This window comes from Actinomycetes bacterium, from assembly GCA_035506535.1.
GTDB lineage: Bacteria > Actinomycetota > Actinomycetes > DATJPE01 > DATJPE01 > DATJPE01.
Window position 1 is genome coordinate 1 of the sequence record DATJPE010000058.1, and the last position, 43,734, is coordinate 43,734.

The 43,734-nt window shown below is 70.9% G+C and carries 39 protein-coding genes; 20 read left to right on the forward strand and 19 right to left on the reverse strand.

Annotated features, from left to right (window positions below):
* Positions 1-322 (forward strand): type II toxin-antitoxin system RelE/ParE family toxin (locus tag VMI11_08025; GenBank protein ID HTY72356.1); only part of this gene is annotated, 322 nt, incomplete at its 5' end.
* A 63-nt stretch (positions 323-385) separates the two neighbouring features.
* Here the strand turns inward: VMI11_08025 and VMI11_08030 are convergent.
* The gene (locus VMI11_08030; GenBank protein HTY72357.1) at positions 386-1,021 is read right to left on the reverse strand and encodes a TetR/AcrR family transcriptional regulator; all 636 of its coding nucleotides are present in this window, start codon (positions 1,019-1,021) and stop codon (positions 386-388) included.
* 99 nt (positions 1,022-1,120) lie between these two features.
* Here VMI11_08030 and VMI11_08035 point away from each other — a divergent pair, with 99 nt between their 5' ends.
* Positions 1,121-1,678 carry an OsmC family protein gene (locus VMI11_08035; GenBank protein HTY72358.1) on the forward strand — a complete coding sequence of 186 codons (558 nt, stop codon included), beginning with the start codon at positions 1,121-1,123 and terminating at the stop codon, positions 1,676-1,678.
* A 318-nt stretch (positions 1,679-1,996) separates the two neighbouring features.
* Here the strand turns inward: VMI11_08035 and VMI11_08040 are convergent, their stop codons facing one another.
* The 5 genes from VMI11_08040 to VMI11_08060 form a co-directional block, all read right to left on the reverse strand.
* Complete coding sequence (locus tag VMI11_08040) at positions 1,997-2,839, reverse strand: hypothetical protein (GenBank protein ID HTY72359.1); 843 nt, start codon at positions 2,837-2,839, stop codon at positions 1,997-1,999.
* A 321-nt stretch (positions 2,840-3,160) separates the two neighbouring features.
* Positions 3,161-3,931: a 4'-phosphopantetheinyl transferase superfamily protein gene (locus VMI11_08045; protein ID HTY72360.1), complete on the reverse strand. Its 771-nt coding sequence runs from the start codon at positions 3,929-3,931 to the stop codon at positions 3,161-3,163.
* The gene (locus tag VMI11_08050; protein ID HTY72361.1) at positions 3,928-5,118 is read right to left on the reverse strand and encodes an MSMEG_0565 family glycosyltransferase; all 1,191 of its coding nucleotides are present in this window, start codon (positions 5,116-5,118) and stop codon (positions 3,928-3,930) included. Before VMI11_08050 ends, VMI11_08045 begins: the two co-directional genes overlap by 4 nt.
* A gap of 4 nt (positions 5,119-5,122) precedes the next feature.
* Positions 5,123-6,703 (reverse strand): protein FdrA, encoded by a 1,581-nt coding sequence (locus VMI11_08055; protein HTY72362.1) that lies wholly within the window; start codon positions 6,701-6,703, stop codon positions 5,123-5,125.
* Positions 6,700-7,644 (reverse strand): carbamate kinase, encoded by a 945-nt coding sequence (locus VMI11_08060; protein HTY72363.1) that lies wholly within the window; start codon positions 7,642-7,644, stop codon positions 6,700-6,702. The genes VMI11_08055 and VMI11_08060 overlap by 4 nt, the downstream gene beginning before the upstream one ends.
* A gap of 68 nt (positions 7,645-7,712) precedes the next feature.
* Between VMI11_08060 and VMI11_08065 the strand changes: the two genes are divergently transcribed.
* The 3 genes from VMI11_08065 to VMI11_08075 all read left to right on the forward strand — a co-directional run bounded on the left by VMI11_08065 (position 7,713) and on the right by VMI11_08075 (position 10,170).
* Positions 7,713-8,372 carry a hypothetical protein gene (locus tag VMI11_08065; GenBank protein HTY72364.1) on the forward strand — a complete coding sequence of 220 codons (660 nt, stop codon included), beginning with the start codon at positions 7,713-7,715 and terminating at the stop codon, positions 8,370-8,372.
* A gap of 108 nt (positions 8,373-8,480) precedes the next feature.
* Positions 8,481-9,671 carry an MSMEG_0568 family radical SAM protein gene (locus VMI11_08070; GenBank protein ID HTY72365.1) on the forward strand — a complete coding sequence of 397 codons (1,191 nt, stop codon included), beginning with the start codon at positions 8,481-8,483 and terminating at the stop codon, positions 9,669-9,671.
* Positions 9,672-9,735: 64 nt separating this feature from the next.
* Positions 9,736-10,170 carry an MSMEG_0567/Sll0786 family nitrogen starvation N-acetyltransferase gene (locus tag VMI11_08075; GenBank protein ID HTY72366.1) on the forward strand — a complete coding sequence of 145 codons (435 nt, stop codon included), beginning with the start codon at positions 9,736-9,738 and terminating at the stop codon, positions 10,168-10,170.
* A 35-nt stretch (positions 10,171-10,205) separates the two neighbouring features.
* On the opposite strand, the gene VMI11_08080 is transcribed toward VMI11_08075, so the two are convergent.
* A complete protein-coding gene (locus VMI11_08080; protein HTY72367.1) occupies positions 10,206-11,165 on the reverse strand; it encodes an AIR synthase related protein in 960 nt (319 codons plus the stop codon).
* An 86-nt stretch (positions 11,166-11,251) separates the two neighbouring features.
* Here VMI11_08080 and VMI11_08085 point away from each other — a divergent pair, with 86 nt between their 5' ends.
* Genes VMI11_08085 through VMI11_08110 form a run of 6 tightly spaced genes read left to right on the forward strand, consistent with a single transcriptional unit; the run spans position 11,252 to position 18,082 of the window.
* Complete coding sequence (locus tag VMI11_08085) at positions 11,252-12,073, forward strand: phosphosulfolactate synthase (protein HTY72368.1); 822 nt, start codon at positions 11,252-11,254, stop codon at positions 12,071-12,073.
* Entirely contained in the window at positions 12,070-12,981 is a 912-nt protein-coding gene (locus VMI11_08090) for a hypothetical protein (protein HTY72369.1), read from the forward strand. Before VMI11_08085 ends, VMI11_08090 begins: the two co-directional genes overlap by 4 nt.
* Positions 12,978-14,180, forward strand: a complete 1,203-nt coding sequence (locus VMI11_08095; GenBank protein HTY72370.1) for a lyase family protein — start codon at positions 12,978-12,980, stop codon at positions 14,178-14,180. Before VMI11_08090 ends, VMI11_08095 begins: the two co-directional genes overlap by 4 nt.
* Entirely contained in the window at positions 14,171-15,166 is a 996-nt protein-coding gene (locus VMI11_08100) for a pyridoxal-phosphate dependent enzyme (GenBank protein HTY72371.1), read from the forward strand. The genes VMI11_08095 and VMI11_08100 overlap by 10 nt, the downstream gene beginning before the upstream one ends.
* Positions 15,157-16,668, forward strand: coding sequence for a lyase family protein (locus VMI11_08105; GenBank protein HTY72372.1), 1,512 nt, complete (start codon positions 15,157-15,159; stop codon positions 16,666-16,668). Before VMI11_08100 ends, VMI11_08105 begins: the two co-directional genes overlap by 10 nt.
* The gene (locus tag VMI11_08110; GenBank protein HTY72373.1) at positions 16,661-18,082 is read left to right on the forward strand and encodes a DUF1116 domain-containing protein; all 1,422 of its coding nucleotides are present in this window, start codon (positions 16,661-16,663) and stop codon (positions 18,080-18,082) included. The genes VMI11_08105 and VMI11_08110 overlap by 8 nt, the downstream gene beginning before the upstream one ends.
* A 6-nt stretch (positions 18,083-18,088) precedes the next feature.
* Here the strand turns inward: VMI11_08110 and VMI11_08115 are convergent, their stop codons facing one another.
* From VMI11_08115 to VMI11_08135, 5 genes are all read right to left on the reverse strand, one after another.
* Positions 18,089-18,493 (reverse strand): OsmC family protein, encoded by a 405-nt coding sequence (locus VMI11_08115; protein HTY72374.1) that lies wholly within the window; start codon positions 18,491-18,493, stop codon positions 18,089-18,091.
* Between the two features lie 93 nt (positions 18,494-18,586).
* Entirely contained in the window at positions 18,587-19,423 is an 837-nt protein-coding gene (locus tag VMI11_08120; protein HTY72375.1) for an amidohydrolase family protein, read from the reverse strand.
* Entirely contained in the window at positions 19,423-19,914 is a 492-nt protein-coding gene (locus tag VMI11_08125) for an MSMEG_0572/Sll0783 family nitrogen starvation response protein (protein ID HTY72376.1), read from the reverse strand. Before VMI11_08125 ends, VMI11_08120 begins: the two co-directional genes overlap by 1 nt.
* A 74-nt stretch (positions 19,915-19,988) precedes the next feature.
* Positions 19,989-20,243 carry a hypothetical protein gene (locus VMI11_08130; protein HTY72377.1) on the reverse strand — a complete coding sequence of 85 codons (255 nt, stop codon included), beginning with the start codon at positions 20,241-20,243 and terminating at the stop codon, positions 19,989-19,991.
* On the reverse strand, positions 20,240-21,577 hold the full coding sequence (locus VMI11_08135; protein ID HTY72378.1) for an FAD-dependent oxidoreductase: 1,338 nt from the start codon (positions 21,575-21,577) through the stop codon (positions 20,240-20,242). The genes VMI11_08130 and VMI11_08135 overlap by 4 nt, the downstream gene beginning before the upstream one ends.
* A 133-nt stretch (positions 21,578-21,710) precedes the next feature.
* Between VMI11_08135 and VMI11_08140 the strand changes: the two genes are divergently transcribed.
* On the forward strand, positions 21,711-22,286 hold the full coding sequence (locus VMI11_08140; GenBank protein ID HTY72379.1) for a cupin domain-containing protein: 576 nt from the start codon (positions 21,711-21,713) through the stop codon (positions 22,284-22,286).
* Between the two features lie 10 nt (positions 22,287-22,296).
* Here VMI11_08140 and VMI11_08145 read toward each other — a convergent pair whose 3' ends face one another.
* On the reverse strand, positions 22,297-23,811 hold the full coding sequence (locus tag VMI11_08145) for an FAD-dependent oxidoreductase (GenBank protein HTY72380.1): 1,515 nt from the start codon (positions 23,809-23,811) through the stop codon (positions 22,297-22,299).
* 118 nt (positions 23,812-23,929) lie between these two features.
* Here VMI11_08145 and VMI11_08150 point away from each other — a divergent pair, with 118 nt between their 5' ends.
* From VMI11_08150 to VMI11_08160, 3 genes are all read left to right on the forward strand, one after another.
* Positions 23,930-26,380, forward strand: a complete 2,451-nt coding sequence (locus VMI11_08150) for an FAD-dependent oxidoreductase (protein ID HTY72381.1) — start codon at positions 23,930-23,932, stop codon at positions 26,378-26,380.
* Between the two features lie 110 nt (positions 26,381-26,490).
* Positions 26,491-27,696 (forward strand): aminomethyltransferase family protein, encoded by a 1,206-nt coding sequence (locus VMI11_08155; protein ID HTY72382.1) that lies wholly within the window; start codon positions 26,491-26,493, stop codon positions 27,694-27,696.
* Positions 27,693-29,285, forward strand: coding sequence for an NAD(P)/FAD-dependent oxidoreductase (locus VMI11_08160; protein HTY72383.1), 1,593 nt, complete (start codon positions 27,693-27,695; stop codon positions 29,283-29,285). Before VMI11_08155 ends, VMI11_08160 begins: the two co-directional genes overlap by 4 nt.
* Before the next feature lie 17 nt (positions 29,286-29,302).
* Here VMI11_08160 and VMI11_08165 read toward each other — a convergent pair whose 3' ends face one another.
* A complete protein-coding gene (locus VMI11_08165) occupies positions 29,303-32,074 on the reverse strand; it encodes an AAA family ATPase (GenBank protein ID HTY72384.1) in 2,772 nt (923 codons plus the stop codon).
* Between the two features lie 2 nt (positions 32,075-32,076).
* Positions 32,077-34,650, reverse strand: a complete 2,574-nt coding sequence (locus VMI11_08170; protein ID HTY72385.1) for an AAA family ATPase — start codon at positions 34,648-34,650, stop codon at positions 32,077-32,079.
* 185 nt (positions 34,651-34,835) lie between these two features.
* Here VMI11_08170 and VMI11_08175 point away from each other — a divergent pair, with 185 nt between their 5' ends.
* On the forward strand, positions 34,836-36,299 hold the full coding sequence (locus VMI11_08175) for an MFS transporter (protein HTY72386.1): 1,464 nt from the start codon (positions 34,836-34,838) through the stop codon (positions 36,297-36,299).
* Between the two features lie 24 nt (positions 36,300-36,323).
* Here the strand turns inward: VMI11_08175 and VMI11_08180 are convergent, their stop codons facing one another.
* Positions 36,324-37,670, reverse strand: coding sequence for an NAD(P)/FAD-dependent oxidoreductase (locus tag VMI11_08180; GenBank protein HTY72387.1), 1,347 nt, complete (start codon positions 37,668-37,670; stop codon positions 36,324-36,326).
* Between the two features lie 2 nt (positions 37,671-37,672).
* Positions 37,673-38,494, reverse strand: coding sequence for an alpha/beta hydrolase (locus VMI11_08185; GenBank protein ID HTY72388.1), 822 nt, complete (start codon positions 38,492-38,494; stop codon positions 37,673-37,675).
* A 200-nt stretch (positions 38,495-38,694) separates the two neighbouring features.
* On the opposite strand from VMI11_08185, the gene VMI11_08190 reads away from it, so the two are divergent.
* Positions 38,695-39,558 (forward strand): alpha/beta hydrolase, encoded by an 864-nt coding sequence (locus tag VMI11_08190; protein ID HTY72389.1) that lies wholly within the window; start codon positions 38,695-38,697, stop codon positions 39,556-39,558.
* Positions 39,559-39,596: 38 nt separating this feature from the next.
* Complete coding sequence (locus tag VMI11_08195; protein ID HTY72390.1) at positions 39,597-40,379, forward strand: SDR family oxidoreductase; 783 nt, start codon at positions 39,597-39,599, stop codon at positions 40,377-40,379.
* A gap of 62 nt (positions 40,380-40,441) precedes the next feature.
* On the opposite strand, the gene VMI11_08200 is transcribed toward VMI11_08195, so the two are convergent.
* Positions 40,442-40,849, reverse strand: a complete 408-nt coding sequence (locus VMI11_08200; GenBank protein ID HTY72391.1) for a cupin domain-containing protein — start codon at positions 40,847-40,849, stop codon at positions 40,442-40,444.
* Between the two features lie 90 nt (positions 40,850-40,939).
* Complete coding sequence (locus tag VMI11_08205; GenBank protein HTY72392.1) at positions 40,940-42,112, reverse strand: hypothetical protein; 1,173 nt, start codon at positions 42,110-42,112, stop codon at positions 40,940-40,942.
* Between the two features lie 166 nt (positions 42,113-42,278).
* On the opposite strand from VMI11_08205, the gene VMI11_08210 reads away from it, so the two are divergent.
* Entirely contained in the window at positions 42,279-43,466 is a 1,188-nt protein-coding gene (locus tag VMI11_08210; GenBank protein HTY72393.1) for a DUF222 domain-containing protein, read from the forward strand.
* Positions 43,467-43,532: 66 nt separating this feature from the next.
* The coding region (locus VMI11_08215) for a hypothetical protein (GenBank protein HTY72394.1) at positions 43,533-43,734 on the forward strand (202 nt) is incomplete at its 3' end.

Consider the following 43,734-nt stretch of genomic DNA (forward strand, 5'->3'; position numbering starts at 1 on the left):
CTCATGGACGAACGGCGGCTGCGCGAGAACCGTGGCCGCTGAGCCTCCCGACGAACCCCCGTACGCCATCGTGCTCGCGCCGGGGGCGCGCCGAGCGCTCACCGAGACGCTTCTTTCCGCCGCGGCCTTCGCGGCCTCGGAGTTCATCAGCGGACCACTCGCCCAACGACCACGAGCGGTCGGGGTTCCGCTCCGTGCGCCCTTCGAGGGACTGTGGCCCGCGCGACGCGGCGAGTATCGAGTCCGCTACCGCATCGACGACGAGCGCCGCCGGGTCATCGTCCTCGACGTCGACCACCGGCGAGACGTCTACCGGTCCTGAACGCAACACGACGTCGGCGGCTCCCCTGGCGACGATGCCGCACCGCCCCCGGCCGCGCGCCGATCAGTCGCCGTAGCCGAGGCGCTCGCGCACGACCCGCCGCGCGAGGTCGAGAAACGTCGCGTCGTCGTAGAGGACGAACTTGGTGTCGGCCCCCAACAAGATCGCGTGCAGTTCGAAGGCCAGCTGGTCGGGGTCGGTGTCGTCAGGCAGTTCGTGTTGCTCGATCGCGGCGACCGCGAAGGAGCGGAGCAGTCCGGTGAAGTCCGACTGGATGGCGACCAGCCGATCCTTCACCGGCCCGGGACGCGCGCCCATCTCCAGCGACGTTGCGGCGAAGAAGCAGCCGCCGGGAAACACGCGGCGCCCCACGTAGCTGAGGAACGCGTCGCACACGGCGAGCAGCTGTTCACGCCCCCGCGGCGCCGCAAGGGCCGGCTGCACAACCTCCTCGTCGAGGACCCGCTCGGCCTCCTCGACGGTGGCCAGCTGCAGCTCCTGCTTGGACCCGAAGTGCGCATACAGGCCGCTCTTGCTGATCCCGGTGGCCGCGGCGAGGTTCCCGATGGACAGGCCCTCGAGCCCGTCGACGGTGGCCAGCGAGGCAGCCGCGCCAAGGATCGCCTGCCGGGTGCGCTCGCCGTCCGACCGGCGACGGCGCGCCTTGGTAGTCGGCGCTTGAGGGGCGGCGGAACTCACGTTGACAACTTAGCACGATCGTTCGTACTGTCTATTTAGTACGACCGATCGTGCTAACTCACCGGACCGAGATCTGGTCCCCGAGCAAGGAGTTCACCAATGACCACCCGCATCCTCAACGGCGTCGACCTCGAGCGGCTCAGCGGAACCGTCGAAGCCGTCACCGCCGAGCCCAGCCTCGGCCACTTCCAGTTCCGGGCCCGCAACGAGTGGATCGACGGTGGCCACAGCCGCACCACGATCCAGGGGTTCTACGGCGCCGGACAGGAGGACACCAGCCGCGAGCGGCCGTTCGTGCTCGAGAGTGACGAACCACCGGTCCTGCTCGGCCGCAACCAAGCCGCCAACGCCGGCGAGTACGCGTTGCAGGCGCTCGCCGCGTGCCTGACCGGCACGCTCGTCTACCACGCGGCCGCGCGCGGGGTCGAGCTCGACGCGGTCGAGTGCACCGTCCACGGCGACCTCGACGTGCAGGGCTTCCTCGGGTTGAACGGCGAGGTGCGTCCCGGGTACGAGCGCATCCAGGTGACGATCAAGGTCGACGGTGACCTTGACGACGCCCAGCTCGCCGAGGTCGCAAGCCTCGCGCAGTTCTCGCCGGTCCGGGACACAATCGTCAACCCGGTCACCGTCGGAATCGACGTCACGCGCGCCTGATCCTCCTCGGTGCCGCTGGCCTTCGGCTCCTCCCCTTCCTAACTCTGGAACGTTGACTCGAAGGCAGGACGCGGCAGGTCGCGATCTTCTCCGATCGTGCCGACGCGGGTCGTCGCCTCGGGGCCGCGCTGCGACGGGTCACGGGCCCAGACGTCGTGGTGGTGGGGCTGCCTCGAGGCGCCGTCCCAGTGGCGTACGAGGTCGCCGTGGTTCGTGGCTGTCTTCGACGATCCATCTGGGTGGGGTCTGCGGACCCAGGCGGTGTGTCGGATCCACCGCCGACGCTGGTCGCCATCGACAAACGGCACACGGAGCATCTCAGATGTACTCGCCGATGCTCATCGATTTCAGAACTGCGGCACGCTGGGCGCGGTCCCGTGCCGTTGCCTCAGTCGTCGTCTGCTCATCGATCACCAGCAGGACGCCTTTGTCGTCGAGCGCGGTCAAGGTCATGGTGTCGCCAGGCCCGAGCTCGAACTCGTGTCCCAACGGGAGCGCCATGATCAGATCATGGCCGTCCGCGCATCTGCCCCCGTGCAGCGGCGCCCTCAGGGTCAGCTGCTTTCCAGTCAGTCCCCCGACCGTCACGGTCTTCGGTCGGATGACCGTAAGGCCGTGCAGCGCTTCCACCGCCGTCACGAAATTGTCGACCGACCCCACCGGTGGACCGGGGGGCTGGTCCTGACACGGATTTGAGAACACGAACGGCGAGAGCACCAGGTCAAGCACCGCCGGGCCTACGTTGGCGTCACCGTCCGCCGTGCTGAGGAAGACAGCGTACGGGCCGCCCACCTCACTCTTCCAGCCAGCAGGCACGGTGGCGGACACAGGAACTGGGAACGGATCGGAGGTGACGTACCTCCCAGCATCGAGCGTGGCGTGGCTGTCGCTGTCTCCTGGGAACGGGCTCAGGGTCGAGCTCACGCTCACACTCGGACTCACGCTCGCAGGCGAGTCGCTGGCGGCAGCACCCGCCGCAGCGCTGTGCGAGCCGAAATGGATGCCGGCGACCAGCGCGACTGACCCCACCACGACGATGCCAGCGACGATGAGGACTGCGGTCCTCGACGGTCGACCCATGAGCGCTGCCCCGTCCTCTTGGAAGGCTGTGCACTCGGAGAACTCCGGCACTACCGCCGTGCAGGGCCTGGAGGACGTCACCTTGTCAGAGTCGCCATCCCGGACTCGACTACTCGACGCTCCTCGGAGCCGTAACGCGCGAATCTAGTCGCGGCCAATCCTCCCGGTCAATGAGCGCGTCTGCCGTTGGCCAGTCGTTGTCGGCCCCGCTTGAGCGGTCGATCTCCCGGTCGCGATCGAGGCCACCGACGTGCCGTTTTCGTGCTGCCGTTCCCCGGCCGGGAGTGGCCCCGACCGAACTCGCCGGACACGTCGGATCCTCGGTGCGACGGCACAACGTGTCCGGCTGCTCCTCGCGCCTGGATAGATCGAGCACACCAGCGGCCGCTCCGGTCCGGGCGATCATTCAGCGGGGCGTCGGATCCCAGCCGGGGCCGGTCGTGAGCCGGCAGCGGTCGAAGGGGACCAGATCAGGACGACCGACCAGTCGCGGGCGACAACATGGGCTGCACGCATGAGCGGCCTCGACGCAGGGACCAGCGCCTGATCCCTCGACGCCACAACGGGCTGTGTCAGCCGAAGCATCCCGTGGGCGTCGAGGTCCACCTCGATGCCGTGCAGGTCGGGCGGGGCTCCGCCGCTGGAGCAGCGCCACTTGTAGAAGGCCTCCTTCGCACACAGGATCAGCCGGCTGCGCGTCGGGTCGAGCACCCCCCTGGACCCTGCGTGACGCTCGATCTCGCGCTCCGTCAGGACCGCGCGCCAGGCGAGCCGCGGCAGCGGCGCCATCTCCTCCAGGTCGAGCCCTATCCCCGACACTGTCCCGACGTCGGCCACGGCGACCAGGCACAACCGCGGCTTGTGCGTGATGCTGCCCCGGACCCCCTCCGGCCAGCTCGGCGCACCGGAGGCGTCACTCAGCAGCGGGCCGGACGCCGGCGCGCCGAGCCCGGCCAGGCACCGCCGAGCGCCGAGCCGTCCAGCGGCGAACTCGCGTGTCCTGGCCGGATCCCCCGCGGGCAGCAGCGCCCGTTCCTCCGGGAAGAGGTCGCTCGTATCGACCGACCGCGGGTCCACCGCCGCCAGGCGTACCCCCGCCGGAGCCAGCGCCGCCAGTCCGCGCCAGACATCGCCGTCCACCGACACGTCCGTGCGCAGGGACCCGCTCGTCACCGGCCCGCACCGGCCTCGGCGCGCGCCCAGGTGTCGACGTAGAGACCCAGGTGCCGCCGCGCGCTGGCCTCCCAGGTGTACGTCTCCGCCACCCGGCGCCCCGACTCCACGAGAAGGTCACGCAGCGCCTTGTCGTCGAGCACCCGGCTCAGAGCCGCCGCCAGCGCCGCATCGTCGCCCACAGGGACGACGAGCGCGTCGCGGTCCGGCACCAGCCACTCGCGGAAGGCCTCCAGGTCGCTGGCCACCACCGGCAGTCCGGCGCACATCGCCTCGAGCGCGGCCAGCCCGAACCCCTCCTTCTCGGACGGGAAGGCGAGCGCGTCGGCGGCGTGGTACCAGGCAGATATCTCCCCCGCCGGGACCGTCCCGACCTCGACGACGTCGATCCCCAGCTCCAGACCCAACGGGCCGAGGCTGTCGAGGACCCGCTCCCTGTAGGCGCGGTGGTCCTGGAAGGAGTGACCACCCAGCACCGCCAGCACGGGAGCGGGCTCACGGGTGCGGGCCAGCCGAGCGAGCGCGCGGACCAGCGTGTCGCTGCCCTTGCGCGGCTCGATGCCGCCCACCGACAGCAGCAGCGGGCGCGCCGTCGCACCGACACGCGCCCGCAGCTCCCTCACGAGGCCGGCCGGCGCAGGCGCGGCGAAGGAGCCGGCGTCGACGCCGTTGGGAACCACCTCGGCGGCGACCCCGTAGTCCGCCTGCAGGATCCGTTGCCAGGCATGGCTGACCACGAAGACCTGGTCGGGCTCGAGAATCGCCTGTCGCTGACAATCCATCAGCACCTGGCTGCTGAAGTCGTCGACGTGGTGCACGGTGCGAAGCACCAGGCAGGCAGCTCGGCCCGCGTCACGGACCCTGGCTGCGGCCCGGGCGGCGATGCAGTCCTGGGTGTGGAGGAGCGGGTGAGTCGTCGCCACGTCGGTCAGCGCGACTTCCAGGGCATCGATGTTGGCCGCGACCCGCTCCTCCATCCCGCCGTCGACCTCCGGGGCGTCGACGACCATGGTCGGGACGTCGGTGGCCCGGAAGAACCCCTGCGTCGGGTCGCCGAGCCCGACCACCAGCACGTCGGTCCCAAGCCGGTGCAGAGCTTCACCGAGGGCCAGCGTGTGCACGACGCCGCCTCGCGGCTTGGTGCTGTAGGTCACCAGCGATACCGGCGGCAGCCCGGAGCTGCTCACGTCATCACCCGACGAGCTCCGGGCGGCGCAGCGCGATGGCCGCGGCGGCTCGGGCCGCGGAGGCGGCCGTCTCCGGGACCAGGCAACCGACGGCCTCGAGGCGGGCACGCTGCTCGGAGTAGTGCTGGGGGTCCTCGTCGGTGCCCAGCACGTACGCGACGACCACGGGTCCATCCTCGGCCATCACCTCGGCGCAGGCGTCGGCGAGCTCGCCGGCCGGGTCGGGGTGGGCGCCGTAGCCCAGGACCACGTCGAGCAGCACGACCGCGACTTCCGGGTCCCGAGCCTGTGACTGGATCAGGTCGACCCGCGCGCGCGGGCCGATCATCGGGTGCGGCCGGCCCTGGGTGTACTCCTCGGCCCCGAGGTCCAGCAGGACGTGCGAGCGCGGCGGTGCGGGGAGGCCGCGGTCGTGGTGCAGCGGCTCGTTGGAGTACACCGCGCCGGCGGCCTCGGCCAGGATCAGCTGCGCCTCGTAGCACAGGGTCCCGCCGGAGAAGTACCCGCGGACGGTCTCGCGGCTCGCCGGCAGTGACCGACCGGCGCGACGGACCCGTTCCCGCAGTTCGTCCGTCACCGACGTGCGCACGGCGGTCCCGGGGTCGGACCCGACGAGCGCGGCCGCCTTGGCCGCCCCCTCCTCGAGAGTCCGAGCCACCTGCGTCCGCCCGGCGCCGGTGTGCTGGTCCAGGCCGAGCAGCGCCGCCTCGTCGAGCCCGAGGAAGGTGGCCACGACCGGCATCTCGCCGCAGGATGCCAGCACCTGCCGCGCGACCTGGAGGTCCGGTGGCTTGGAGACCAGCAGCACCGCACGCGTCTCCGGGTCGGCCGCGAGGGCCCGGACCGCGGACGTCGCCATGACACCGCCCACCGCTGCTGACAGGTCACGGCCACCGACACCGATGACCTGCGAGACGCCGACGCCCCATCGCGACAGCAGGGCGGACACCTCCTGGGCCCCGGTGCCGGCTGCCGCAACGACACCGACCGGCCCACGGCGCACCGCGTTGGCGAAACCCAGTCCCAGACCACCGACCACCGCAGTGCCAGCACCGGGGCCCATGACCAGCAGCCCGAGATCGCCGGCGCGCTCCTTGAGCTCGCGCTCCTCCTCGACCGGCACGTTGTCGCTGAACAGGAGCACGTGCAGCCCGCGGGTCAGGGCGTGGTGTGCCTCGAGAGCCGCGTACGGCCCCGGGACCGAGACCACCGCGACCTCGGCCCCGCCCAGCCGGTCGGCCGCAGCGGCCGTCGTCCGCGGCGCAACCGCGGCACCACCGCCGTCGGCGGCAGCCGCCTCCCGGCCCTCGAACGCCGCTCGGGCGCCGGCTTCGATCGCGGCCGTGGCCCTGTCGGGGTCGTCCGCGACGACGGCCAGGACCAGGTCGTTGGCTCGTACGTCGACGTCGAGCGTGACGCCTGCCTGGGCGAGCTGCTCCTGCCCGGCCGCCGTCCCCATGACCGCGCCGGCCCACGAGATCCCTGCGGTCTGCGACATCGCACCAGTGGCGACCAGCAGGCGCAGCGAGTCGCAGTAGGTGTCGGGGACGACCCGGGTCTGGATGGTCGCCGTGGCAGAGGTCATGCCAGCGCCCGCTCGCGTGCCGCGACGACGCGGGTGCCCACCTGGGCGTCCGGCTGCAGCGCTTCGACGAGGTGGTCGGCCGAGGTGATCACTGCCCGGTCCCCACCGGCGCGCACGAACGCCAGTGCCGCCTCGACCTTCGGGCCCATGCTGCCCGGCGGGAACTGGCCCCTCGCGTGGTGCCGGGCCATGGCGTCCACGCTCACCTCGCCGAGCGCCCGGGCCCGCGGGGTGCCGAAGTCCACCATCACCGCGTCGACACCGGTGACAAGGACCAGTGCGGTGGCGTCGAGCTCCACCGCGATCGCGGCCGCCGCCCGGTCCTTGTCGATGACCGCGTCGACCGCTGCGAGCGACGGGGCGACCGCGACACCGCCGCCACCGGCGGCGAGCACGATCTTGCCGGCGCGCAGCAGCGCCTTGACCGAGGAGACCTCGAGCAGGCCGAGCGGGCGCGGTGACGCGACCACGCGGCGGTAGCCGCGGCCCGCGTCCTCGACCAGCACCCAGCCACGCTCGCGGGCCAGCCAGGCGGCGTTCTTCTCGTCGAAGAACGGACCGATGGGCTTGGTCGGCGCGCCGAACGCGGGATCGTCGGGGTCGACCAGGACGTGGGAGACCAGCGCGACCGCCGCACCCGCGCCGCGACGCGCGTCGACGGCCCGGACCAGGGCGGAGCCGAGCTGCCCCTGCGTCATGGCGCCGAGGGTGTACAGCGGCTGGGCCGGGACCAGCTCGGCGCCGCCCTCCTGCTGGATGGACAGGTTCCCGACCTGCGGCCCGTTGCCGTGGACCACCACCACCCGCCAGCCGGCAGCGGCCGCGGCACAGATCCCCTCGGCCATCGCGGCGGCGTTCGCCTCGATGTCCGGGGCGGCGCCGAGCTGGCCGGGAAGGGTCAGGGCGTTCCCTCCGACCGCGACGACCATAACCTTGCTCACGACAGGCCCGGCTCCGCTCTCTTCGATCAACGCGTTCACGATAGTGATTCAACTGGACAGGAAAATCAATGACTGGGGACCCGGATCTGCAATATCCGACATGGTCCGACGAGGACGCCAGCCGCGCGCGCCAGCTGGCCGTCATCTGGCGCGCAGCTGCGGAACGCCTCTTCGCGACGGCTGCCGGCGAGCCCGAGCTCTACCGACGCACCGTCCTGCTGGTCAGCGCACTGGTCGACCGACTGCGCGGCGAGCCCCCGGCACTCGCCTCGCTGCTGACCGCTTGGACCGAGCGTGACCGGGTGCTGTCCGAGGTGGCGGAAGGTCAGCCCGACCTGGCCGCTCCCGCGGACCCCGAGGCGACCCTCGCCGCGGCCTTCGCCCTGCGCTACAACGAGGTCGTGATGGAGGTTGCCGCGACCAGGAGACTGCGACTGCTGTCAACGTATGACGAACCGGGAACCTGGGTGGTGCTCGAGGAGCAGGGCCTGTCGTCAGGGGACCCCTTCCACGCCTACCGGCGGGTGGAGGCCCACGTCGGGACGGGGCGGGCCCTGTTGGTGACCACCGTGCCGGCCGAGGACCTGGCGGCCTGCACCCACGAGGTCACCCGGGGGCGCGTGGACCTCTCGACCGGCGGGCTCCACTGGGACGAGGTCTCGACCCGATACGACGACGAGGCGGCACGGGAGAGCGCGGTCGCCGCCGCGAAGGTGGCCGACCCGTGAGCCGCGGACCCGGCCGGGGCGTGTCGGCGAACCCTGGTGCCGGCCATCGGCGTTTCCTATAGTGGACGCGCAGGCAGTACCCGGCCGTGTCACGCCCAAGGAGCCGTCATGTCCGACACGTTAGACCGGCCAACAGATCTCGACCCCGCCATCGACCCCACCGAGCTCGCCTCGCTGCTCGCCCAGCTGCAGAGCGCCGGCCTGCGGGTGGTCGGCGACATCGGCGCTCGGACCGGCGGTGCCGGGCCCGCCGACGCGGGCATGCTGTGGATCGAGGGGGCGCCGGTCACCGTCCCGACCGCAGCCGACTACGTCGCCGACTCGCCGTACTCCCTGCGACCGGAGGACGAGGGCTTCGGCGTCTACCACGGGCACACCAGGGTGGCCGGTGCCGAGCTGGCGCCGCGCCCGCGCTACTACGACCTGGAGACCGCGGACGGCATCCCGTACTGGAAGATCGCGCTGATGCACCTGGACTCCATGGCCAGCACGGTCCTGCAGACCTGCGCCTACTGGGGGACCTCGGACCAGTGCACCTTCTGCGGCATCGGCCTCTCGCTCGCCGGCGGCCGGACCATCGCCAAGAAGACCCCGGCGATGCTGGCCGAGGTCTCAGTCGCCGCCCGCGACCTGGACGGCGCGGTCGACGTGACCCTGACCACCGGCAGCACGGCGACGCCCGACCGTGGCGCCCTCTACGTCGGCAGATGCGCGGGCGCGGTCAAGGAGGCCTCCGGGCTGCCGGTGCAGGTCCAGTTCGAGCCGCCGTCGGACCTGTCGGTGATCGACGCCGTCCACGACCTCGGCGTCGACTCAGTGGGGATCCACGTCGAGTCCTTCGACCCGCAGGTGCTGGCCCGGGTGGCACCCGGCAAGGCCCGCTGGGGGCTCGAGGCCTACTTCGCGGCCTGGGAGCACGCGGTTGGGGTGTTCGGCGAGGGCCAGGTGTCGACCTACGTGATCCTCGGGATGGGCGAAGACCCCGAGGTGACCGTGGCGGGCTGTCGCCGAGCCGTCGACCTCGGCGTCTACCCCTTCATCGTCCCGCTGCGACCGGTGCCCGGCAGCCTGATGGCCGATGCCCACCCGCCGACCCCGGACTACGTGGAGAGCATCTACCGACAGGTCGTCCCCGCCATGACGGCGCGCGGCCTGTCCGCCGCCAAGGTGCGCGCCGGCTGCGCCCGGTGCCAGGCCTGCTCGGGCATGGCCGCGGTCGAGCGCGCCCACGGCGGCTTCGCGGGGCACACGGAAGGAGGCATCGCCGATGGCCGTCGCAGCCTCCCGCTCGCGTACTGAGCCCCACGCACGGTCGGGCGGGGATGCTCCGGCCTCGTCCGCCCACGACCTGACCTGCCGCCTCGTGGGCGGCCCGAGCGAGCTCGCCACCCACCACCAGATCCGGGAAGCCGTGTTCGTCACCGAACAGGCACTGTTCAGCAGCACCGACCGGGACCTCGTCGACGACCGGGCCGAGACCCTCCACGTGCTGGGCTACGTCGACGGCGCACCGGTCGGCACCGTCCGGCTCTACCCGATCGCGCCGGAGCTGCCGGGCGAGGTGTTGTGGAAGGGTGACCGGCTCGCGGTGCTCGCGGCGTACCGGCAGGCCGGGCTCGGCGCACCCCTGGTCCGCTTCGCCGTGGCCGGCGCGACCCGGCTCGGCGGTGACCGGATGGTCGCCCACGTGCAGCTCGAGAACGTCGTATTCTTCCGCCGGCTGGGCTGGGACCCGGTCGGTGACCCGGCGCCCTACGTCGGCGTCGAGCACCAGAAGATGAGCATCGGACTCCGGTGACCGGCACCGGCGCGCCATCCGCGTCAGCCGACCCGTCACGGGCGGAGCCGGGTGACCGCCTCCCGGGCGAGGTCGAAGACCGTGACGACCTCCTCGTCCCGGCGCAACCGCACCAAGCCGGTGGTGTCCAGCGTCCCCACCTGGGCCGCGGCCAGGTCCCGGTCATGGAACGCGGAGCAGCACTCCGCGACCCGCTCGGGCGCTGCCAGCACAAGGAACACGAGGCATGGGAAGCACCCCAGCCAGTCGGGCAGCGCGACGTCCACCGGCACTGGCAGCAGCGACAGGTCCACCTCGACGCCGAGTCTGGTGGGCTCGAGCAGCATCGCAAGGCTGCCCACCAGCCCCGCCATGCTGACGTCCTTCGCCGCCTGGGCCGCCCCGGAACGAGCCAGCGCCGGCAGGAGCCGGACGTCCCCGGCGAGGCGACCCGCGCGCTCCTCGAAGGACGGGAAGAACGGGAAGTCGGAACGCAGCCGACCCCGCACACAGCCAGCAACCAGCAACGCCTGGCCCGGCGCCGCGCGGTTAGCCGAGAGGACGGCGTCCGCGCGGCCCAGCCCGAACGCCGCGAGGCTCGGCGGGCCGTCGCTCTCGGTCAGGTGCCCACCGACGATCGGCACGTCGTAGGCCTCCCCCGCCCACTTCAGCCCCTCGAGCGCCCGCCGAGTCACCTCTCGGGTGCCGACGAGGGTGTCGACGATGGCCAGCGGTCGCGCGCCCATCGCCGCCAGGTCGTTGACGTTGGCGAGCACGGCACCGATCCCCGCGCCGTAGGGGTCGGCAGCCACGAAGCCGGGCAACATCGCCTCACCCCCGACGACGAGGTTGCGTCCCTCGTCCTCGACGACCGCGCCGTCGTCACCAGGACCGCCCCACCAGTCGCCCGGGCCGAACACGTCGGCCACGACTCCGATGACCCGCTTTGCCTGCACTCCCGGCAGCTCACGCAGGTGGCGCGCCAGCCCGGCGAGATCGACGTCGTGCACGGTCACTGGTCGCTCGTTTCGCGCAGGTCGTGGACGGTGGCAGGCTCGGGCGCACGCGCGGTCACCCTAACGAAGGAGCTGCAGCTGTGACCATGCAGCCCTCGGGCGCGACCGTCGGGGACACCACGCAGCCGGTACGCCCTGACCGGCCGTCCCTCCCCGGCTTCCTGGACCTGCCGGAGCGCACCGAGAAGCCGCGCGACCACGGGGTCTGCCACGTGCTCGACGGCGGGCTGTCCGTGGCCGAGGTCGAGCAACGGCTCGCGGCGGCGGGGCCGTACGTCGACATCTGGAAGTTCGGGTGGGGCACCGCGTACGTCGACCCGGCGGTCGTCGACAAGGTGGAGCTGCTGCGCGAGCACGGTGTCAAGGCCTGCACCGGCGGCACATTGCTGGAGATCGCCTGGCGCAAGGGCGCCGCCCACCGGCTCATGGAGTGGGCGGACGAGGTGGGGTTCGAATGCATGGAGGTGTCGTGCGGCTCGGTCCCGATCTCCCGTGACGTGAAGAGCCTGATGATCCAGACCGTCGCCAAGACGTTCACCGTGCTCGCCGAGGTGGGCAGCAAGGATGCCTCGGCCGAGGTCGATCCCAAGCAATGGGCGGCCGACGCCGCGGCCGACCGGGACGCCGGCGCCCACTGGGTCGTGACCGAGGGACGCCAGAGCGGCACCGTCGGTCTGTTCAACGCCGACGGATCGGTCCGGTCATGGGTGGCCGACGCGGTCGTGGCCGCCGTGGGAGTGGAGACGGTGCTCTTCGAGGCGCCGCAGCGCGCCCAGCAAGCGTGGCTGATCAACCACTTCGGTGCCAACGTGAACCTCGGCAACATCGACCCCGCGGAGGTGCTCGGGGTGGAGTGCCTGCGACTTGGCCTCCGCTCCGACACGATCCGACCCGACGCCGGGCCATGATCCCCACCCAGTACCGCACCGTCGCGTTCACCGACGTCCCCGTGCCGCTCGACGAGGAGTCCCTGCGCGCCCACCTGCTGCTGCGGGCCGCCTACCGACGGACCCGGTACGTCGTCGCCCGCAACGGTTCCGAGGTCGCCGTCGTGGAGCTGGTCAAGGCTGCCGAGGAGGAGCTGTTCGAGCCGATCGTCGAGGTGCGGCTGCTCGCGGGACCCCGCGAGACGGTCCTGCTGGACCGCCCGGACGTCGACACCGCCGTTCCGAGCCAGCTCGCCCGGGTCGCCGAGGAGGTGCCGAACGCACGGTGCGTCGTGGTGCACGGGCGGTACCAGCACGTCAACTTCGTGCTGGACCTCCACCCGAGGCGGGTGCACGTGCTCGACGTGGCTCCGCCGTGGCCGGCGAAGCTCGTCGACCAGGTGCACCGCGTGGCGGACACGGCCGAGGACCTGCCGGCGACCCTGGTCGTACCCGAGGTGATCGACCTGCAGGACCTGGTGTCGGCGGCGCCGCCGGCCGGCCACTACCTGATGCCGTGCCGCGGCGGTGGGGTCGAGGTGCCCGGAGCGACGATCTCGTACCTCGACCAGGTGCCAACGGCGGTGCCCGGGTGGACCCTGGTCGGCTGCACGCGGTCCAGGCAGATCCACGATCACTTCTACCCGGAGCTCGCTGCCGGCCTCGACCAGATCGACATCTGCCCGCTCGAGCGCGCCCGGCTCACCGCGCAGCCCGGCGACGCCGTACGCCTCACGAAGTGCTGCCAGCTCGAGGACCACATCGAGACCCAGGACGACATCGTGGTGGTTCCGTGGGGATCCAGCTTCGAGCTGGTGCGCGAGGGGCTGTACGCGGCCTCCGACCTCGCCGCCGACCGCGACCGTGCCACCCGATCGGCGACGCCGTGAGCGCCCGGATCACCGACTCGCTCTCCTACGCCCACCTCTGGGGGACCGAGGAGGTCCGCGGTCTGCTCGAGGAGAGGGCCCGGCTGCAGGGTTGGCTCGACGTGCTGGCCGCGCTGGCGCGGGCCCAGGCGGCCGAGGGGCTGGTGACCGAGCGCGCCGCGGACCTGATCGCCACGCATGCCAGGGTCGAGCGGCTGGACCTCGAGCGCATCGCCGAGGGGACCCGGGCCACCGGGCATTCCACGCTCGGGCTGATCCAGGAGCTGCGCCGGGTGCTGCCGCTGGAGGCAGCCGAGGTGGTCTACCTCGGCGCCACGGTCCAGGACGTCACCGACACCTGGACCTCGTTGCTGATGCGCTCGGTCGGCGGGATCGTGTGGCGCGACCTGCGGGTCTTCGAGGCCGCGCTGCTGGCGCTGGCCGAGGCGCAGCGGGAGACCTTGATCGCCGGACGCACCCACGGACAACCCGGCGCGGCCGCCACCTTCGGGTGGAAGGTCGCGAGCTGGGCCGACGAGGTCCACCGCCACCTGGAACGGCTGCGCGAGGGGGCCCCGCGATGGCTGGTGGTCCAGCTCGGCGGCGGGATCGGCACCCTGGTCGCCTACGGCGAGCGTGGGCTCGGCGTGCGGCGCCGATTCGCCGAGCTGCTCGACCTGGGCGACCCCGGGATCTCCTGGCTCTCCGCCCGTGACCGCGGAGCGGAGTTCACGGGGGTGCTGACGCTGGTCGCCGGCACGCTGGCCCGGGTCGGCAACGAGGTCTACGAGCTGCAGCGTCCCGAGATCGGTGAACTGGCCGAGCCGCTCGCGGAGGCGACCGTCGGCAGCATCACGATGCACCACAAGCGCAACCCCGAGATCAGCGAGCACCTGGACACCCTGGCCCGGCTGACCCGGGCCAACGCCGCAGTCATGTGGGAGTCGATGGTCGCCTCGCACGAGCGCGACGGCAGGGCCTGGAAGGCCGAATGGGTCGCGCTGCCGGAAGTTTGCCTGCTGACCACGACCGCGCTGAGCTTGGCGGTGCGGCTCGTCGAAGGGCTGGTCGTGGACCCCGACCGGATGCGGCAGAACCTCAGTGCTCACCTGTCCGGGACGCAGTACCCCGACGACCCCGGATCGGCAGTGCAGATGACCGACTTCGTGCTGGCCCGGGCCCGGGCCCGCCGCGCCCAGGAGCTGCCGACGTGGCAGTGACTGGACCACGGACCCTGGCCCGCGTCGAGCTGGCGCGACTGCCGACGCCCCTCCAGGAGGCGCCGCGGCTGGCCGCTGCGCTCGGTGTCGCCGGCCGGCTGCTCGTCAAGCGCGACGACCTGACCGGATTCGCGTTCGCCGGCAACAAGGCGCGGCCGCTGGAGATGATCCTCGCCGACGCGCGCCTGCACGACGCCGACGTGCTGGTCACCGGCGGTGCGCCGTCGTCGAACTTCTGCGCCGCCGCCGCAGCCGCGGCGCGCTGGGCGGGGATGCTCTGCGTGCTGGTCTACGCGGGCACCGCAGAGCCCGCCGGACCGGTGCACCCGAACCTGGCGGCGGCGCGGCACTGGGGAGCAGCCGTGCGGTGGAGCGGCAGCAGCGAGCGCGACTCCGTCGACGGCCGCCTCGATGTCGTCGCCGCCGAGCTCACCGGCACCGGGCGCACGCCGTACGTCGTGCCGCGCGGCGCTGCGAGCCCGCTCGGGGCCGTCGGGTTCCTGGCTGCCGCTCATGAGCTCGTCGACCAGCTCGAGGCGACCGGCCCGGATGTCCGTGGGAACGTCGCCGCGGTGATCGCTACCGGCTCCGGGGGGAGCACCGCCGGCCTCCTGGCCGCCACCGGCGCGCAGCCACGGCTGCGCGTCCTGGGCGCCGCGGTGAGCCGCCCCCCCGACGAGACCACGCCACGGATCCGGTCCCTCGCCGAGGCCGCTGCCGGACTGGCCGGGGCACCGGCTCCGGACCACTCGCGCCTGCAGCTGATCGACGCCCGTGGACCCGGGCACGGCCTGCCGTCCGCCGAGGGCAGCGCCGCAGCCGATCTCGCGCTGCAGACCGAAGGGCTGGTCCTCGACCCCGCCTACACCGCCAAGGCGCTGGCCGCCCTGCCGGAGCTGCTCGGTGAGCGTCGCCGGGACCCCGGTGCCTGCACGGTGTTCTGGCACACCGGTGGGCTTCTCGACAGCGTTGCGGAGTGGCTGTGACCGACGAGACCTACACCGACCGGCACGGCCCTCCTGTCGAGGGGCCGGCCCAGGAGCTGATCGACAGCGGGTTCGCGCTGGAGAACGCCGACGCGCCGCTGCTGCACCGCGGCCTCAACCTCGCCGACCTGGCACACGTCCTCGACCTCCACGAACGCGGTGTCGTCGCGCGGGGGCCCGCGCAGCGGCTGCTCCGTGAGGTCCTCGAGGCCTGTCGGACGCCGGCCGCGGAGTTCCCGTACGACCCGGCCTACGGGGAGCCGTACAACTCCCGCGAACGCCACTTCGCCGCCCGCATCGGCAACGACGCCGGCTGGCTGCACGCCGGGCGGCCGCGTCGCGAGGCCGTCCGGATCGCGTTGCGGCTCAACGTCCGCAGCGTGCTGGCGGACCTCGTCGCGGCTGCTGGTGATCTGGCCACGTCGCTGGCGACGGTTGCTGGAGCCCACAGCCGCACCTGGCTGCCGGACCAGACCTACCTGCAGCACGCGCAGCCCTCGACGTTCGGGCACTACCTGGCCAGCTTCAGCTTCCCGGTGCTGCGCGACGGGGAGCGGCTGCTGGACGACCTGAGCTGGGTCAACACCAGCCCCGGCGGCGCCGGCTGCGTCAACGGCAGCCGGCTGCTGGACGACCGCACCCGGGTCGCCTCGCTGCTCGGATTCGACGGCTACATCGAGCACACCCGCGACGCGATGTGGCAGATCGACGGACTGATCAGCGCTCTCGCCGCCTCGGCGAGCCTGCTCACCACCCAGAGCAAGCTGGCCGAGGACCTCGAGATCTGGGCGAGCAGCGAGTTCGACTACGTCACAGTCGCCGACGGGTACAGCCGGTCCAGCGTGTTGATGCCCCAGAAGCGCAACCCCTACGCGCTGTCGATCATCCGCGGCGCCGCCGGCACCCTCATCGGGCGGCTGACCGGGTTCCTGTCGGTGAGCAAGAGCCCGTCGGCGCGAAGCGACAACCTCATCTACGCCTACGGCGAGGTGCCCCGAGCCCTCGAGCTCGCGCTGCGCACGACCCGGCTCAGCAACGGGGTCATCACCACCCTCACGATCAACGCAGAGAGGATGTGGGCCTCCTTGGAGTCCAGCTTCTGCCAGGCCACCGACCTCGCCGAGTACGTCATGCAGACGTGCGCGGTCGACTACCGCACGGCGTACCGGGTCGTCGGCATCGCCGTCAGACGGGCCAGCCGTGAGGGACTTCGCGGCATCGACCTCGACGGGAACCGCCTGGATGCCGCGGCGGTGGAGTACTTCGGCCGGCCACTCGGCCTGACGGGGCGGGACCTGTCCGAGGTCCTGGACCCGCGGTGCATCGTCGAGAGCCGGGTGCTCCCGGGTGGCGCGGCGCCGCCTGTGGTGGAGGCGATGACGCAGCGGTGCGCCGCCGCGGCCTCGACGTTGGCCGAGCGGGCCCGCACGGCACGCGCGGGCTTCCAGACCGCCGAGGACGAGCTGGTGGCCCTGGCCGAGGAGTTCGTCGGCCATGGCTGAGCGACCGGTGCCCGCGCTCCCGGACCACCCGCGGGTGGTCAATGTCGGCCTGCCGCTGTTCGCCGAGGCGGTGCGCAGCCAGGGGGCCGACGTGGCGTCGGTGGACTGGCGGATCCCCGCCGACGGGGACCCGGCCGTGGTCGCGGCCCTGCGCCGGCTGTCCGGCCCACGCGCCGGTGTCGTCGACACCGCCAACACCGAGGTGCTCCGGCGGCTGGACCGTGGGGCGCCCGAGCTGGTCGACGTCGTGCCCGCCGGCTCGGTGATCCCGGTCCTCGCGGACGGCCGGGTGCTGCTGCACTGCGGCCCGCCGATCGAGGTCGACCGACTGGTCGATCCGTTGCGGCGCTCCCTCGCCGCAGCCGCCTGCGCCGAAGGGTGGGCCGACTCGCCGGACCGGGCCAAGGCGATGCTTGACGCGGGCGAGCTGCAGTTGGAGTCGGCGAACGATCACGGGGTCGTGGTGCCGATGGCGACCGCGATGGGACCGCGCACCCCCGTGTGGGTGGTGACCCTCGCAGACGCCGACGTCACGACGTTCGCGCCGGTCGGCCAGGGCTCGGGCGACGTCGCCTGGTTCGGGAGGGACACCCCGGGGGCGGTGGACCGGCTGGTGCTGCTGCGGGACGCGGTCGGGCCGGTGCTGGGCCAGGCGGTGCGCACGTACGGACCGATCGATGTGATGGCACTGGCCGCGCAGGCGGTCGCGATGGGTGACGACGTGCACGTACGCACCCAGGCGGCCACCAACCTGCTGCTGCGCAACCTGCTGCCCGCGCTCGTCGGTGGCGACCATCCGCGGCGCGTCGAGGTGGCCTCCTTCCTGTCGGCGAACCACCTGCTCTTCCTGAGCCTGGCGATGGCCGCCGCCCGCGCCCTGACGACCTGGGCCGGGCAGGTCGAGCACACCTCGGTCGTCCTCGGGATGACCCGCAATGGGACCGACTTCGCCGCGCGCCTGGGGCGAGGATCCTCCTGGCACCGGACGGCTGCGCCCCCGGTCGGGGCGGCGCTGTACCAGCCCGGCCACGGAGCGGAGGACGCCGCGCCGGACATCGGCGACAGCGCCGTGCTCGAGCTGGTGGGGCTGGGGGGAGCGGCCGCCGCCGGCTCCCCCGCGGTCGCTCAGCTGGTCGGCGGCACCATGGCCGATGCCGCCCGGCTGACCGAGGACCTGGCCATGGTGTGCGTGGGTCGGTCCACCCGGTTCACGATCCCGTTCTGGGGGATGCGCGGCTCCCCGCTCGCCGTCGATGCCCGGGCCGTCGTCGAGCTCGGCATCACCCCGCAGATCACGACCGGCATCCTGCACAGCTCCGACGGCTCCGGCCAGATCGGCGCCGGCGTGGCCTCAGCACCCCTGGACGTGTTCACCAGCGCGTTGCTGGAGCTCGACGAGTCGCTGCGACCGTGACCGGCGTTACCCGCGCTGGACGTCGAGGGTCGGGGTCGTCGTCAGGGTGCGGGAGACGTAACACACCCGGTTCGCCGACTCCATCAACAGTGCGAGCTGTTCGTCGTCCAGGCTGCTCCGCACCCGCATGGTCAACGACGCGAAGCTCGGCCCGTCGTACTCCCCCTGGGCGGTGACCTCGAGGTCGGCTGGGAGCTCGATGCCGCGCTTACGGGCCGACCAGGCCAGAGCCAGGACGTAGCAGGAGGCGAGCGAGCCCAGCAGGTACTCCGTCGGCATCGGCCCAGCGGAGGTGCCGCCGGACGTCTCCGGCTCGTCCACGACGAACTGGAACAGCCCCACGGTGACGGTGGCCTTCAGGCCGCCCTCCCAGCGGGCGACCACCTCTTTGGACGCTCCACCTCGTGCCATCGACTCCTCCTGTCGCCGCCCGCCTGGGCGCAAGCCACAGGCACGGACCTCGCGGTCGAGGCGGGGTCCGTGCCTGAGTGGCCGTCTGGTGCGTCAGCCGTACACGCGGTCGTAGTTCTCGGAGAACACCATCCGGCCCAGCTCGGTGTCCCCTCCGGTGGCCTCGACCATGCGGTAGAACTCCCCCGCGTAGTCGCTCCACGGCTGGTCGGTGGCGAACAGGACCCGGTCGCCACCGATCCCGCGCTTGTCGATCTCGCGGGCCAGCCACAACGGCGCGAAGCCCACCGACCAGGTCATGTCGGTGTAGACCTTCTTGCCTGCGTCGATCCAGTCGAAGAACCGGCTGCCGGCCAGCTTGATGTGGCCGCTCACGCCGCCACCGAAGTGGACGATGTGCAGCGGCGTCCGGTCGGCATACCGATCCACCAGGACACCGATCTTGTCGATGTCCGACTGCGCTCCCGGCGAGGAGTGGACATGGACGACCAAGCCGTGGTCGTTGGCTGCGGCGAAGATCTTGTCGAGCTGGGTCAGGCACTGCTCGTCGTCGACCGAGCCGCCGAGCAGAAAACTGATCTTGAGGGCCTTGACAGGTTCCTCGCCCGCCAGTCTCAGTGCCGCGTCTGTCATCTCGGCGTCCTGGGGCCGGGGCGAGCACCACAGGGCGCAGACGAGCCGGTCGCTGCTCCCGGCCGCCTCCAGCGTCGGCTCGTTGAGCGCGAAGGAGGCACCGGCATCAGGAACGCCGTAGTTGGGGATGAGCAGCGCGCGCTCGGTCCCCTCCGCGTCCATGTCGGCGAGCACCTCGGCGACCGTGCTCCGGGCGTTGACGTCGGGGTTGACCGGCGGCCCCCCGTAGAAGGGGAACGCTGGGAGCACCCCGAAGTGCCGGTGAGCGTCGATGTGACGAGTCGGGGCCTTCGGCATCACACAGTCCAGGTGTTGAGCTGGAAGTGGCCTTCCTTCCACGCGGTGAGCGCTGCGTCGAGCACGTCGAGGGGGTTGAACGCCTGGATCCCGGGGATCAGGTCGTCCTCGCGCATCCCGTAGAGGGCGCCCATCGCGAACCGGCAGGCGTGGATCGTGGCGCCTTCGTCCATCAGGGTCTTGAGCTGGCGGTTGACCGCGAGGTTGCCCGGGAAGCCCTCGGTTCCGACCTTCGGGTAGCCGCGGCCGGCGGCGCCGAGCAGGACACCGGGGCCGTACAGGACGATGGTGACCTTGAACCCCTTACGTACCAGGCGGGTCGCGGTCAACAGGTTGACCAGGGCCACGGACCCCTCGAACGGCACCGTGTGGATGAAGACGGTCGCCTTCTGACCTTCCTCGGCCTGGATGTCGGGGAACACCTTCTCGCTGGTGTCCCAGTTGACATCGCCTTCTTGCGGAGTTGCGACAGAAACGGTCTGGCTGGACATGCGACTCCTTCTTCGGTTGTGGTGGGGGTGGCTCTCATCGGCCGTGGGGCCGGTGGGGTCGCGGGTGGCGGAGGTCAGAAGACCGGCCCCTTGGGCCGAGGGGGCGGCGGCCAGGACTTGCGGTGGCTCCCGGGCATCCGGGCGATCATCGCCGCGCGCAGCTTCACCGGCAGCCGGTGAAAGACCGGCACGTAGACCTCGCGCCAGAACCGCTCCACTCCTCGTGGCGCGGGCGGACGGTTGGCCCCGAGCTTCTCGCCGATCGTGTCCATCGCCTCGACCATCAGGTAGTGCTCGGAAGTGCGGCGCACCCACTGGGTGAGGCTCATGACGACCGCTGGGCCAGCAGGGCCTGGGCGGCCAGGGCGATCGGCTCGTTGAGCGCCCCGATCGGCGGGCTGTAGACGTTCTCCATCGTGGCCAGCTCGTTGACGGTGATCCCGGTCCGTACGCACATGGCAAGGAAGTCGGCGCGCTCCTTGATGCCCTCGCCACCCACCATCTGGGCGCCGATCAGCCTCAGGTCGTCGGGGTTGGCGAGCAGCTTGACCCGGACCTGCTTGACGTCGGGGTAGTACCGGGCCCGCGAGATGCCCTGCGCGTAGCCGACCACGAACGGGATGCCGAGGGCGGTCGCCAACGTCTCGCTGAAGGAGACCCCACCGATCATCCACTTGCCGGCAACCATCCCCCACGGGACATAGACGGGGCTGTAGTGCCGGACCCCGCCGGCTGCGGTGACACCCGCGGTCTTGCCCTGCGCGTAGGCGTGGCTGCCGGAGAGTCCCTGGATCGGGACGTTGGAGACCCCGTGGGGGATCTCAGTGCAGTCACCGGCCGCGTACACATCACGCAGCGACGTCCGCATCTGGTCGTCGACGATGATGCCGCCACTCATCCCGGTCTTGACCCCCGCGGCGAGCGCGAGCGCAGTGTTGGCCTCCTTGTGCGTCGCGGGGACGACCAGATCGGCGGGGATCTCGCCCCCGGTGGTGGCCACGCTGGTCACCTTGCCGCCGTGGCCCTTGAAGGCCGTGACCTTGGTGTTGAAGTGCAGGTGGACCCCCATCTCCTCCCAGGACTCCTGCACCGGCGCCATGATGTCCGGGTCGGTGGCCATCGACATCCCCCATGGATTGGGGTCGACGAGATGGGTCTCGATGCCCCGATGGGCGAGCGCCGTGACCATCTCGGCCCCGAGCGGGGTGCACTCGTCGACGACCGCGGCCTTGACGTCGTTGAGCACGACGTCCCACTCCATCGCGCGTCGGATGTTCTTGACGTAGTAGATGCCGCCGAGGTCGCCGCCGGGAACGCCCGGGTCGGCGTAGTTGAACCCGGTGGCCAGGACGAGTGAGTCGTAGGGCTCGGTCTTGCCGTCGCCCGTGGTGACCGTCTTGGCCGTGGGGTCGAAGGACGCCACCGACGTCTCGTACCGGATGTCGAGCCCCTGGTCGACGTAGGCCTGCTTGGTGGCCAGGAACAGGTTCTCGAAGGAGGGGATCTCCTTGCCGTGCACGTACGGGATCCCGCAGGGGCTGTAGGCGGCGTCCTCGAACTCGGTGAAGACGGTGATCTCGGCCTCCGGATCGACCCCCTTGGCAGCGCCCGCGGCGCCCATCCCGGCGGCGCCTCCCCCTACGATGATGATCCGTCTGGCCACGATCGATCCCCTCAAGGGTCTTGGGCTCGACATTGCGCATACTGAAGAATCTGTTCAGTATCCTCGATGGAAGGTCGCAGACTCGTCAAGGCCGTCACCTGTGCCGCTCGACTGTCCGCCCCGGAGGAGAACCATGAGCAACCAGGTCGCCCGAGTCGTCTCCTCCATCGGTCCCAAGGTCAAGTCGCTGCGCCTGCAGAACGGGTACTCGTTGCAGGCGCTCGCTGATCGCGCCGACGTCTCGGCCGCCACCATCCACAAGATCGAGCAGAACGGGATGGTCCCGACCATCACCACGCTGCTGAAGATCGCGGTCGCCTTCGACCAGCCGATCTCCTACTTCGTGGAGGAGCCGGAGGACGACCGGCACCCGACCGTCATGACCCGGCCCGACCAGCGGCGGCCGATCTACACGGAGCACCGCGGCATCGACCTCGCCGGGATCACCGGACCGTACGGCGAGTTCCAGGTCGCCGCGGCTGTGGCCACCGTGAGCGCCGGCGCAAGCAGCGGCCGCAAGCCGATGGTCCACGCCGGCGAGGAGCTGCTGTACCTGCTCTCGGGAACCTTCGAGTTCGAGGTGGGCGGGGTCCAGCACTCGCTCACCCCCGGTGACTCGCTGCACTTCCAGACCAACCAGCCCCACTCGTGGCGCAACGGCAGCGACACAGACGCGGTCGCGATCTGGATGGCGCTGCGCCCGCAGTAGGTGGGCGGGGTCAGGGGTGCGGCGCTAGGCCGATGTCCTTGGCCACCCGCAGGCCCGACCTCACCGCACTCTCCATGTACTGCCCCATGGCCTCCGTGTGCTCCCCCGCGAACCGCAGCGGGCCGTGCGCCCTCCGGAAGGCCGGCTTGGCCGTCAGCATCTGGCCCGGGCGGTAGTTCGCGTAGCCACCGCCGGTGAACGGCTCATCGGCCCACGCCATCGTCGCCGCCGGGTAGCGGTGGTCCTCGTGGTCGAGCACCTCTGGGAACACGCGCCGCAGCTGCGCCTCGACGAGCGCGACCCGCTTCTCCGGTGTCAGGTGAGTGATCGTCCGACCGGCTGCGCCGCCGCCGGTGAAGGCCACCAGCGCCCCGTTCGGAGCCGAGGGTGTCGAGTCGGTGGCGTCCCACGAATAGGTGTACGTCAGGTCTGTCAGCGACTCGCCGGTCCAACCCGCACGCCGCCAGGGATGGCCGCGGTAGGGCACGACGACCTTGGTGATGTCGTCGAGCAACGAGGAGTTCACGGCCTCCTGGATCGGCGGCGGCAGCGCAGGGTCGAACGCGATCGCACTCAACGTGGGCGGTGGGGATGCGATGACCACGTGGGCTCCCGGATAGACCCCGGTCGCCGTCCGCACCATTGCGAGTCCGGGTTGGGTACGGACCGACACGACCGGTTCGCCCAGCCGAAGCCGTACGCGCGACTGGCGGGCCAAGTACGAGGCCATCGCCTCGGCAAGCCCCTGGTTGCCGCCATGCACGCGAAGGGCTTCCACCACCGCGTCACTCGAGCTGCCGAAGTTCTCCTGCTGGGCGTAGAAGAGCAGCGAGATGTCCTTCGACGCCGTCCCGTAGTCGCTGACGATGAAGCCAGCCTCCCAGACCCGCCGGCCGACGGCAGTCATGCCGAGGCGGTCGGCCCACTGCGCCAGTGACATGGCGTCCAGGCGCTCAGCCTGCTCGGAACGCTCGGGGTTCTCGGGATCCACCTGTGCGGCAAGGCGCGCGGTCGCGTCCGTGACGAGCTGGATGTCGTCATACAGATCGCCGCCGCGCCGCTCCACACGCGCGCTGTAGTCCGCACGCCGGCCGTCCCAGGACAGGGCGACTCGTTGTGACTTGTCTCGGACGTCGGTCCCCAGACCGAACCGGTCCAGCAGGCCCAACAGCACATGATGATCGCGGTCGATGAACTCAGCACCCATCTCGACATGCGTCCCCACGCCGAAGGCGTCGCGCAGCGTGTGCACCCGTCCGCCCACACGATCACGCGCCTCGATCACGTCGACGTCCCAGCCCTGGTCCAGCAGGGTCAGGGCGCAGGACAGCCCGGCCAGGCCCGCACCGACCACGACCACCCGCTTACGCGTGCCGACATCTGGGCGCGCCGACGTACGGACTGGAGACGCGACACGGCGCGTGTTGTCGTCCGCCCGCCTGGCCACGGCATCCGCCCCCACGGCAGCCGCGCCGAGAACCCCGGCAACCAGCAGGGCCCGACGACTGACTCGCGGACCGTCCACGACCGCCCACCTCCTCCCCAGGAATCGTCGCCCCTTCAGGATGCTCGCACCGGCCCCGCCGAGGAGCCTGCACCGGCCGAGCCGGACTGAACCGTCGGTCAGGATAGGGTCGGGGCTCATGGCCGACCTTCCGTCACGGGCCCGCGTCGTCATCGTCGGTGGGGGCGTGATCGGCTGCAGCGTCGCCTACCACCTCAGTGCGCTCGGGGTCAGCGACGTCGTCCTCGTCGAGCGCCACGACCTCACGGCCGGGACCACCTGGCACGCGGCCGGACTGATCACCAGCGCGGGCATGGTCGACGAGACCTCGCTGTGGATGGCGCGGTACTCCCGCGACCTGTACACCCGCCTGGAGGCCGAGACCGGCCACTCCACCGGCTTCCGCCCCATCGGCCACCTGCACCTCGCGACGACGCCGCAGCGGCTCGAGACGCTGCGCCGGGAGCGCTCCTTCCAGCGCGGCTTCGGCGTCGACAACGTCGAGATCTCCGCGGCCGAGGTCGCCGAGCTGTCGCCGATCACCGCGGTCGACGACATCCTCGCGGCGTCGTACGTCGCCGACGAGGGGCGCGCGGATCCGGTCGGCGTGGCCACCGCGCTGTCGAAGGGAGCCACCGCGCGCGGCGTCACCATCGTCAAGGGCGTGTCGGTCACCGGCGTGCGGACCAGCGCCGGGCGGGTCAGCGCGGTCACCAGCGACGCCGGTGAGATCGAGTGCGAGACGGTCGTGCTCGCAACCGGCCTGTGGACGCGCGAGCTCGCGCGGCGATGCGGCATCGACGTACCGCTGCAGGCCGCCGAGCACTACTACCTGCTCACCGAGCCGTTCGACGGCGTGCACCGCGACCTGCCGGTCATCGAGGACCCCGACCGCTACGCCTACTACCGCGAGGAGGGCGGCGGCCTGCTGGTCGGCCTCTTCGAGCCCGTCGGCGCGCCCTGGGCGCTCGACCGACCGCCGGCCGACTTCGCCTTCGGCACGATCGCGCCGGACTGGGAGCGCATGACGCCGTACCTCGAGGCCGCCATGCAGCGCTACCCGGCGCTCGCCGACGCCGGACTCCGGACGTTCTTCTGCGGTCCGGAGTCGTTCACCCCCGACCTGCACCCGATGCTCGGGCCGACCCCGGAGGTCGACGGCGTGTACGTCGCCGCCGGGCTCAACAGCCTCGGCATCCTGCTCGGCGGCGGGGTGGGAAGCGTGGTGGCGCAGTGGATCGTGGACGGTCGTGCGCCGGTCGACGTCACGCACTACTCCGTCGAGCGGGCACTGCCGTACGAGACCACGCGGGCCTTCCGTGGGGACCGCGTCCGCGAGAGCCTCGGGGTGCTGTTCGGCGACGGGGTGTGGCCGACCTTCCAGTGGCGGACCGGCCGCGGCATCCGGCGTTCGGCGATCCACGACCGGCTGGCAGCCCTCGGCGCGCGGTTCGGCCAGTCGAGCGGATGGGAGTACCCGCTGTGGTTCGCGGGACCGGACGCGGGCGGCGTCCCCACCGAGACCACCTGGGGTCGCGCCGCGTCGTTCGACACGGTCGCGCAGGAGCACGCCGCGGTCCGCGAGGCCGTCGGGGTGATGGACATGTCGCTGATGTCGAAGTTCAGCGTCGAGGGACCGGACGCGCTGACGCTGCTCAACCGGCTGTCCACCAGCGACATCGACGTGCCGGTGGGGACCGTCGTCTACACCCAGTGGTGCGACGTCGACGGCGGGCTGCTGGCCGACCTCACGGTGACGCGGCGGGCGGTCGACCGGTTCCTGGTGGTCGTCAGCGACGTGAGCCACCGGCGAGTTCAGTCGATGCTGCGCCGGGGCCTGCGGCCCCGTGAGGTCGCGGTCACCACCGACATCACCGCGGGGATCACGCTGCTGACCGTGCAGGGCCCGCGTTCGCGCGAGCTGCTGCAGGCCCTGTCACCTGACGACTGGAGCAACGAGGCCTTCCCCTACCTCACGGCGCGCGAGGTGGAGGTCGGCACGTCGCGGGTCCTCGCGCTTCGGGTGACCTACCTCGGCGAGCTCGGATACGAGCTGCACATCCCGAGCGACCAGGGCGTGTCCGTGTGGGAGAGCCTCTGCGCGGCGGGCCCGGCGTACGGCCTGCGGCAGGTCGGCCTGCTGGCGATGGGGTCGCTGCGGCTGGAGAAGGCCTACCGCGACTACGGCGTCGACATCGAGAACACCGACGACCCGCTCACCGCGGGGCTGGCGTTCACGATCGCGTGGGACAAGCCGGGCGGGTTCGTCGGCCGCGAAGCGCTGGAGAAGCGCCGCGGCGACCGCTCGGCGAGGATGGTGGCCGTACGCCTCGACGACCCCGAGCCGCTGCTGGTCGGCGGCGAGCCGGTGCTGCTCGACGGCCAGTGGATCGGGTACGTCCGCGCGGGGGCGTACGGGTACACCCTCGGGGCGTCGGTCGGCCTCGCCGTCGTCGAGCACGAGGCCGGCGTGACGTCGGACTTGCTCGCCGCCGGCTCCTTCGCGGTCGACATCGCCGGGACCCGGGTCCCCGCCACCCTGTCGCTACGGCCGTTCTACGACCCCGATCGGCTGCGGATCCGCGGTTAGCGCCGTACCCCGGCGCCAACCAGGTCGGGCCACGCTTCGTGCTGACTGAATGGTCAGAAAATAGTAGGGTCTGCGTCAGCCGACTTCCCGCGCGAGCGTCAGGAGTGACCGTGGTCCTCACCACCCCGTTCCACGCGCGACTCGCCGAACTGAACACGGCGCAGCTCTGGTACCACTGGGCGGGCCACCTGTCCGCCACCCAGTACACCACCGCGCCCAAGCACGAGTACTTCGGCGTGCGCAACGCCGTCGGGATCTTCGACGCATCGCCGCTGTACAAGTACGCGATCGCCGGCCGGGACGCGGAGCGGTTCCTCGGCGGGATCTTCGCACGCGACATCCGCGCCTGCCGCCCGGGACGGGCGCAGTACACGGTGTGGTGCGACGACCGCGGCTTCGTCCTCGAGGACGGCGTCGTCTTCCGCCACTCGGAGAACGACTTCCTGCTCACCGCCGCCGAGCCCAACCTGGCGTTCCTGGAGGGCCAGATCGGGCCCCTCGAGGTCCGCATCGACGATGTCTCGAGGGACTTCGCGGTGCTCGCGGTACAGGGAAAGCGGGCCAGGGCGGCCCTCGCTCCCCTGGTGCCCGAGGTCGCGGAGCTGCGCTACTTCACGCACGCCCCCACGAAGATCGCCGGCAGTGCCGTGACGGTGAGCCGGACCGGCTTCAGCGGAGACCTCGGCTTCGAGCTGATGATCCCCGCGGACAACGCCCTCGCGGTGTTCGACGCGGTCTGGGAGGCCGGCCAGGGGCACCTCATGCGCCCCTACGGCGACATCGCCCTCGACATGCTCAGGATCGAGGGCGGCCTGCCGCTGATCGGCCGAGAGTTCACCTCGAGTCGTTATGCCTTCAACGACCATGACCGCTTCACTCCCGACGAGCTCGGGCTGGGCTGGCTGCTCAAGGGCATCGAGGACGAGACGCGTCCGTTCGTCGGTCGGCGCGCGATCCTCGCCGAGCGAACCGAAGGGACCTCTCGCTGGGCCACCGTCGGGATCGTCGTCGACTGGGCCGACTACGACGCGCTCTACTACGACGAGGGGCTCATCCCACCCAAGGACGGGCCGGCCGCGTCCTGGGAGACCATGCTCTACGACGAGGAGGGCGAGCGCGCCGGCTACGCCACCAGCTACGTCTACTCCCCCATGCTCCAGACGCACATCGGCATCGCCCGGGTGAGACCGGAACTCGCGGCACGGGGCACGCGACTCGCGGTCGAGCAGACCGTCAACCACGCCTACACCTCGGTGCCGGCCACCGTCACCGCCATGCCGTTCTTCAACCCCGAGCGGAAGACCTCGATGCCATGAGCGAGATCCACTCCTACGACGCCATCGTCGTCGGCGGCGGCCACAACGGCCTCACCAACGGGGCGTACCTGGCCAAGGCCGGTCTGAGGACCCTCATCCTGGAGCGACGCCATCTGGTCGGTGGCGCCGCGATCACCGAGGAGCTGTATCCGGGCTTCAGCTTCACGACCTTCTCGTACGCACTGAGTCTGCTCCGGCCGGTGATCGTGCACGAGCTCGAGCTCGTGAAGCACGGGTTCAACCCGATCTACATGCCGACGACGTTCGCGCCCATGGAGAACGGGGACTACCTCCTGCTCGGCGCGGACCGGGACGAGAACCTGCGGGAGATCATGCGGCACAGCCCGCACGACGCCGACGCGATGGACCGGTACGAGCATGACCTGACCCGTGTGCTGCAGCTGCTGCGGCCGCTGTTCGACCAGCCGCCGCCCAACATCTTCGGCAAGAGCCCGGAGGACGCACAGGACATCGCCTGGCTGCTCGGGCATCTCGGGTCAGCGGAACCGAAGGTGGTTCACGACGCGGTGCGGCTCATCACCGGCAGCGTCACGGACTTCGTGGACGACTACTTCGAGTCGGAGATCGTGAAGGCCCATATCGCGGCCAGCGCCACCACAGGCACGAAGGTCGGACCGATGTCGGCCGGCTCCGGGCTGGTCTTCCTGATGATGGCGATGGGCGAGCACGACGGGAACCTCGGCAGCTGGTCCTTCCACAAGGGAGGCAACGGCGGGTTCACGCAGGTGCTGGCGAGGGCCGCCGAGTCCTTCGGAGCCGAGATCCGGCTCGAGGCGGCGGTCGACCACGTCCTGACTCGCGACGGACGCGCGGTGGGGGTCGTCCTCACCGACGGCACCGAGTTCCACGCCGACATCGTGGTGAGCTCCCTCGACCCCAGGCGGACCTTCACCGAGCTCGTCGACCCGCGCGAGCTGCCCACCGAGCTCGTCGACAGCATCAACCGGTTCCAGTTCAAGGGCACCAGCGCCAAGGTGAACTTCGCCCTCGACGGCCCTCCCCTCTACCCCGCTCTGGGCTCACGCACGGACCAGTACAGCGGGTTCATCAGCATCGGGCCCACGATCGAGTACCTCGAGCGGGCGTACGACGCGTCGAAGTACGGCTGGTACAGCGAGCGCCCATACATCGACGGATGCATCCAGTCCTTCATCGACCCCGACATGGCCCCACCAGGCAAGCACGTCATGTCGTGCTTCGTGCAGTACGCGCCGTACCACCTCAAGGGCAGCGACTGGGACACCGAACGCGAGGGGTTCGGTGACGTGGTCCAGGCCACGCTGGAGTCGTTCTTCCCAGGGTTCTCCGATCTCGTGCTGCACCGCGAGATCGTGACCCCACTGGACATCGAGCGGGTGACCGGTCTGTCCGAGGGCAACATCTATGCCGGCGACTTCCTGCTGCCGCAGATGTACTTCTTCCGTCCCGCGCCGGGCTGGGCGCAGTACCGCACGCCGATCGACGGCTACTACCAGTGCGGGTCCGGAACCCATCCGGGTGGTTGCGTCATGGGCGCGCCCGCCAGGCTGGCCAGCCAGGCGATCCTCAAGGACCGCTCCCGGACGTGACGCGGCAGAGCGCCTGGCTAGCCGATCGGATCGATGGCGCTCGTCATCAGTCGGCTTGCCAGCTGGGCCCGTGACGTGATCTTGAGCTTGGGGAAGATGCGGTACAGGTGCGAGCCGACAGTGCGTGGCGAGAGGAACAGCTGCTGGCCGATCTCGCGGTTGGAGAGCCCTTGCGCTGCGAGCCGGGCGATCTGCAGCTCCTGAGGGCTGAGCAGTTCAGCGACCGCCTCGCCCCCCGAGTCCACGCGGTCCCCGGCGGCGCGCAGCTCTCGGCGGACCTGGGCGGCCCAGGCGGTGGCACCGATGACCTCGTAGGCGGCGAGAGCGGCGTGCAGGGGCTCGCGGGATTCGGCAACTCGGCGCTGCCGGCGAAGCCATTCGCCGTACGCCTGCTGGATGCGGGCGCGATGCCACGGCCAACGGCTCAGGTCGGCGGCCAGGGCCTCCCTGAACAGCCGCTCCGCCTGGGCGTCGTCGGCGAGGACCGGCCTCGCGTAGAGCAGGTGAGCTAGCAGCAAGGGTGACGGCGCCTCCTCATGGACCTTCTCCATGTCGGCCAGGACGACGCGCGCCTCAGGAACCCGATCACATCGAACGGCAGCCTCCGCTAGATACATGAGACCGGAGAGCTGTTCGCGCGAATGATGGCTGGGGTCCCCCGGATCGAAGAGCTGGACGAGGGCGGTGAACGCGTCGTCGTATCGACCGCTGGCGAGGTAGGCGAAGCCTCGCGCCTGCTGCGCGCAGGCCAGGAAGTCGGTGAGCGCGTGCTGCGCCGGGGCGTTGATCACCTCGGCGGCCAGCGCCAACGCCTGGGTGCTGTCGCCACGCAGCCCCGCCGCGCGGGCCGCATTGACCTGGTTCCCCGCGTGCCACACGGGCTGTCCGGTGTCCTGGGCAAGCCTGCGCCCCTCCTCTGAGGCGGCTTCCGTGCGGGTCCAATCACCAAGGTCGAGCCAGATCGCGCCCTGCATGCCGAGGACGTGGATGAGCAAGCCGATACGACCTTGCTCGCGCAGGCGCCGTTCGGACCGGTCGAGGAACTCGGCCGCGCGCACCTGGTCGCCGACGGCGTGGGCAGCCATGCCCAGCACGCGGAGAGCGTCCGCGTCGGTGACCGTCTCCACGCGGATCGAATCAAGTGCCCGCAGGACCTCGTCGGCCCTGTGCAGTGGTTCGGCGACGGCCAGCGCGGCGAGGTAGCGCGGGTCGTCACGGGCGGATGACAGGGACTCGGCGACGCTCGCGACCGCGGCGTTCGCGTCAGGAGCGGTGCGCGCCCACCAGCAGCGCAGCGCGGCACCGAGGAGGAGGTTCAGGGCCAGGTCCATGTCCCCCGCGGCAGCCGAGCGCCTGGCGATGGCGCAGAGGTCCTTGACGCGAACACTGTCTCCCGGGATCCCGTCGTTGAAGATCTCGCGCAACCATTCCACCCGAGCCCGGTCGAGCTCGGTGAGAGCCTGCGTCTCTGCAGCGGACACGAACCGGTCCACCATGTCGGCGCGACCGAGTCCGAAGCTCAGCTCGGCAGCCAGGAGGAGGCGTCGACCACGCTTCGTCGAGTCGGTGGTGAGGTCGGCGGAACGCTCCAGCGCGGCGATCGCGGCATCGACCCAACCACGTCGGGCGCTCTCGACGTGGCTCGTCTCCAGCTCGTCGGCGAGGTCGTCGTCAGGCCCCACGATCGCCTTGGACCGATGCCACACTCTGCGATAGGACTGATCGCGCAGGCTGGCCGCGAGCGCCTCGTGAGCAAGCTGGCGGCGGGTGACCGTCTCGGCCTGCAGAATGGCCGAGCGCACGAGCGGGTGGCGAAAGCGGAGCCTGCGTTCGTCGAAGCTGACGAGGTTGAAGGCGGCGGCGGGCTCCAGCTCGGCCAGAGTTGTCCGGCTCCCGCGCAGCGCAGTCGCGGCCGTGAGGATCTCGGCCAGGTCGTTCTCGTCGTCGACCGCGGCGACGAGGAGCAGGTCACGCGTGACCTGCGGAAGCTCGGGGAGGCGGGCCGCGAACGCCCGCTCGAGGCGAGCGCTCATCGGCAAGAAGTCGGAGCGTGGTCGCGAGGACAGCGAGGCGCGCTGCAGAGCGGTCGGCAGCTCGACGAGAGCGAGCGGATTTCCATACGCCTGCCTGAGGATCGCCTCGCGCTCAGAAGGCTCGAGCTCGGCGGCCACGGACTGGAGCAGGTCACGGGACGCGCTCTCGTCGAGTCCCAGAAGCTCGAGCTCGCGGAGTGTGTCGCCACGCCACTGCCCCGCGCTGTGCCCGGTCCGCAGAGTGGCGACCAGCAGGATCGGATCCTCGCCGAGGCGACGCATGACGAAGGCCAGCGTCTCGCTGGTCGCGGAGTCCAGCCACTGCAGGTCGTCGACGAGAACCACCACGGGGCGGTTCGCCGCCACCTCGGTGAGCAGGTTCAGCGTCGCAAGGGCCACCATGAACACCTGTGGGGGCGGCCCGTCCTGCAGGCCAAGGGCGGTGAGGATGGCCCGGCTCTGTGTGTCAGGGAGCCGGTCGATCTCCGGGAGGAGCGGGGAGATGAGCTGCAGGAGACCCACGTACGGCATCCCGGCCTCCGCCTCGATGCCGGTCGTCTCCAGAACCTCGAAGCCGGCGGGGCTGGCCAATGCACGCGTCTCGCGCAGCACCGACGTCTTGCCGATCCCCGCCTCACCGCTGATGAGCAGCGCACCTCCCGCATCCTCGACCGAGGCGAGGAGCTCGCGGATGTAGTCGAGCTCGGAGTCCCGGCCGACGAGGGTGATCTCCTGACGCGCCGACGAACGATCCATCGTCAGAGGCTGCCGTTCCGTGCCTCGAGGGTGCTCTCGTTGAGGGCGGCGAGGTGTTCGCGAGTGCGGGCAGCCCAATAGCTCGCCCCGATGGCGTCGAAGCCTCGGGCGGCAGCCGCCAGCGCTTCTCGAGCGGAGTGGGCCTGCCCGGTACGCGCCAGCCAGCGGCCGTACGCTGCTGAGAGCCGGGCCTGGTGCCACGGCCACCTGCTGAGGTCGGTCCTTCGCGCTTCGGCGAACCGGTCGCCGGCCTGGTCGTCCGCTACGAGCACGGCGCGGGCGTAGTCGAGATGGACGCGCAGCAAGGGCGCTGGCGTCACGACGGCCAGTCGTTCCATCTGGTGCAGCACCACGGTTGCATCCTGGATCCGGTCAGCGGCCACGGCAGCCTCGGCCAGGAAGGTGAGGCTCGCCATCCCTTCCCGTTGATGGTAGGCCGGATCGGCGGGATCGAACTGGCGGCGCAGGCACGAATAGGCCTCCTCGGCTCGGCCGGAGACGAGCAGGGCGACGCCGCGGGCCAGCTGGTGGAGGCACAAGGTGTCGTTGAGCCGCTGCCGGTTCGCCTCCACCTCGGTCGAGGCGAGGATGTCCATGGCCTGCTCCCACGCCCCGCTGAGCGCGCGGGCGTGCGCGTCGAGGATCTGGTTGTTCAGCGACCAGATGGGTTGCCCGGTGTCCTTGGCGAGGCGATGGACCTCGCACATGGCGGCGGTCGCACCCTCCCAGTCCCCCAGCTCGCGTCGGATGTTGACCTGCATGCCGAGGACGTGCGGCAGCAGACCCAGCAGAGCCCGCTTTCGCAGAAGCTCCTCGGCGCGGTCGAGGATGTCGGTGGCGCGCACGGTGTCCCCGACAGCGTGCGCGGCCATGCCGTGCAGGCGTAAGGAATCGGCATCCTGGACGGCCGAGAGATCGGTCCGGTCGAGTCGTTCGATGACCTCGCGGGCTCGCAGGACCGGCTCGGCGACCGCGAGCGCAGCGACGTACCGGGGATCCGCGGTGGAGACCGACAGCTGGTCCAGCGTGGAGGCGACGTCTGCGCGCGCCTGCGGGCCGGTGTCGGCCCACCAGCAGCGCAGCGCGGCTCCGAGGAGCAGGTTGAGTGCGAGGTGGTGGTCCGATGACGCCGCGGCCACGCGGGCCATGGCACACAGCCCGTTGACGCGGACCGCGTCGCCCGGCAGACCGTCGTGGAAGATCTCCCGAACCCACTGCAGTCGTGCATTGTCGAGCTCGCTCAGCTGGGTGCGAGCAGCGTCGTTGACGAGCCGGTCGACGATGTCGTTGCGCCCCATGTCGAACGCGTGCTCTGCCGCGACGAGCAGCCGGTGACCACGCAAGGACGACGAGGACGTGAGCTCAGCGGACCGTTCCAGCGCAGCGACGGCGGTCTGCACCGCCCCGCGACGCAGAAGCTCAGGGGCTATCGACTCCAGCATGTCAGCGACATGGTCGTCAGGGCCGACGATGGACTCTGCGCGATGCCAGATCTGGCGCAGGGGTTCGCCGGCCAGGCTGTCGGCGAGCGCGGCATGCGCGGCCTGCTTCCGGCCGACCGGCTCCGCCTGCAGGATGCCGGAGCGCACCAGGGGATGGCGGAACTCGAGCCGGTCCCCGTCCACCAGCACGAGGCCGACGCTCGCCGCCTCGTCGAGCGCATGGCGGTCGACCTGGTGGCCGGCCAGCAGCGCGGCGGCGGCGAGGATCTCCTCGACGTCGCCGATCGGATCGATCGCGGCGACGAGCAGCAGGTCGCGGCTGTCTGATGGCAGGTCGTTGACGCGCCCGGCGAAGGCCCTTTCGAGGCGCCCTGAGAGCGTCTGCCGGTCGTCAGGCAGGCCGGGACGCCACTCCTTGGGCAGTTCCATGAGTGCCAACGGGTTTCCGCGCGCCTCGTCGACGATGCGCTCCATGTCCCGCGTGCTGAGCCGTGCGCCGGATCGTTCGACGAGCTTCACCGAGTTGCCCTGGTCGAGCCCGCGGAGGGTGAGACGCGGCACGTCCGCGTCGAGGAGGGGCCCCTGATGCCCGCTGCGCACGGTTCCAACCAGCGTAAGCCGCTTCGTCGTCGCGTCCCTGACGAGCGACGCCAGGACCTCGTGGCTCTGCGGGTCCAGCCATTGGACGTCGTCGACGAGCAGCAGCACCGGCCGATGGTCGCGAGGCTGCTCCTGCGCGCGAGCACACTCAGGATCGACAAGCGCCTGGACGGCCTCCGCGATGAGGTACAGGCTCGGCGGGGGGCCCTCGTCCACTCCGAAGGCTGTCAGCAGCGCGTCCCGGTGCGCTGGACCAATCCCGGCGATCCGATCCTGGACTGGGGCAAGGAGCTGGACGACGCCGGCGAACGGAAGCTCCGTCTCGGCTTCGACCCCGACGGCGGACAGCACGGTCAGGCCCGCGCGGGTCGCCTCGTCACGTGCGGCCTTCAGCAGGGCAGTCTTGCCGATGCCAGGTTCTCCCTCGAGAAGGAGCACGCGGTCACGGCGACGTGACGAGTGGATGAGCTCCCGCAAGGTCTCCAGCTCCGCCTCTCGACCGAGCAGCGACCCCTCGGCGGTGCCTGATCCCATGTCCGTCCCTTCGCCCGCCCCGTCGAGTCGACGCTAGAGGCGCTCGATGCCGGCGCGCTTCGGTCAGGTGACTCAACCCCTCGGCGGCCCCGGGGTCCGGCGTCGCGCCCGCAGCCGCGGGTGCAGCCGGTCATGGAGTCAGGTGACGGAAGAGACCGCGCCCTCGACCTCGTAGCGTTCGCAGCATGCGAGCTGCCCTGATGAGGGGCCTCGGGACCCCCAACGCCGTCAACGCGGGCCCGGGCGACTGTGCGGTCCCGGCCCCGGCGCTGCTCCGCCTGGGGACGCGATCGGGCCGATGGGTGGTGACGGCGACGATCCTGGGCTCGGCGCTCGCCGGCATCGACGGGTCGGTCGTCAGCATCGCCCTGCCCGCCATCGGGCGCGACCTGCAGGCGTCATTCGCCGGCCTGCAGGCCACCATCACCGGCTACAGCCTCACCCTCGCCGCCCTGATCCTGCTCAGCGGCGCCGCGGGGGACCGCTTGGGACGGCGCCGTGTGTTCGTCTCAGGCGTCGTCTGGTTCACGACGGCGTCGCTGCTGTGCGCCATGGCGCCGACGATCGAGCTGCTCATCGCCGCACGGGTGCTCCAAGGCATCGGCGCGGCGCTGCTCACCCCGTCCTCGCTCGCGATCCTGGAGGCGAGCTTTCGCAGCCGGGACCGAGCATCCGCCGTCGGTACGTGGGCCGGTTTCAGCGGAGTCGCAGGAGCCCTCGCGCCCTTCGTCGGGGGCTGGCTGCTGGCCGTCGCATCGTGGCGTTGGGTGTTCCTCATCAACGTCCCGCTCGCGGCCCTCGTCGTCGTCGCTGCCGTGAGGCACATCCCCGAATCGTGGGACCGCGAGGCGACGGGTCGCCTGGACTGGCTCGGCGCCCTCGCCACGGTCGCCTTCCTCGGGTTCGGCACATTCGCCCTGCTACGCCTGAGGGAGGGGACCAGCCACGTCGCGATCGCGAGCGCAGCTGCCGCGGTCCTGACCTTCCTGGCCTTCCTGCGACATGAGCGACACCAGCCGGCGCCGCTGCTCCCGCTGAACGTGTTCCGCATCCGCCAGTTCACCGCCACGAATGCGGTGACGTTCGTCGTCTACGCACCAATCGGTGTGTTCTTCCTGCTCCTGGTGCTGATGCTTCAAGTCGTCGCCGGGTGGTCGCCGCTCGCCGCGGGGGCGGCCACCATCCCGGTGACCGCTCTCACCCTGTCCCTGTCACGGCCCAGCGCAGCACTCGCACAAGTCATCGGCCCCCGCCTGCAGATGACGGCTGGCCCCCTGCTGTGCGCCGCTGGGGCGCTGCTCGCCCGCGGACTGGGTCCAGGCACTGACTACCTCGATGTCCTACCGAGCGTGATCACCTTCGGCCTCGGTCTGGCGACGATGGTCGCTCCGTTGACCGCGACCGCGCTTGCATCGCTACCAGCGACGCACTCAGGTGTCGCGTCCGGGGTGAACAACGCGGTCGCGCGGACCGCATCCCTGCTCGCGATCGCGGCGGTCCCCGGTCTCGTCGGCCTCACCGGCGACGCATGGCAGGAGCCCGCGCGCTTCGAGCAGGGGTTCTGCACAGCGCTGGCCATCTGCGCCGTCCTGTTCATCGCCGGGAGCATCCTCGCCGCCCTGACGGTGCGGCGGCCCGATCCGACATAGCGCTCAACGATGCGCCACCGAGCGTCATCGCGTGAGCGACGTCGCTGTCTCGGTCACGACGTCGACCGTACTGTCCGGTCCTCCAAAGAGAGAAACGTGGTGAGCTTGACGCTCGGTCGCGACCCGCTCGGCCCTCGTGTTCAGCAGGAACGTGAGTGTCCAGTGGATGGTCACGGTCAGCCGGTTGCGGTACCCGTTCAGGGTCAGCAGGTGCACGCCGAGCCACAGCAGCCACGCTGGTGCCCTGGACAGCCTGACTCCGCGGATGCAGGCGACAGCCCGGAAGCGGCCGATGGTCGCGAGCGACCCCTTGTCCTTGTAAACGAACTCGCCCGGCGGCTTCCGGCCTCTCACGCGCGCCGTGACTACTCTGGCCGCGAAGCGGCCGCTCTGGATCGCGGCCTGGGCGACTCCGGGTACGCCGTCGCGACGCATGATGTCGCCGACGACGAACACCTCCGGATGGCCTGGCAGGGTGCAGTCCGGCTCGACGACCAGCTGCCCGGTCCGCGTGGTCGCCGACTCGCTCAGGCCGGCGAGCACTCCCGCCACGGGGGCGGCGGCCACACCGGCCGCCCACACCTTCGTCGACGCAGGCAGCGTGCGCTCGTTTCCGGCCTCGAGGTAGCGGACGCAGGTCGCGTCGACGTCGATGACCCGAGCGGCCGTGTGCACAGCGACGCCCATCCGTTCCAGGTCCCTACGGGCCCGCTGGGACAGGCCGGCGCCGAAGGTGGGGAGAAGGACGTCTCCGGCCTCGATGAGCACGACCTTGGCGTCAGCGGGATCGATGTCGCGGTAGTTGCGTCGAAGGCTCAGCTGCGCGAGCTCGGTGATCTGCCCGGCGACTTCGATCCCGGTCGGGCCACCGCCGACCACCACGAACGTGAGATGCCGGCAGCGGTCGTCGCGCGTGGGCGCGTTCTCGGCCCTCTCGAAGGCCTCGAAGACTCGCGCACGGATCTCCAGCGCGTCGTCGATCGACTTGAGCCCGGGAGCGTGCCGAGAGAAGTCGTCTCGGCCGAAGTAGGAGTGGGTCGCTCCCGCCGCCACGATGAGGCTGTCGTAGGGCGTCCGCGTGGGCTCGCCGAACGCCCACGACGTCACGACGCGGTTCCGAAGGTCGATGTCCCTGACCTCGCCCAGCAGGAAGTGCGCGTTCCCCTGCTGGCGCAGGATCTCGCGCAAGGGCCGGGCGACCTCGCCCTGGGACAAGATCCCCGTCGCGACCTGGTAGAGCAGCGGCTGGAAGAGGTGGTTGCCGGTTCGGTCGATGAGGGTGACCTCGACGGGGGAGGCGGCCAGCTCGCGAACCGCGAACAGGCCGCCGAACCCCCCGCCGATCACCACGACCCGGTGGGGCGCGTCCACGGTCAGATCTCGCCGCCGAGACCCTGCTTGTCGAGCCAGTTCAGGCACGCCTCGGCCACCTCGTGCCAGCCTCCGTCGATGGTCAGCGAGTGGCCGCGGTCGGCGAACTCCATCAGCTCGGTCGTGGCCTGAGAGTGCTTGTACTGCTTCGCCGTCGACTTCGTGATCGACTCCGGCACCGTGTGGTCCCGGCCTCCCATGACGAGCAGCAGCGGTCCCCGCTGCTCGTTCTCCGTGTCCACCTTCGCTGGCGAGTGCGGGGAGAAGTTCGCGGTCGCCGCCTCGAAGAGCGGTCGCCCGGGTGCGGGGATCGCCCAGGCCCGGTACAGCTGGTCCGACTCCTCCTCGGTGAGGGTGTTGCCGAAGCTGTAGCGGAACTGCTCCGCCGTCAGCGAGACGGCCCTGTTCTTGTTCGCCGGGTTCTTGAACACCGGCAGGGTCGAACGCAGTGCGGACAACGGAAGCGGCAGCACGCCCTTGATCTGCGCGGCGTCGATGGCGATCGCGGCACGGGCACGATCCATCCCCAGGAGTTTCTCCGCGATCATCCCGCCGAAGGAGTGCCCGATGACGATCGGGGGGCTCTGGAGGGAGTCGACGACGGAGGAGTAGTGCTCGACGACGTCGTCGATGCCGATGCCCGCGACGGACTCCGGGTTCTCACGGGCGGCGTCCACGGTGTCCGGGATGCCGGGCCAACCTGGCGCCGAAGCCACATAGCCGTGCTGGGCGAACAGGTCCACCCAGGGCTGCCAGGAACTGGCGTGCAGCCACAGTCCGTGGATGAACACAACGGGGGTTCCGGACTCAGGTTCCGTGGTCACGTCGACCTCCAGGTGTCGGCCGGCACCCGAATGCGCCGGCAGGACGATCACGTTAGGGACCCGGCGACCGCGACGGCTTCAGTCGATCGACTCTCTGATGGCTGCAGTCGCTGCCTGCAGTCGAACGACCCAAGCCGGCGAGCCGCAATGGTTCCTAGCGTCCGGGACGTCCCGAACACCTGCCATCGAGAGGCTTCGCCATGACTCAGGTCCTACGCAACGTCGGCTTCTGGCACAAGCTCGGCCTCGGCCTCGCTTGCGCTGCCCTGGTCACCGCCTACGTGATCGGCAGCTCTTCACCTGCCGCCGCGCACGCGAGCGCGCCGTCGCACGAGCATCTCCCCACGATCGTCCTCGTCCACGGCGCGTTCGCCGACGCGAGCGGATGGAACGCCGAGGTCGCCGAGCTCCAGCACAAGGGGTACCCCGTCATCGCCCCCGCCGACCCGCTGCGCGGCCTGACCGCCGACGCGGACTACATCCGCTCGATCCTCAAGACCATCGACGGACCCGTCGTGCTCGTCGGGCACTCCTACGGCGGCGCGGTCATCACGAACGCGGCGCGCGGTGCGACGAACGTCGTCGCTCTGGTGTACGTCGCCGCCTTCATCCCTGACGAGGGCACCAGCGTCGCGACCTCCTACGACCCGACCCTGTACCCCGGCTCGCTCCTCGCCCCGAACGCGCTCGACGTCCGCCCGGTCCCGAACCCCGCGGCTCCTGGCGGGATTGACCAGGACCTGACCATCAAACCGGCTCTGTTCCGCCAGATCTTCGCCGGCGACCAGCCCGCCCAGACCGCTGCCGTCATGGCCGCCACCCAACGTCCTCTGTCCGCCTTCGCCTACACCGAACCGTCCGGTGCCCCGGCATGGAAGACGATCCCGAGCTGGGACCTGCTCACGCTGGACGACCGGGCTATCTCTCCCGGGGGCCAGCAGTTCATGGCCGATCGCGCCGGAGCGCGCATCACCACCATCCACTCAGCACACGACGTGATGGTGTCTCACCCGCAAGCGGTCGTGAACCTCATCGTCAAGGCTGCCTGCGCAACGTCGTCTTGACCTCCGTCGGCGCTCCCATTCGGAAGGGACCACCAACCATGGACCTCCAGCTCGAGAAGAAGACCGCGATCGTCACTGGCGCCGGACGAGGCATCGGCCTGGCCATCACACGCCGCCTCGCCCTCGAAGGCGCGAGAGTGGTTGCCAACACTCGCGAGGACACCGGCGACCTGACCCGGCTCGCCGACGCCGATGAAGACGTCCTGGTCGTCGTCGGAGACGTCACCGACCCAGCCACCCCGCAACGGCTCGTCGACGCGGCGGAAGCACGTGTCGACATCGTCGTCAACAACGCCGGAGTCGCACCAGCGCGACCCGGTGGCTTCCTCGAGATCACCGACGCCGACTGGCAGGCCACCTTCGCCCTCGACCTGTTCGCCGCACTGTCCGTGATCCGCGCCGCACTTCCCGCCATGCTCGGTGCGGGCGCCGGATCGGTCGTGAACGTCGGGTCCATCAACGCGAGACTGCCCGACCCGATGGTCCTCGACTACTCCGCCGCCAAGGCCGCGCTCGCGAACGCCACCAAGAGCCTCTCCAAGGCCTACGGGCGACATGGGATCCGGTTCAACAGCGTCGACCCGGGGCCGGTCGCGACCGATCTCTGGAACGGCGACCACGGCGTGGCGCGCACGATCAGCGCGACAGGGGCGGGGACACCCGAGGAGATCGCCGCTCGGGCTGCCGAAGCCATGCCCACCGGGCGCTTCTCCCAACCCGACGAGGTCGCCACCCTCGTCGTCATGCTGGCCAGCCCAGTCCTCGGCAACATCACCGGAGCCAGTTTCGTGATCGACGGCGGCATGCAGCCCTCGCTGTGACGTCCGCCGCCTGAGACCGATGTCATGCGCGCCCGGCGCAGGGTGGGTGGAGCGTCGATCGGCTACGACGTCTCCGCCTGCTCGGCGCCGGCCGCGTCGGCGTACTCCTGGTCCGTGACGTGCTCGCCCCAGTCGGCGTCGTCATCCTCCCACATGCCGAGGTGGACCATGAAGTGCTCAGGTCGCGCGCCGTGCCAGTGCTCCTCGCCGGGCGGGGTGTAGACGGTGTCGCCGGGACGCAGGACGATGACCTGGTTCCGGCTGACGACCAGTCCGATGCCATCGGTGCCGTGCAACGTCTGGCCCAGGCTGTGGCTGTGCCAGGCGGTGCGCGCGCCGGGGCTGAAGCGCACCAGGTTGACGCGGATGCGGGACTCGCCCTCACCTCGGGCGATGACGTCGAAGTAGGCGTCGCCGGTGAAGATCTCCGCCGACCCCTTGACGGTGGGTTGCTTCTTCAGGAGATACACGTTCCTCGTCCTCTCAGGCGACTTCGGCCATGCCGACCGGCGACGATCGGTCCGACCGACGGGAGTGGGCCCAACGCCCTCATCTAACCCCTAGCCGGCGCCGCGGGCGCTGCTGCCTCGCAAGGTCGGGGACGTCGCAGGAACCCAGACCGACACGCGGGTCGGCTCGAGCGTACGGTGCACGACATCGGTCATCTCGTCGCGCACGGAGTCGAGAGAGAGCGAGCTCTGCAGCCGTTGCGCGAAGGCGTCCACGGTCCGCTCGGCGTCGTACCGATCGCGGTTGAAGCGGTGGTCGACGACTCGCTGCACACGACGGCGCAGCGGGTTGAACAGGGCCGCGACCGCCAAGGTCGACAGGGCCACCGCGATCGAGGAGTAGGCCGGGAGGGCCCGAGTGGCCAGCAGGACACCCCCCGCGTACGTCGCGACGAGCAGCCCGGTCACGACCGCGTAGGACAGGGTCCGCGAGATGATCCGGTCGATGTCGTACAGCCGGTACCGGAGGATCGCCACCCCGATGCTCACCGGCAGGGCGGCGAGCCCCAGCCACGCAGGGCCGAAGCCTGCGCCGGCCAGGAACCCGCAGGCCAGTGCGACACCTCCGCCACCGGCGAGCCACTTCACCTGCTGGCGGCGATCGCCGTGGGAACGGCGCCAGCTGCCCGCCTGGCGAGCCACTGCCGCGACCCACAGGTGGACCGCGCCCGCGATCGTGACCACCTGGACGACGGCGAACAGGCCCGATGGTCTGTCCAGCGCGACCAGCCCGCCGGTGGCGTCGAGGCGCAGGTGCCGGGCCACGAGCGCGCGCCCGGCCACGACGTCCATGGCAAGGATGTAGCCGGCCACGACGATGAGGTACGCGCTCAGCACCCACCGCCAGACCGGTGACTCCAGCCGACCGTCAGGGAAGAGGAGAACGACAACCCCGAGCAGCAGCAGACCCGGAGTCCACAGCTCGTACAGGAACAGGGCCGGTCGGCCGAGGACCAGGTCGCGGCCCTGCAGGAAGACCATGTCGGCGTAGTCGCCGCCATCGGAGCTGAGGATCAGGCAGGCGGCGATCGCCTGGAGCAGCCATCCGATCGGGTTGTGCGGCTGTTGCCGACTGATCGCGACTCCGACCACGGCAGACGGAAGCCCGACCACGAGCGCCGTGACCCCGAGGCCAGGCTGCTTGGCGAGCACCGTGAGGACGGCGAGTGCCAGCGTCGCGGCCGCGAGGAAGGTGGCGCTGGCCGAGGCCGTTCCCCGTTCCACGGCTCAAGGATGCGCCCCGACCGTTCCGGGATCGTTACGGCCCGTGGGTGTCGGGATCGCTCGCCATGCCTACACCGGAAGCGTTCGCCGGAGGCGAAACGGTTCGTCATTGGGTGCGCTGGACTGCGGGGCAGAACTGTCGGACCCTCGAAATACGTTGGGGTGCATGGAGAACGACGGCATCGCTCGCCCTTCGTCCTCGCCCTTCGGCTCGGAGGTCGCGCAGCTGCTCGACGAGGCGCGCCGTCTGGTCACCCAGCTGACCGAGACCTCCTGGTGGGCGGTCGGCGATGCCGACCTGCTGGCGGGGCTGCATCAGCTCGAGGCCCTCCGGCGACGACTGGAGGCCGTACGGCTGACCGCGATCGGCGAAGCGGACTCGCGCGGCGTCACCATCTCGACCGGGGCACGGACGACCGCTGCGTGGCTGGTCGACCGGACCGGCGTCTCGCGCGGAGATGCCAACCGCAGCGTGCAGCAGGCTCGCCGGATCACCGTCATGTCAGCGGCCACCCGTGACGCAGTCCGGTCCGGAGGGCTGTCCCTGGACCATGCCCGCGTCGTCCGCGACGTGGCGAGCACCTTGTGGCAGCGCAGCATCCGGCTCGACTCTCCGCTGACGGCCGATGTCCGGGCGGAGGCCGAGGCGACCCTGATCGACCTCGCCGGCTCGCTCGACCCCGGGCAGCTGGCGCTGGCCGGGCGGTACCTGGTGGAGCGTCTCGATCCCGACGGGGAGCCCGACGAGGAGGAGCAGGCCCGGCAGGAGGAGCTTCGCCGGCGGTTCACCTGCACGCCCACACCCGACGGCGGCGGCCGCTTCCACGGTGAGCTGGACGCGGAGGGCTTCGCGCTCGTCTTGAACGCGCTGTCACCGCTGTCCGCCCCCCGGCCGACGACCGCCGAGGGGCCGGATCGGCGAACACTCTCGCAGCGCCAGGGCGACGGGCTCGTCGAGCTCGCCCGCCGGGCCATCGAGTGCGGGGACCTTCCCGAGGAGGGTGGTCTCGCCACGGCGGTCGTGGTCACCACAGACCTCGCCACGCTTCGCGGGGAGCTGTCCGAACAGGCCCCCACCCTGGACACGGGGGTCGAGGTCTCCGTCGAGTCACTTCGACGGATGGCGTGTGACGCCCACATCATCCCCGCGGTCCTGGGCTCCACCCCCGCCGCGCTGGACATCGGCCGGTCGAGCCGGGTCGTCCCATCGGCCATGCGCCGGGCGCTCGTGGTCCGTGACCAGCGGTGCGCCTTCCCGGGGTGCCAGATCCCCGCCGCCTGGTGCGACGCGCACCACGTCGTCCCGTGGGCCTGTGGCGGGGTGACGGCGCTGTCCAACCCCACCAGTCGCTAGTACCACCCCTGGCGGGACCGCCCATCTCAGCGCTGAACCCCATTGTGATCAAGCTAGGCTCGGCTCATGACGCTCTTCGGGATCTGGTCGGACTTCGGCTTCCGCGAGAACCCTTACAGCCAGGACACACTGGCCGCCGACGAGGCGGGTGACGCTCTTCTGGTTGGGCGCGACAGCGAAGTCGGCGAGATCCAACGCAGAGTTGGCTCCGGTGGGGCACATCCCACGCTTGAAGGCCCCGTCGGTATTGGCAAGACGAGTTTGATCA

Coding starts and splice junctions, on each gene's coding strand:
- VMI11_08195 (HTY72390.1), top strand. CDS start 39,597: ATGGACCTCCAGCTCGAGAAGAAGACCGCGATCGTCACTGGCGCCGGA.
- VMI11_08090 (HTY72369.1), top strand. CDS start 12,070: ATGATCCCCACCCAGTACCGCACCGTCGCGTTCACCGACGTCCCCGTG.
- VMI11_08140 (HTY72379.1), top strand. CDS start 21,711: ATGAGCAACCAGGTCGCCCGAGTCGTCTCCTCCATCGGTCCCAAGGTC.
- VMI11_08115 (HTY72374.1), bottom strand. CDS start 18,493: ATGGCACGAGGTGGAGCGTCCAAAGAGGTGGTCGCCCGCTGGGAGGGC.
- VMI11_08130 (HTY72377.1), bottom strand. CDS start 20,243: ATGAGCCTCACCCAGTGGGTGCGCCGCACTTCCGAGCACTACCTGATG.
- VMI11_08070 (HTY72365.1), top strand. CDS start 8,481: ATGTCCGACACGTTAGACCGGCCAACAGATCTCGACCCCGCCATCGAC.
- VMI11_08110 (HTY72373.1), top strand. CDS start 16,661: ATGGCTGAGCGACCGGTGCCCGCGCTCCCGGACCACCCGCGGGTGGTC.
- VMI11_08150 (HTY72381.1), top strand. CDS start 23,930: ATGGCCGACCTTCCGTCACGGGCCCGCGTCGTCATCGTCGGTGGGGGC.
- VMI11_08120 (HTY72375.1), bottom strand. CDS start 19,423: ATGCCGAAGGCCCCGACTCGTCACATCGACGCTCACCGGCACTTCGGG.
- VMI11_08065 (HTY72364.1), top strand. CDS start 7,713: ATGACTGGGGACCCGGATCTGCAATATCCGACATGGTCCGACGAGGAC.
- VMI11_08055 (HTY72362.1), bottom strand. CDS start 6,703: ATGACCTCTGCCACGGCGACCATCCAGACCCGGGTCGTCCCCGACACC.
- VMI11_08190 (HTY72389.1), top strand. CDS start 38,695: ATGACTCAGGTCCTACGCAACGTCGGCTTCTGGCACAAGCTCGGCCTC.
- VMI11_08170 (HTY72385.1), bottom strand. CDS start 34,650: ATGGGATCAGGCACCGCCGAGGGGTCGCTGCTCGGTCGAGAGGCGGAG.
- VMI11_08210 (HTY72393.1), top strand. CDS start 42,279: ATGGAGAACGACGGCATCGCTCGCCCTTCGTCCTCGCCCTTCGGCTCG.
- VMI11_08125 (HTY72376.1), bottom strand. CDS start 19,914: ATGTCCAGCCAGACCGTTTCTGTCGCAACTCCGCAAGAAGGCGATGTC.
- VMI11_08165 (HTY72384.1), bottom strand. CDS start 32,074: ATGGATCGTTCGTCGGCGCGTCAGGAGATCACCCTCGTCGGCCGGGAC.
- VMI11_08085 (HTY72368.1), top strand. CDS start 11,252: ATGCAGCCCTCGGGCGCGACCGTCGGGGACACCACGCAGCCGGTACGC.
- VMI11_08175 (HTY72386.1), top strand. CDS start 34,836: ATGCGAGCTGCCCTGATGAGGGGCCTCGGGACCCCCAACGCCGTCAAC.
- VMI11_08160 (HTY72383.1), top strand. CDS start 27,693: ATGAGCGAGATCCACTCCTACGACGCCATCGTCGTCGGCGGCGGCCAC.
- VMI11_08035 (HTY72358.1), top strand. CDS start 1,121: ATGACCACCCGCATCCTCAACGGCGTCGACCTCGAGCGGCTCAGCGGA.